Source organism: Isoptericola sp. GX10416 (assembly GCF_056590155.1).
Genome location: NZ_JBWPVO010000004.1, coordinates 1 through 57,671 on the forward strand (window position 1 = coordinate 1; position 57,671 = coordinate 57,671).

40 protein-coding genes and 1 pseudogene (1 of these 41 running past the window's edge) are annotated in these 57,671 nt (G+C 71.0%); 21 read left to right on the top strand and 20 right to left on the bottom strand.

Translation table 11 applies throughout. The features are described 5' to 3' along the window. The first annotated feature begins 471 nt into the window (after nt 1–471). From ACWAT2_RS07775 to ACWAT2_RS07820, 10 genes are all read left to right on the top strand, one after another. Complete coding sequence (locus ACWAT2_RS07775) at nt 472–3,498, top strand: SNF2-related protein (protein ID WP_402374548.1); 3,027 nt, start codon at nt 472–474, stop codon at nt 3,496–3,498. Continuing rightward, nucleotides 3,498–8,402 (top strand): class I SAM-dependent DNA methyltransferase, encoded by a 4,905-nt coding sequence (locus ACWAT2_RS07780; protein WP_402374550.1) that lies wholly within the window; start codon nt 3,498–3,500, stop codon nt 8,400–8,402. The genes ACWAT2_RS07775 and ACWAT2_RS07780 overlap by 1 nt, the downstream gene beginning before the upstream one ends. Before the next feature lie 107 nt (nt 8,403–8,509). Next, on the top strand, nt 8,510–8,866 hold the full coding sequence (locus tag ACWAT2_RS07785; protein ID WP_402374552.1) for a TM2 domain-containing protein: 357 nt from the start codon (nt 8,510–8,512) through the stop codon (nt 8,864–8,866). A gap of 13 nt (nt 8,867–8,879) precedes the next feature. After that, nucleotides 8,880–9,851 carry a DUF2510 domain-containing protein gene (locus tag ACWAT2_RS07790; protein ID WP_402374554.1) on the top strand — a complete coding sequence of 324 codons (972 nt, stop codon included), beginning with the start codon at nt 8,880–8,882 and terminating at the stop codon, nt 9,849–9,851. After that, entirely contained in the window at nt 9,851–10,549 is a 699-nt protein-coding gene (locus ACWAT2_RS07795) for an 8-oxoguanine DNA glycosylase OGG fold protein (protein ID WP_402374556.1), read from the top strand. Before ACWAT2_RS07790 ends, ACWAT2_RS07795 begins: the two co-directional genes overlap by 1 nt. Before the next feature lie 13 nt (nt 10,550–10,562). After that, on the top strand, nt 10,563–12,476 hold the full coding sequence (locus tag ACWAT2_RS07800) for a DUF262 domain-containing protein (protein WP_402374558.1): 1,914 nt from the start codon (nt 10,563–10,565) through the stop codon (nt 12,474–12,476). Between the two features lie 84 nt (nt 12,477–12,560). After that, nucleotides 12,561–12,821, top strand: coding sequence for a hypothetical protein (locus ACWAT2_RS07805; RefSeq protein WP_402374560.1), 261 nt, complete (start codon nt 12,561–12,563; stop codon nt 12,819–12,821). 398 nt (nt 12,822–13,219) lie between these two features. Continuing rightward, nucleotides 13,220–13,483, top strand: coding sequence for a hypothetical protein (locus tag ACWAT2_RS07810; protein ID WP_402374562.1), 264 nt, complete (start codon nt 13,220–13,222; stop codon nt 13,481–13,483). Between the two features lie 41 nt (nt 13,484–13,524). Beyond that, nucleotides 13,525–14,298 carry a hypothetical protein gene (locus ACWAT2_RS07815; RefSeq protein ID WP_402374564.1) on the top strand — a complete coding sequence of 258 codons (774 nt, stop codon included), beginning with the start codon at nt 13,525–13,527 and terminating at the stop codon, nt 14,296–14,298. Then, nucleotides 14,295–15,071 (top strand): HIRAN domain-containing protein, encoded by a 777-nt coding sequence (locus ACWAT2_RS07820; RefSeq protein ID WP_402374566.1) that lies wholly within the window; start codon nt 14,295–14,297, stop codon nt 15,069–15,071. The genes ACWAT2_RS07815 and ACWAT2_RS07820 overlap by 4 nt, the downstream gene beginning before the upstream one ends. Here ACWAT2_RS07820 and ACWAT2_RS07825 read toward each other — a convergent pair. Both ACWAT2_RS07825 and ACWAT2_RS07830 read right to left on the bottom strand, forming a co-directional pair. After that, nucleotides 15,065–15,298, bottom strand: a complete 234-nt coding sequence (locus tag ACWAT2_RS07825) for a 3'-5' exonuclease family protein (protein WP_402375120.1) — start codon at nt 15,296–15,298, stop codon at nt 15,065–15,067. The genes ACWAT2_RS07820 and ACWAT2_RS07825 overlap by 7 nt on opposite strands. Before the next feature lie 17 nt (nt 15,299–15,315). After that, nucleotides 15,316–15,639, bottom strand: a pseudogene (locus ACWAT2_RS07830) (3'-5' exonuclease family protein); the annotation flags it as partial. Nucleotides 15,640–15,743: 104 nt separating this feature from the next. On the opposite strand from ACWAT2_RS07830, the gene ACWAT2_RS07835 reads away from it, so the two are divergent. Then, entirely contained in the window at nt 15,744–15,872 is a 129-nt protein-coding gene (locus tag ACWAT2_RS07835; RefSeq protein WP_402374568.1) for a hypothetical protein, read from the top strand. Between the two features lie 252 nt (nt 15,873–16,124). On the opposite strand, the gene ACWAT2_RS07840 is transcribed toward ACWAT2_RS07835, so the two are convergent. After that, nucleotides 16,125–17,105, bottom strand: a complete 981-nt coding sequence (locus tag ACWAT2_RS07840; RefSeq protein ID WP_402374570.1) for a viperin family antiviral radical SAM protein — start codon at nt 17,103–17,105, stop codon at nt 16,125–16,127. Nucleotides 17,106–17,125: 20 nt separating this feature from the next. Continuing rightward, entirely contained in the window at nt 17,126–17,554 is a 429-nt protein-coding gene (locus ACWAT2_RS07845; protein WP_480048748.1) for a hypothetical protein, read from the bottom strand. 158 nt (nt 17,555–17,712) lie between these two features. Between ACWAT2_RS07845 and ACWAT2_RS07850 the strand changes: the two genes are divergently transcribed. Beyond that, on the top strand, nt 17,713–20,016 hold the full coding sequence (locus tag ACWAT2_RS07850) for a hypothetical protein (protein WP_402374574.1): 2,304 nt from the start codon (nt 17,713–17,715) through the stop codon (nt 20,014–20,016). Between the two features lie 230 nt (nt 20,017–20,246). On the opposite strand, the gene ACWAT2_RS07855 is transcribed toward ACWAT2_RS07850, so the two are convergent. Then, nucleotides 20,247–21,344 carry an EcsC family protein gene (locus tag ACWAT2_RS07855; RefSeq protein WP_402374576.1) on the bottom strand — a complete coding sequence of 366 codons (1,098 nt, stop codon included), beginning with the start codon at nt 21,342–21,344 and terminating at the stop codon, nt 20,247–20,249. Between the two features lie 145 nt (nt 21,345–21,489). Here ACWAT2_RS07855 and ACWAT2_RS07860 point away from each other — a divergent pair, with 145 nt between their 5' ends. Together ACWAT2_RS07860 and ACWAT2_RS07865 are read left to right on the top strand one after the other, a co-directional pair. Next, complete coding sequence (locus ACWAT2_RS07860; RefSeq protein WP_402374579.1) at nt 21,490–28,014, top strand: DEAD/DEAH box helicase; 6,525 nt, start codon at nt 21,490–21,492, stop codon at nt 28,012–28,014. A gap of 19 nt (nt 28,015–28,033) precedes the next feature. Next, nucleotides 28,034–30,313 carry a UvrD-helicase domain-containing protein gene (locus ACWAT2_RS07865; RefSeq protein WP_402374581.1) on the top strand — a complete coding sequence of 760 codons (2,280 nt, stop codon included), beginning with the start codon at nt 28,034–28,036 and terminating at the stop codon, nt 30,311–30,313. A 26-nt stretch (nt 30,314–30,339) separates the two neighbouring features. Here ACWAT2_RS07865 and ACWAT2_RS07870 read toward each other — a convergent pair whose 3' ends face one another. The 6 genes from ACWAT2_RS07870 to ACWAT2_RS07895 form a co-directional block, all read right to left on the bottom strand. Continuing rightward, nucleotides 30,340–31,248 carry a hypothetical protein gene (locus ACWAT2_RS07870; RefSeq protein ID WP_402374583.1) on the bottom strand — a complete coding sequence of 303 codons (909 nt, stop codon included), beginning with the start codon at nt 31,246–31,248 and terminating at the stop codon, nt 30,340–30,342. A gap of 85 nt (nt 31,249–31,333) precedes the next feature. Further along, nucleotides 31,334–31,891, bottom strand: coding sequence for a hypothetical protein (locus tag ACWAT2_RS07875; protein ID WP_402374585.1), 558 nt, complete (start codon nt 31,889–31,891; stop codon nt 31,334–31,336). Beyond that, on the bottom strand, nt 31,888–32,931 hold the full coding sequence (locus ACWAT2_RS07880) for a hypothetical protein (protein ID WP_402374587.1): 1,044 nt from the start codon (nt 32,929–32,931) through the stop codon (nt 31,888–31,890). Before ACWAT2_RS07880 ends, ACWAT2_RS07875 begins: the two co-directional genes overlap by 4 nt. A 771-nt stretch (nt 32,932–33,702) precedes the next feature. Continuing rightward, complete coding sequence (locus tag ACWAT2_RS07885; protein ID WP_402374589.1) at nt 33,703–35,373, bottom strand: nuclease-related domain-containing DEAD/DEAH box helicase; 1,671 nt, start codon at nt 35,371–35,373, stop codon at nt 33,703–33,705. 62 nt (nt 35,374–35,435) lie between these two features. Further along, nucleotides 35,436–35,615 carry a hypothetical protein gene (locus ACWAT2_RS07890; RefSeq protein ID WP_402374591.1) on the bottom strand — a complete coding sequence of 60 codons (180 nt, stop codon included), beginning with the start codon at nt 35,613–35,615 and terminating at the stop codon, nt 35,436–35,438. Between the two features lie 55 nt (nt 35,616–35,670). Next, on the bottom strand, nt 35,671–36,471 hold the full coding sequence (locus ACWAT2_RS07895) for a DUF4352 domain-containing protein (protein ID WP_402374593.1): 801 nt from the start codon (nt 36,469–36,471) through the stop codon (nt 35,671–35,673). 173 nt (nt 36,472–36,644) lie between these two features. On the opposite strand from ACWAT2_RS07895, the gene ACWAT2_RS07900 reads away from it, so the two are divergent. The 3 genes from ACWAT2_RS07900 (at nt 36,645) to ACWAT2_RS07910 (ending at nt 39,949) form a co-directional block, all read left to right on the top strand. After that, nucleotides 36,645–38,015, top strand: coding sequence for a sensor histidine kinase (locus ACWAT2_RS07900; protein ID WP_402374595.1), 1,371 nt, complete (start codon nt 36,645–36,647; stop codon nt 38,013–38,015). A gap of 48 nt (nt 38,016–38,063) precedes the next feature. Beyond that, nucleotides 38,064–38,702 carry a response regulator gene (locus tag ACWAT2_RS07905; protein WP_402374597.1) on the top strand — a complete coding sequence of 213 codons (639 nt, stop codon included), beginning with the start codon at nt 38,064–38,066 and terminating at the stop codon, nt 38,700–38,702. Nucleotides 38,703–38,842: 140 nt separating this feature from the next. Then, a complete protein-coding gene (locus ACWAT2_RS07910; protein ID WP_402374599.1) occupies nt 38,843–39,949 on the top strand; it encodes a class I SAM-dependent methyltransferase in 1,107 nt (368 codons plus the stop codon). Here the strand turns inward: ACWAT2_RS07910 and ACWAT2_RS07915 are convergent. From ACWAT2_RS07915 to ACWAT2_RS07930, 4 genes are read right to left on the bottom strand one after another with little or no spacing between them, the layout of a single operon-like run. Continuing rightward, complete coding sequence (locus ACWAT2_RS07915) at nt 39,933–41,687, bottom strand: tetratricopeptide repeat protein (protein ID WP_402374601.1); 1,755 nt, start codon at nt 41,685–41,687, stop codon at nt 39,933–39,935. The genes ACWAT2_RS07910 and ACWAT2_RS07915 overlap by 17 nt on opposite strands. Nucleotides 41,688–41,747: 60 nt before the next feature. Beyond that, the gene (locus ACWAT2_RS07920; RefSeq protein WP_402374603.1) at nt 41,748–42,839 is read right to left on the bottom strand and encodes an NAD-dependent epimerase/dehydratase family protein; all 1,092 of its coding nucleotides are present in this window, start codon (nt 42,837–42,839) and stop codon (nt 41,748–41,750) included. Next, nucleotides 42,836–45,628 carry an alpha/beta fold hydrolase gene (locus ACWAT2_RS07925; protein ID WP_402374605.1) on the bottom strand — a complete coding sequence of 931 codons (2,793 nt, stop codon included), beginning with the start codon at nt 45,626–45,628 and terminating at the stop codon, nt 42,836–42,838. The genes ACWAT2_RS07920 and ACWAT2_RS07925 overlap by 4 nt, the downstream gene beginning before the upstream one ends. Next, nucleotides 45,622–46,644: a 3-oxoacyl-ACP synthase III gene (locus ACWAT2_RS07930; RefSeq protein ID WP_402374607.1), complete on the bottom strand. Its 1,023-nt coding sequence runs from the start codon at nt 46,642–46,644 to the stop codon at nt 45,622–45,624. Before ACWAT2_RS07930 ends, ACWAT2_RS07925 begins: the two co-directional genes overlap by 7 nt. Nucleotides 46,645–46,840: 196 nt before the next feature. Here ACWAT2_RS07930 and ACWAT2_RS07935 point away from each other — a divergent pair, with 196 nt between their 5' ends. Beyond that, a complete protein-coding gene (locus ACWAT2_RS07935; RefSeq protein WP_402374609.1) occupies nt 46,841–48,115 on the top strand; it encodes a threonine aldolase family protein in 1,275 nt (424 codons plus the stop codon). 95 nt (nt 48,116–48,210) lie between these two features. On the opposite strand, the gene ACWAT2_RS07940 is transcribed toward ACWAT2_RS07935, so the two are convergent. Further along, a complete protein-coding gene (locus ACWAT2_RS07940) occupies nt 48,211–49,143 on the bottom strand; it encodes a hypothetical protein (protein WP_402374611.1) in 933 nt (310 codons plus the stop codon). Between the two features lie 378 nt (nt 49,144–49,521). Between ACWAT2_RS07940 and ACWAT2_RS07945 the strand changes: the two genes are divergently transcribed. Both ACWAT2_RS07945 and ACWAT2_RS07950 read left to right on the top strand, forming a co-directional pair. Then, the gene (locus tag ACWAT2_RS07945) at nt 49,522–49,971 is read left to right on the top strand and encodes an SRPBCC family protein (protein ID WP_402374613.1); all 450 of its coding nucleotides are present in this window, start codon (nt 49,522–49,524) and stop codon (nt 49,969–49,971) included. Then, nucleotides 49,968–51,191: a glycoside hydrolase family 3 N-terminal domain-containing protein gene (locus ACWAT2_RS07950; RefSeq protein WP_402374615.1), complete on the top strand. Its 1,224-nt coding sequence runs from the start codon at nt 49,968–49,970 to the stop codon at nt 51,189–51,191. Before ACWAT2_RS07945 ends, ACWAT2_RS07950 begins: the two co-directional genes overlap by 4 nt. Nucleotides 51,192–51,298: 107 nt before the next feature. On the opposite strand, the gene ACWAT2_RS07955 is transcribed toward ACWAT2_RS07950, so the two are convergent. From ACWAT2_RS07955 to ACWAT2_RS07970, 4 genes are all read right to left on the bottom strand, one after another. Continuing rightward, nucleotides 51,299–52,036 (bottom strand): hypothetical protein, encoded by a 738-nt coding sequence (locus tag ACWAT2_RS07955; RefSeq protein ID WP_402374617.1) that lies wholly within the window; start codon nt 52,034–52,036, stop codon nt 51,299–51,301. Between the two features lie 260 nt (nt 52,037–52,296). After that, nucleotides 52,297–52,587 carry a hypothetical protein gene (locus ACWAT2_RS07960; protein WP_402374619.1) on the bottom strand — a complete coding sequence of 97 codons (291 nt, stop codon included), beginning with the start codon at nt 52,585–52,587 and terminating at the stop codon, nt 52,297–52,299. After that, the gene (locus tag ACWAT2_RS07965) at nt 52,584–53,858 is read right to left on the bottom strand and encodes an inorganic phosphate transporter (protein WP_402374621.1); all 1,275 of its coding nucleotides are present in this window, start codon (nt 53,856–53,858) and stop codon (nt 52,584–52,586) included. The genes ACWAT2_RS07960 and ACWAT2_RS07965 overlap by 4 nt, the downstream gene beginning before the upstream one ends. A gap of 84 nt (nt 53,859–53,942) precedes the next feature. Further along, complete coding sequence (locus ACWAT2_RS07970; RefSeq protein ID WP_449768915.1) at nt 53,943–56,084, bottom strand: S9 family peptidase; 2,142 nt, start codon at nt 56,082–56,084, stop codon at nt 53,943–53,945. A 415-nt stretch (nt 56,085–56,499) separates the two neighbouring features. Between ACWAT2_RS07970 and ACWAT2_RS07975 the strand changes: the two genes are divergently transcribed. Then, nucleotides 56,500–57,671, top strand: partial view of a branched-chain amino acid ABC transporter permease gene (locus ACWAT2_RS07975; protein ID WP_402374625.1) — the 5' portion only. The gene runs 247 nt beyond the window's last position; the window shows 1,172 of its 1,419 coding nt (coding positions 1–1,172); its start codon is at nt 56,500–56,502; its stop codon lies off the right edge, out of view.

A 57,671-nucleotide genomic window follows, 5' to 3' on the forward strand; every position in this document is an offset into this window, starting at 1 on the left:
GGGTCCCGCACTGCGTTGCCGCAGGTCAGGCTGTACGGCGTGTCGACGGCGACACGCCCGCTACTGGGAAAGGCTCACTGACGATCTGGACGTTCGGGTCTCCGACCGGTTGGCACGCACGATCGATGCGAATCCTTCCGCGCGTGCCTACTTCACTGCACCGCAGCTCCGAGGTTGCGTAGCGGCCCCGCGCAATGGTCGCCCTCCTGGTAAGTCCTATATGGAGTGGCATCGCACCAGAGTGTTCGTGAACACGCCAGCCTCTGCGTGAAGGAGGCTCGGGCGTCCGCCGCGCCCAGCGATGCCGCCGACTTCACCCACCGCGCCGGTCACTTTGCCTACATTTGACGGCTACGCTTCCCGTGCCAGGAGCAACGGATCTCCCGCTGACGCGCAGGAGGCACTCGGCGTCCCGGGCGGCAAGAATGGGCGCACCCCGCCACGTAGCAAGCACCACCGAGAGGTACACGCGTGACAGCACCGACGACGGCGCCACGGACCACCGGGTTCGACGCCGCACCCGGCTCCACGGTCGTCGTGCGTGACGAGGAGTGGCTCGTCACGCAGGTCGAGCCCACGGCGGACGGCCACTTCGTCCATGTGGTCGGCCTGTCAGGCCTGGTGCGGGACACGGAGGCCGTGTTCTCCACCGCGATCGACCACGTCACGGTCGCCGATCCTGCCGACGCCGCCGTCGTGGCGGACGAGTCCCCGCGCTACCGCGAGTCCCGTCTCTGGCTGGAGGCGATGCTGCGCAAGACGCCGGTCCCGGTCACCGAGGACTCGCTGACGACGGCGCACCGCGCGTTGGCGGACCCGCTGCCGTACCAGTTCGAGGCGGTCCGCAAGGCGCTCGACCCGGACAACCTGCGCCCCCGCATCCTGCTGGCGGATGCCGTCGGGCTCGGCAAGACGCTCGAGATCGGCATGATCCTCTCCGAGCTGGCCCGCCGGGGCCGTGGTGAGCGGATCCTGGTGGTCACCCCCAAGCACGTGCTGGAGCAGATGCAGTTCGAGCTGTGGACCCGCTTCGCGTTGCCGTTCGTGCGCCTCGACTCCACGGGCATCCAGCGGATCCGGCAGAAGCTGCCTGCGAACCGCAACCCGTTCGCGTTCTTCAAGCGGGTGATCATCTCGATCGACACCCTCAAGAGCGACAAGTACGTGGCGCACCTGCGCCGCCACCGGTGGGACGCCGTCGTCATCGACGAGTCGCACAACGTCACGAACTCGTCGACGCAGAACTTCCGCCTCGCCTCGATGCTGGCCCGGCAGACGGACGCCATGGTCCTGGCCTCGGCCACGCCGCACAACGGCGACCCGCGGTCGTTCGCGGCGCTGGTCCGCATGCTCGAGCCGTCGGCGGTGAAGCCCGACGGCGTCGAGCTGGACGAGAAGCAGGTCGAGCGCCTCATCGTGCGGCGGCACCGGCACTCGCCCGAGGTCGCCTCGGTGGTGGGCGCGGACTGGGCGGAGCGCAAGGAGCCGCAGAACGTCCTGGTGACCCCTTCGCCGCTCGAGGAGGAGATCGCCGTCGAGCTGGAGGACACCTGGTTGTGGCCCACGAGCGGCTCCTCCCCCTACTCGGGCCGGGGCGGCGCCACGCTGTTCCCCTGGACTCTCGCCAAGGCGTTCCTGTCCTCGCCGGCGGCGCTGGAGGAGTCCGTGCGCAAGCGCCTGCGCGCGCTCGACGCAGGCACGGAGACCTCCGACGAGGACGAGTCGCTCGTCACGCCGGACGCCGACGACGGCGGCATCCCGGACGCGCGAGCCACCGCGGGCACCGGGACCCGTGCCACCGAGCGCACCGCCCTGGCTCGCCTGCACGATCTGGCGACCCGCTCGCTCACCGAGCGCTCGGCGAAGTACGACGCGCTGCGCGACCATCTACGCGGCATCGGCGTCGGCAAGGGCTCCGACATGCGTGCGGTGGTCTTCGCCGAGCGCGTCGCGACGCTGGGCTGGCTGCAGGGCCGGCTGACCAAGGACTTCGGCCTCAAACCGGAGAACGTGGCCGTCCTGCACGGCGGGCTCTCCGACGTCGACCAGCAGCGGATCGTCGAGTCCTTCAAGCTCGCCTCCTCCCCCATCCGGGTCCTGGTGACCGGCGACGTGGCGTCGGAGGGCGTGAACCTGCACAGCCACTGCCACCACCTGGTGCACTACGACATCCCGTGGTCCCTCATCCGGATCGAGCAGCGCAACGGCCGCATCGACCGGTACGGGCAGAAGAACGCGCCGCAGATCACGGCGCTGCTGCTGGACCCGCAGCGCACACGCCGGTTCGGCGGCGACCTGCGCGTCCTGACGCGTCTCGTCGAGCGTGAGCACCACGCCCACCACGCGCTCGGGGACACGGCCTCGCTCATGGGCCAGTACTCGGTGGCGGCCGAGGAGAAGTCGATCGCCGACGTCCTCCGCCAGGCTCGCTCCCTGGAGAGCGTCGTCAAGGAGGTCGAGGAGGTCGCGGCCGACGACGGCCCCGCAGGCCTCTTGGCCCGGCTCATGAACCTCGGGGCGAGCACCGAGGCACCGCCCGCACCAGCAGCGGCCCCCACGGGCGGCCGCACCGGTGTGTACGACGACGATCTCGCGTTCCTTGAGGACGCCCTCACGCAGATCTACACCACACCCGGGCAGGAGCCCTCGAACGGTGTGGCGTGGAAGAAGGCCGCGAACGCCTCGGTCGCCTCGCTCAAGCCCCCGCGGGACCTGCGGCAGCGCCTCGAGGTGCTCCCGCAGTCCTACCTCGCGGACCGACGCGTCACCGAGGTGCTCCGGTTGGCGACGACGGCGGCGCAGGGCACCCGCGAGCTCGCCAACGCCCGCAGCGCGGAGTCGACGTCGGTGTGGCCGGAGGCCCACTTCCTCGGCCCCCTGCACCCCGTCGTCGAGTGGGCGTCGGACCGGGCGCTCGCGTCGTTGGGCCGCAACCAGGTCTTCGCCGTCCGTGGCGACCTCGAGGAGCTGACGGTGCTCGTCCAGGCCGCGCTGTACAACGTGCGCGGGCAGGTGGTGGCGACGTCGTACCAGACGGTGGCGTTCCCGAACCTCGACAACCCGGGTTTTGCGCTCCCGAAGCCGCACGAGTCCGCCGCGGCCGCGATCGAGGCGCTGCACCTCGGTGCCACGAACAAGGGCGGCGTCGCCGGGGCATCGGGGCTCCAGCCGTACGTGCGCCAGGCCGTGCGCTCGGCGGAGAGCGCGGTGGGCGACCAGATCACCTCCATCGAGATCACCGCCAAGAAGCGCGTCGAGGCCTGGCTGGACCGCAGCAGGCACTGGCGCCTGGAGGCGTCCGCGCTCATCAGCCGCGAGGTGGGGGCCGCCCGGACCGGCATCACGAACCGGCAGTCCGACATCGACGAGGAGTCCCGCCTGGCGCGCGAGATGCTGCCGGAGCGCACCCTGCTGCGCCCGCTGCTCGTCGTCGTCCCGCCCGGTCTCGACCTTCCCGAGCCGGGAGCCGAGACGCACAGCACCGAGGAGTACACCTGATGGCTGCTAGTGACGCGATCGTCGTCGGCGAGGACTGGATCAGCGAGCACTACTTCTCCACGGACGGCAAGCAGTCGTTCCAGGCGAAGGTCCTGGAACGGCGTAGGGCATGGGACGACGGCGGTACGGACGCGCCGTCGGCCCGCACGCGCTTCGTCGCGGCCCGGGCAGACCTGCTCTCGACGCTTGCCGGTCTCGGCGAGGAGGGCGGCCGGTTCGCCGTGCTGCCCGAGCTGTACGAGCGGCTGCGCTCCGTCCTCGGCTACACGACGGCGGCCCTGCAGGCCAAGCGCGAGGGCCCGGTCGAATGGGTGCACGCGACCGGGCTGGAAGCCAAGGCGCCGCTGGTGCTCGTCGACGCGGTCGCGGTCAAGGACGTCGAGTCGCTGCTGGCCAAGGGCGACCCGGCCAAGCCTTCACGGCAGGATCGAACGCTCCTGGAGCCGTACCAGGCTGACGAGAAGACGCAGATCTACTCGGTGGCCCGGCTGCTCTCGCACCTGTTCGTCCAGGACGAGGGGCCGGACTACGCACTCGTGCTGGCGGGCGGCTGGCTGCTGGTGGCGGAGAAGGCTCGCTGGGCCGAGGGCCGGTACCTGGCCGTCGACCTCCAGCTCGTCGCCGAGCGCGCTGACGACAAGCGCGGCGGTGAGACCGACCGCGCGCTGACGTGCGTCGAGGCGGCCTCGCTCGCCCCGGACCCCGAGGGCAACCTTTGGTGGCCCGGTGTGCTCGAGGAGTCGGTCAAGCACACCGTCGGCGTCTCGAAGGACCTGCGCGAGGGCGTGCGGCTGTCGATCGAGATCATCGCCAACGAGGTGGTCCGCCGTCGTGCCGCCCAGGGGCTCGAACCGCTGCCGCAGGCGGAGGCGCAGAACCTCGCGCGGCAGTCGCTGCGGTACCTGTACCGCGTCCTGTTCCTGCTGTACGCGGAGGCCTCCCCCGAGCTCGGCGTCCTGCCCGTCGGCGACCCGGTCTACGAGCGCGGCTACAGCCTCGACCGCCTCCGCGAGCTGACGCTGGTCGAGCTCCCCGGCCCGGCGGCCGAGCACGGCACCCACCTCTTCGAGTCGCTCGGCACGCTGTTCCGCATGGTCGACACGGGGCACGACGGCGGTGGCACAGGTCCCGAGGCGGGCGACGCCGGGCTGACCTTCAGCCCGCTCAAGGCTGATCTCTTCCTGCCGCAGGCGACCGCGCTGATCGACGCCGTCGGGCTCGGCAACGCCGCCCTGCAGCAGGTGCTGCGCCACCTGCTGCTCAGCAAGGAGTCGAGGGGCAAGGACCGCGGGTTCATCTCGTACGCCGAGCTCGGCATCAACCAGCTCGGCGCCGTGTACGAGGGCCTCATGAGCTACACGGGCTTCTTCGCCACCGAGGATCTGCACGAGGTCGCCAAGGACGGCAACGCGGAGAAGGGCTCCTGGGTGGTCCCTGTCGTGCGGTCGCAGGGCATCGCACCCAAGGACTTCGTGGCGTTCGACGACCCGGTGACCGGTGAACCGAAGCCCGTGGTGCACGAGCAGGGCACGTTCGTGTTCCGGCTCGCGGGGCGTGAGCGGCAGCAGTCGGCGTCGTACTACACGCCCGAGGTGCTGACCCGGTTCACCGTCTCCCAGGCGCTCGTGGAGCTCATCGGCCCGGACGACCCCGACCCGGAGTCGGTGGAGTGGAAGGGCCGGGAGATCCCGCGCAAGCTCTCGGCGCGCGAGATCCTCGACCTCACCGTCTGCGAGCCGGCCCTCGGGTCCGGCGCGTTCGCCATCGAGGCGGTGCGCCAGCTGGCCGCCGCCTACCTGCGGCGCCGTCAGGCCGAGACCGGCGTGAAGATCGAGCCCGACGAGTACGCGCGCGAGCTGCAGAAGGTCAAGGCGTACATCGCCCTGCACAACGTGTACGGCGTGGACCTCAACGGCACCGCCGTGGAGCTCGCCGAGATCTCCCTGTGGCTCGACACCATGGGCAAGGGCCTCAGTGCGCCCTGGTTCGGCCTGCACCTGCGGCGCGGCAACTCGCTCATCGGCGCACGGCGCGCCGTCTACCGCCGCGACCAGCTCGTCAAGAAGGCATGGCTCAAGTCCGTGCCCGCCGACGTGCCACTCGCGCCGTCCGACGGCGACCGCGCGGCCGGGCGCACCAGCTCGCTCGGCGACGTGGACGGCCGGATCCACCACTTCCTGCTGCCCGCCGCAGGGTGGGGCAGCGCCGTCGAGGCCAAGGAAGCCAAAGAGCTGGCGCCCGAGGCGCTCGCCCGGCTCAAGGCGTGGCGCAAGTCGGTGCTCGTCACGCCGTCGAAGAAGCAGACGGACGAGCTGGTGAAGCTGGGGCACCGCGTCGAGGTGCTGTGGGACCTCGCGCACCGGCGCCTGGAGATCGCCGAGCAGCAGATCCGGCGGTCGCTCGATGTCTGGGGCGCCGAGGACCTGCCGGTCGGCGGCGAGGTGACCCGCGAGCAGATCGAGGCGGCGCTCGCCGACGCGCGGGGCGCCTACCAGCGGCTCCGGCTCGTGATGGACGCTTGGTGCGCGCTGTGGTTCTGGCCGCTGACGGACGGGTTAACCCGGGTTAAGGCCTCCGACGGCTACGGCGAGGCCAGCATCGTCGAGCCGCCGAACCTGGACGAGTGGATCGCCGGGCTGCGCGCCGTGCTCGGCGTCCACACCGAGACCGGAGGGACCGGCCGCGGCAAGGCCTGGCGCGGCGGCGACCAGACGTTCGCGTCGACCGCAGACTGGGACGAGCTCAATGAGGCCGAGGAGCTCGAGCTCTCCTTTGCCGGGGCCGTCGCGCCTGAGCGGGTGCTCGCCGACCACCCGTGGCTGCGCGTGTGCCAGCAGGTCGCCGAGCGGCAAGGGTTCTTCCACTGGGAGCTGGACTTCGCGCCCGTGTTCGCCGCTCGCCGCGGGTTCGACCTACAAGTGGGGAACCCGCCATGGGTGCGGCCGATGGTGGACGTCGAGGCACTGCTCGCTGAAGGCGATCCGTGGTGGCAACTCAAGGGCAAGGCGACACAGGCGGAAGTCAAGGAACGGCGCGAAGCGACGCTCGAACTCCACGGGATTGCGGACTTCGTCGTGAGCGCGATCGGCGACGTCGAGGTCACCAAGGAATTCGTCAGCTCGGTGCAGGACTACCCGCACCTGAGCGGACTCCAACCTGACCTCTACCGCTGCTTCATGGAACAGGCATGGCGGCACATCGCGCCCGTAGGGTCGATTGGGCTAATCCATCCGGACACCCATTTTACTGACGAAAGAGCTAGACGCCTGCGCGCAACATGCTATCGAATGCTGCGGCGAACCTGGCTGTTCGTGAATCGATTGGGACTGTTCGAGATCGGACCGCTAATCGCCTACGGCGTGCACATATATGGAACACCAGAGTCACCCGAGTTTCTTCAGTCAACTTCGCTATTCCATCCAGACACTCCGGCACGCTCGCTACATCATGGTGGCGACGGCGAAGAGCCAGGCATCAAGGACGCCGCAGATCGCTGGGAGAAGCGCCCCCACTCGGGCCGCATAATTCTGATTGATAAGTCTGTCCGGTCAGTTTGGCACGCTTTCCTCCGAGAGGACGCTGCCGTTCCCGCGAGCGAGACCCGGATGGTTTATGCCGTCAATCGCTCCACACTTGAAGCACTCAAGAAACTTGCTAGATCTCCGCGCTTGGACGCTCTAAACTTGAGGTTTTCGTCAGGGTGGCACGAAAAGAACGATCGGACCAAGGGGCATTTCGACACCGAATGGGGCCACCCGAAGACTTGGGATGACTCAGTTCTGCAAGGCCCGCATCTACATGTCGCAAATCCGTCGTTCAAGGTCCCAAATCCAACCATTGCGAACAAACAGGACTGGTCGGCAGTTGACTTGGAATCTCTAACACCTGCTGCAATCCCGGCCACCTCGTACCAAGCGCACGGCGACCGTACGGCCTACGACGCGGCCTACACCCACTGGACCCGCGACGTCGCGATCGGCCCCGACGGCCACCCCGCCGACGAGGTCCCGGCCGTTGACCCGAAGTACTTCCGCGATGCAGAAATCACCACCCGCACCGACGGCACCGTCATCCGCACCGAGACAGTGTCGGCCCGTGCCTTCTACCGCCTCGCCTGGAGGAACATGGCGGACAACGGCGGCGAACGAACGCTGATTCCCGCGATCATCCCGCCCGGGGCGGCGCACGTGGATGGGATCTACTCGCTTGGCCTACCGGACGAGCATCCTCGTGAGCTCGCACTCACCGCAGCGGGATTCCAGTCACTCGTTTCCGACTTCGCGATCCGCGCGGCCCCAAAGTCAACGATCCGATCGGGCACCGCTTCGCGACTCCCTCGCATCGAGTGGGGCCCACTCGCGCCGGAGATCATTCTTCGGACGCTCCGACTGAACTGCGTCACCGACGCCTACGCCGACCTATGGGCCGCGTGCTACGACCCTGAATTCCGGGAGGACAAGTGGACGGGCCTCCCAGAGCGCACCGGCTGGGTCGACCTCGGCGACGTCGGGCCGGTGTGGACGCCGGACACGCCTCTCCGCCGGGCCGAGGACCGCCGCCAGGCGATGCTGGAGATCGACGTCCTCGTCGCCCTCTCCCTGGGCCTGACCGCGGACGAGCTGTGCACGATCTACCGCACCCAGTTTCCGATCCGTTTCGGCTACGACCGCAACCGCGATCACTACGACGCCAACGGCCGCATCGTCCCCAACGCCATCCTGACCACCTGGCGCAAGCGTGGTGGCAACGACGGCCGGTACTCCGACGAGGACCTCACCTCCACCCACCCCGGCAGCGGCGTCGACTACCTCTACGAGCTCCCCTTCGAGACGCTTGACCGCGAGGACCACATGCGCCAGGCCTACGCCGCCTTCGAGTCCCGCATCCAGGAGGGTCGTTCATGACCGAGATGCCGCACGGGAGCGTGCCACCGAACCTCCCGCCGCCCCGCCCGGCGTCGTCCGCCCCTGCGCCGGGCTCGGGCTACCCACCGCCATCGTCGCCTCCGACGATGCCGCCGCCTCCGCCGGGCTACGGCCCACCGCCGCCGGCGCCCCTGCTCCCGCCGGTTCCGGGCACCGGCGCGAGCAGCCAGTGGCAGCACCAGGCGCCTGCTCCCGCGCAGCCCGTCTACCCGACCCCCTACGGCCACTACCCGCGCCCCGACAAGTCGCTCGCCGTCGCGTACGTGCTGTGGTTCTTTGTCGGCTACCTCGGCGTGCACCACTTCTACCTCGGCAAGGTCGGGCGCGGCGTGGGCTACCTCCTCACCGTGGCGTGGTTCCTGATCGGCTGGCTCGTCGACCTGTTCACCCTCCCGGCGCAGGTGAGACGCATCAACGCCGAGCGCCGAGTGGGCCTGCGATGAGACGAGGCGAACGATGAGCACAGACGCGCCGGACGGGTATCGCAAGGAGATTCGCGAGGTCTACGTCAGGGAGGGCGCAGAGCTCTCCGACTCCCGCGCCCACCCGGGGTACAAGAGCGACCTTGCACGAGACCGGGACACGAACGACTTGTCGCACACGGTGATCGGCGACGAGGTGGACCCCGCGAAGTCCTCGGAAGACACGGCAGTTCCCGTCCACGCCGGCCACGTCGTCGACGACGAGCTCGAGATCCCAGGAGCGCTTCTGGCCGTCGGGGCGGGCATCGCGATCGGCGCCGTCGGGTTCAAGTACATGCAGTACCGGAGGAGCGAGCGGCAGAGCGAAGCAGTCGCGGACGAGGCCTCGACTCCCGCCGCGGCAACCCCGGCCAGTTGGTACGCGGACCCGTCGGACACGACGCAGTGGCGCTACTGGGACGGGCGCGGCTGGACCCACCATGTCGCGCCGATGTCAGCACCACCGGCGATGCCGGCCGAGTGGTATCCGGACCCCTCGGACGCGGCGCACCTGCGCTACTGGGACGGGCACGGCTGGACACACCACGTCGCACCACGCCCAGGGACCGCCCCGGCAGTCCGTGCGGCCGAGGCGTCGCTGCCGCGCGCGCTCCCCGCCGACGGCTCCGAAACCTCGGTCACGATGAGCAGCGCCGAGTGGCAGGCTCACGGCCGTGCCTGGGCCGCGGTCGCCGCCATGGAGCAGGAGCTGTGGTGGAGGCTGGTCCATGCTCGGATCGCCGACGCCGACCCGACCCTGCTGGCAGCGCAGCACGAGCTCGCTCGACTCACTCCGGAGCAGGGTGCACAGCGCATCCGGCTGACCCTGGATGCCAACCCGCACCTGCGCGACGGGCTGGATCTAGCCCAGCTCCTCCGCATGGTCGGCGACGTGCGGACTGCGGAGCATCCCGAGAAGATCGGACATGTCGCAGCGCCGCGCCGCGAAATTGGAGGACACGCCTGATGGCAGCACTGGCCGGAGGACAGCAGATCCTCGACCTGCTCAGCGGGACGGAGGACCTGCTCGGCCAGGATTTCAAGTTCCGTCCCAACTGGTGGACCGGCCGGGTCGACCCGTCCGTGTCGGCGTGGCTTCACGAGCTCCCCGGCGACCCGGGCGGCCGCGGATATCACCGCATCGACCGTGGCCGGATGCTCGCGACCGGCGATGGGAGCGCGGGCTGGGAGTCCCGCGCCCTGCTGGCAGGTTATGTCTGGGGTACCGGGCATCTCGCGTTCCTCGTCGGGCGACGAGCACGCACCTTTCGCGACACCGAGCCCGCCGACCTGCAGAAGCGGTTGGAGTCTTCCGTCGAGGCGCTCGCCGCGGACGGCCCGACGATGGCCTACCGGGCGCTGCACCGCGGCCCAGGGTCGATCAAGCACCTGGGCCCGGCATTCTTCACCAAGTTCCTCTACGTCGCCGACGCGTCGAGGGTCGATCGGCCGGACGGCGCGCTGATCATGGACCAGTTCGTGGTGAAGTCGCTCAACGCGCTCCACGGCTGGTCGGAGCCCACCTACGGGTGGTCGCCGTCCCGCTATCCCGAGTGGCTCGCCGTTGCCACCGAGCAGGCAGCTATCGCCTCCGACGAGCTGGGCCGCCACGTGCGCCGCGACGAGATCGAGCTCGCCTATTTCCGCCACGGCAAGTCCGTCTGACGAAGGAGTCACGATGAAGGCCGACGCACTCACACCGCGGCAGCTGTTCGACGGGAAGATGCACTACGAGATCCCTTCGTTCCAGCGCCCCTACGTCTGGAACGAGGAGGACCAGTGGGCGCCGCTGTGGGAGGACATCCTCCGCGTAGCGGTGAGCTACGTACCGCCCGAGTCCGGGGCCGCGGTCGACCCGGAGCGACACTTCCTCGGCGCGATCGTCTACGAGTCGCGGCCGCCCGTCGTCGGCGACGTCACCCGTCACCTCGTGATCGACGGCCAGCAGCGCACCACGACGCTCCAGCTCGTCATCGACGCCGTGCAGTCCGCCATCTCGACGCGTGGGCACGAGACGCTCGCCGAGGACCTCGAAGACCTTGCCCTGAACAAGTCCGCGGCTTTCCGCGGCAAGCCTGAGCGCTTCAAGCTCTGGCCCTCCCGCCAGGACCGCGCCGCGTTCGAGCAGGCCATGGACGACAGTCGGCCGTCCGACGGCGAGCACCGGGTGCTCGAGGCCCACCGGTTCTTCAGCAGCGAGGCCCGTGCGTGGCTCGAGGGCAAGCCCGACGATGACGGCAACCTCCCGCCCGGCACTGAGGAGCAGCGAGCCTGGGCACTGACGTCCACGCTGCAGGACGGCCTCTACGTCGTCGCGATCAACCTCACCGGGCACGACGACTCGCAGCTCATCTTCGAGACCCTCAACGACCGCGGCACACCCCTGCTCAAGGCCGACCTCATCAAGAACTGGGTCTACAAGGTCGGCACCGACGTCGGGGCCGACGTCGACAAGTGGCCCGACACCCACTGGGTCGACTTCGACGACGAGTGGTGGCGCGCGGAGATCACCCAGGGTCGGCAGATGCGGTCCCGCATCGACATCTTCCTGCAGTACTGGCTCACCATGCGGATGCGGGACGAGGTGAAGACCGAGCAGGTGTTTCGCACCTTCACCCAGTACGCCAAGCCGCACATGGCGGACGCGACAGGCGCAGAGGAGTTCCTCGGTGCGATGCGACGCGACGCCGACACCTACCGGCAGCTCACGCAGCTCGATCCGACATCGCCCGAGGGTTCCTTCCACTCGCGCGTCGTGGAGACGATGGAGCTCGCGGCCACCAGCCCGCTCCTGCTGTGGTTCGTCTCCGAGAACCACGAGGTCCCTGCGTCTCAGGTCGCCGTAGGGCTCAACGCGCTGGAGAGCTGGGTCATCCGTCGGACCCTCGTCCGCGCCACCATGAAGGGCGTCAACCAAGTCATGGTCGCCATCCTGAAGGTCGTGGCCGACGCGCCTGTGGACACTGCTGGTGACGCCGTCCGCGACTACCTCGCCAGACAGTCCGCGGACGCCCGGTACTGGCCGACGGACGAGCAGATGCTCGCCGTGCTGCCCGGCCTGCGCCTCTACGGCAACATCCGGCAGTCACGGATCGCCGAGGTGTTGTGGGCCGTCGAGACGAGTCTGCGCACGAAGTTCAACGAGGACCTACCGCAGCCGCCCAAGCTGCAGGTGGAGCACGTGATGCCGCAGGGCTGGCGCACCCACTGGGACACCGAGCCACGCCTCGGGCCAGAGGCCGCTGCGGCACGCGACCAGCTCGTCAACACGCTAGGGAACCTGACGCTCGTGACGCAGCCACTCAACGGGTCCTTGTCCCACCGCCCCTGGACCGACTCCGAGGCGACCGGGATGAAGACCGGCGGCATGGCAGGTCGCGGCAAACGCGGGCTCCTCGAGGACTTCGCGCTCCTCGTCCTCACCAAGCACATCGTCAAGCAGCATCCGGACGCGTGGACCGACGAGAACATCCGGGCCCGGTCCAAGAATCTCACCCAGGCCATCTGCAGCGTGTGGCCCGGCCCGCCGGAGTCATCGATTCCGGAGACCGTGGCCGAAGCCGTCGACCCCGGCCACGCCTCTGAGCAGTAGGTTGCCGAGACTGCGTCGGCGGACCTGGCTAGAGTCCCGTGGACGACCGCCGAGCTCAGCGAGATTGCCGGCCGAGCCACACCCATGACGTTGCGCGTGCTCGACCACGTCGCCCTCGAGCGCCCCGGAATGCCGCTGCGCGGTGACGACCTCGAGCCGCTCGGACTGACCGCACAACGAGTCGCCAGAGTGTCAGGGGCGCTCTCACGACTCGTCTACACCCGCTACCAGCGTTCGAATCCGCCGCTCGGCTCTATCGAGATTGCCGGGCAGTGGCACTACCGCATGGAAGCCCCGGTCGCCGAAGCATGGAGGAAGGCCCGCGACCTGTCGGCGTCGAACTGATGGCAGCGCCGGCCATTTTGATCTCCCCCTCGCCACACGGAACCTCGTGCGATGGCTCGTCACGCCAGGTCCAGGTCTCGCCCTCGTCTGGTGCACTGCCACGTCCGGAGGCTTGCCCACTCCGTGGGCGCGGTGGTGCGCACCCGTTGTCGCCACCAGCATCTGGCATTCTCTCTCGGCCGCGGGCAATCCACCGAGGGACTGTTCTGACCGGTCGCGTCCCGGGCTGGCCGGCAACCGCCTGGACAGCGCTTCCTGCGTAGGAGGTCTGTGCCGGTGTACAGGGTGCGGCAGGCACCTCGCGCGCCAAAGTCTGCAGTCCGAGTACCCTGGTACCCAGGTACTTGCCGCTACCTTCGGTATCAACGTATCCTGCCTGGTCCCTACAGGAGAGAGTCATGGCCACCACACTCGCCCCCGTGAAGGTTGACGCCGCGACCGACCAGCTGCTCACCCAGACGTCGCACTTCCTCGGTAGGTCCAAGAAGGACGTGCTCGCCCGTGCGGTACGCGAGTACGTGGACAACCACCGAGACGAGATCCAGTCCGGCGTGACCGAGGCACTAGCGCAGCTCGACGGATCCGTCACCTCCGCAGTTGGACTGCTCGCCGACGCCACAGACGAGGAGATGACGCGCTACGGCGGCATCACCGAGCGCTGAAACAGGGTCGGTGTCGGCCGTGGCCGGTACCGTGATCCGGCATGGCGGAGAATCCTCCCGTACGCCCCACGGTGCGCTGCCTCGAGAACGATCTCGGGCAGTCGTTGCCGCCTCTCGAAGTTGCCCTCCACGACGTCGACCATCCGTTGGTAGAGCGCGCTCAGGACGTCCCAGCCCAGGTGGAGGCACGCTCCGCCGAGCGGATCATCAGCCTCACCGACCGAGTCTGGTTCAAGCGACGTGCCGGGAGGTGGCGTGGCGCCGTCGGCGAAGTGACCGATACCGACGACGTCCTGAGCGGCTGGTGGCTCGCCGCTGCCGGCCGACGCGAGGACGGCAGCCTCGGAGACTTCTACGCCGATCTTGCCGCGACCGCCACCCGCAACGGCCGTGGCACCGGCGAGCCCGACTCGGGATGGCTGCTCCCCGAGGCTGCGGACACTCGTCGTCTCCAGCTGGAGACGACGACACGTGCGGTCCTCGCGATCCGACGCGACATCCGCCGGCTCATCGCTCGCTCTGTCCGCTCCGGCCACGGGTGGGCGCTGGAATTGGACCAGCATCGGCTCCTTGTGGAGGTCCGTTGCCGTGACGAGGCGTACCTCGCGCTGGGCACCGACGGGTTCGTCGACCCGCGGATGATCGCCGTCGTCCTCGACAGCGTTCCCGGCATCCCCAGCGACGCATGGCAGGCCGAGCCGGCCGCAGTGCTCGGCATCCAGCCTGGTGCGGGGCAGATCGTCTATTCCACCCTGCTACCGGCCGACGTGCAGAAGGCCCTCCTGGAGGAGTTCCCCGACGAGGGCGCCTGGTGACCGGCGACGCCGCCCGCCGACGTTCCGCGCAGCAGGGAACCGGCACCCGGCGCATGATCGTCGCTCGGCGGTGCCCGACCACGCCCGTCGGCGTCCTCGAACGCAGCGAGCAGGTATACCGGTTCGCGTACTTGGAGACCGTCCTGCGGATCGACGGCTTTCGGCCCCTCGTGGGTTTCCCGGACGTCCAGCGTCGATACCAGCGCGAGAACCTCTTTCATCTGTTCGCACAGCGCGCGATGAGTCCGCGCCGTCCTGACTACCTCCGGTACGTCGCCGAGCTCGGCCTGACGCCGGAGGAGCACGAACCGTGGGAGCTGCTCGCCCGATCCCACGGGACCCGGGAGGTCGATCGCCTCCAGCTCCTCCCCGTCCCCGAGGTCATCGGCGGAACCGTCGTCCACCCGTTCCTGGTCCACGGCACCCGGAATGCTCCAGGGAGCCCGGAGGAGCGCGAGCGCACGATTCGAGGCCTGACCGTCGGCGAGCGCCTTCAACTGGTCGCAGAACCCAACAACGAGGCCAACCCAGCAGCCGTGCTCGTCACCACCGAGGACGGCGCGGTGCTCGGCTGGGTGCCCGACCTCCTTCTCCGAGACCTGCACCGGGTCACCGTGCGCGCGGACGTCGAGACCCGAGTGCTTCGAGCCAACGGACCCGACGCACCGGCGCACCTTCGCGTCCTGGCGGAACTCGCCGCGTCCGGGCTGGGAGACTTCGAGTTCTTCAGGGGGTCGGAGTGGCGGACGGTCCCCGAGTCGCTGGGTCAGTAAGCGAAGATGTCCTCGATCCCGAGTGCCGCGACTTCGGTCTTCGCGGGCAGGAACCCGCAGCACGCGTCGTAGATGTCGATGAGGCGGGCTGACGCCAGGTCCTCCTCCAGCCTGTCGTACAGGTCGAGGAGGTGGACGACGTCGTTCGCGGCGTCCTCGATCTGCTCCGACGACAGCACCGTCGAAGCCCAGTCGCTCGTCCTGACTGCTTCCTTCGGCAGGCCCACGCCCAGGCGATCTTGGTGCACCGGACGTTGGCGGCGCGTGCGCCCCAGGCGATACGCATGAAGAGCAGGTCGAAGTGCGCATGATGCATGACGACACGCACTGACGGATCTGGCAAGACCCGGACCAGGCCACTCGGGCGTCCCCCTTCGAGCTGCACCAACGTCGTACCCACCCCACGGGCGGACAGCTGGCACAGCTGAAGGCTGTCCACCGTCGCGTCGAGGCCGGACGTCTCCGTATCCCAGGCGATCGGGCCGGCCCCTCGGTACGCGTCGACGAGTTTGTCGGACAGGTTCCCACGCACCACCGTGATGTCGGAGGCGTGCGCCGGTTCAGTCATCAAGGGAGGCTACCGGTGGCAACGCCGGACACGTGGGACATGTCCCGGCTTGTGGATGGCACTGCCAGCCCATGGACAACCATCGAGACGAGATCCAAGCCAGAGTGACCGCCGCACCCGAGCATCTGGACGGCTACGTCATATCTGCGGTCGAGCTGCTCGCCGATACCACGGACGGGGAGATCGCACGCCACGGCGGCATCACCTCTGACGGCGCCGGTGACCGTCCGTAGGTGATGGGACTTCGAGCTCAGCGGGTCGGCACGCCGTCGACCCGCTGAGCCCGAGCTGTCACCTCCCAGACTTGCGCATCCTGAATGTCCCGTCGCCACGGTTGACCTTCGTGTACCCGTTGAAGGTGCCACCCGGGCCGGACTTCTGACGGAGGCGGGCCGGGCTGACACCGCGTGTGGACGAGTTGCTCGTGCGCGACGTCGCACCGGATCCTCCGAAGCGACTGCTGAAGCGGTTCGTCGCCATCATTTTCACCTCCCTTCCAACGTGTAGCGAGCCAGCTCGAGCGCGGCTGGGCTGGTGGTCGTGGAGGCCCGCTCACCGACCCTGACGCCTCCGACCGTGTCATCGGGCCGGGCGGCATAGTCGGCGTCCCCGGCTCGTGCATGGAACTTGTCCGGGTCGAACTCGACCTGCGCGAACGCGGCGTCGATGCCGACGTCGAGGATCGGATCGCTGTACCGGTGGGTTCCGTCGGCGCTGTCAAAGAACCGACCCAGCGGGTCGACCATGATGTAGGAACCACGGATCATGTCGATCGGCTCATCGACGACTCGGATCTCGCTCTCGGTGAGCGCGTCGCGGTGACGGGCGACATACTCGTCGAACTCGTCGCGCGTCGGAGTCAGGTCCGCGATGAACCTGTCGTTCTGCCCCTCGACCGGAGCGGCCTGGAGGAGCTTCCAGCGCTCGGGTGCGAGCCTGCGGACGAGGTCGGCCATGTCGTCGCGTTGGTTGCGGGTGGTCACGACGGTGTTGAGCTTGACCACGATGCCGCGGCGGCGAGCCTCGTCAGCCAACGTCGTGTAGTGCTCGACCGACAACGTCTTCCCTCCGTGAGCTGCGCGCCCGAGCAGGTGCTGGATGTCGGCGCTCGCACTGTCGATGCTGATGGTCAGGAAGTCGAGGTTCGCGGCGTTCGCCTGCAGCCAGGCGACATCGATGCGAGAGCCGTTCGTAACCAGGTTGGTCAGTGCGCCCTCAGCCTTCACAGCGCCCAGGAGATCGGGCAGCCGGCGGTAGAGGGTGGGCTCGCCACCGACGAGCGTGACCTTGGTGTGCCGACGGGCCAGCCGACGGGTGAGCTCGAAGAGCTGCTCGTCGGGCAGGACGGGACGCCCGACCAGGTCAGCGAACGTCGCATAGCAGTAGTCACAGCGAAAGTTGCAGCTCTTGATGAAGTGGAAGTTCGCCGTCAGACGCCGGCGGGCAGGGGCGGGAAGGGACGACATCGGTGTCTCCTGGTTCATGGTCAGGCCGCCGTGGTGGCCGGCCTGCAGTCGAATCGAAGTGCCGGAAGGCAGGTGACGGTCGTCGCGGCGAGGCGGAGCCGACGACCGAGGTGGTCGGCGTGGGCGACGACGTGCAGACGTGCTGACCCCGCGAGCTCGACGAAGGCGTGGTCACCACTCACGACGAGAAGGTCCGTGACACCGCGATCGACGAAGTCGTAGCCCGCCTCGACGAGGGCGATGTCGGCGGCGTCCTTCACAGCGGGGACTGCTGTGAAGGACCAACCGACGCCTGCGAGCACCGGCATGTACTCAACGAGCACGTTCCGGCCGCTGGCGACCCGCGTGGGGATGCCCTCGGCGCGGGTGCGGACTGCCTCGATCAGGGGAAGCCCTATGGCACGCGGAAGTAGATGGCCGCCACGGATGACAGTGTTCTCGATGTCCACGATGGCCCCGAAGCGACGGCGTCGAGCAGGTTGCACGAGATTCTCCTTTTCTGCAGTCACGCCTTCTGGCATGTTGCTCTGGTGAACCCTGGCACACCCGGCGGCAGATCGCAACATGCCGTAAAGATCGGCTGCAAAAAGCCTGCTATCGTTCGACCATGACCCCGCTGACCCTCGCCACTGACCCGCACCGCTCGATCGAGTTCCTGCGGGACGTCGTCGGCTACGGCCTCCTACCCGGCGAGAATTCCGACGTCGCGTCCATCGAGCACTTCTCCACGACGCTGCGCGCTGCGGTACTGGCGTGGTACTGGCCGCAGCCCGGCTACGACGGGAGCTTCGACCCGATCGACGAGTTCCAGGCGGCCTCCCGGGCCAACGGTTCCGAACGCGACCTGCATGTTCAGGTCCGGGCCCTGGTCGGCAACCGGGTGGCCTCGTTCCTCGCGCTTGCGGGCACGCCGGACGGACGAACGATGGACGAGGCCTTCGCAGCCGCCTGCTGGCGGACGACCTGCTCCGGCGAGCAGCTCCTCGGTGTCATCGAGGGCACGCACGGGCTTGATCTGCTTCAGATCATGAAGTTCACCGAAGCCCTGGGACTGCGCTACATCGACCCGCTCGACGACACCGCAGCGCCCGCGAGCTGGACCACGGCTGCCGAAGAGGTGCACCGCAACGTCATGTCCTCGGTTCGTTCTGTTGTGGACCTCGCACTGGCGGTGGCACGGAAGGCACTTGTGCACCGCCTCGAACGCTCGTTGCCGACACACGACGACAACGCCGAGGGCCGCGACACATCCCACGAGAAGTTCGACGAGACCGCGGAGACGTTCCGCGGCCTCCTGCCGCGCCTGGAGGACGAGTTCCACCGCCGACCAGAAACAGTGATCCTCGAAGATGCGCGCACAGCGTTCCGCAAGCAGGAGGACCCCACCGACGCCGCCCGCACAGGCAGGCTCATCGCCGAGCTCACGGTCGGCCACGACGCCGACAACCTGGACAGGACCGCCGACCTGCTCGCAGAGCTGTTCGCAGAGCTCGGGAGTGACAGCGAGCGGCTCCTGAAGGAGACGATCGGCTGGGCAGCGGACCGCGTCGCGGATCTGCCGGATGGCCTCGAGGAGATCAACCAAGGGTACGGCTGGCTCCTCATGGAGCGCGCTCGCGTGAGCAGACAGATCGATCGCGCGATCGCCGATATCGACAGCATCGCTGCCGCCCGTGCCACCATCCGCAAGGCGCTCAACACTCCTGAGGGCAGGCCCACCGCGCCGCGGCCTGGAGACACCTACGCTGCCCCGAAGGTGGGCACCCGCTACCGCGCCCTCTACGAGGCCCTCGCGACCACGGACGCCTCCGTCCCTCTGCTCCGCATCGACCCGGACACCCACCAGATTCAGACCTCAACGCGAGGATGGATCGATCTGCCGACCGGCGCGGTCCGCGACAGCACGTGGTGGTCCGGCTCGGGGCAGAGCAGCTCGGGCCGTCCACAGGTCCGGGCTTGGCGCGCCGCCGGCTACGACACACCACGACTCACGACGAACGAAGACGATGTCATCGTTTCAGCACAGTTTCCAGCGCTCCCGGGGCGCGAGAACTGGCTCGAAGCGCACGACGAGCACGACCGCCTCGCTCAGGGTCGATACACCGTGCCGCCCGCGCCAGATACACCCCTCCACGCGGTCTTCTCCTATAGCGGGCCACCCGTATGGCACATGCATGAGGAACAGTTCGACAAGTTGCGAGTCTCGATCAACCGGTCGACGCCGTCCTCCTCCTCGCCACGCTCCGCTGCGGACCGATCCGAACCGAACGACGACAACGTGGCGACGGACGACGACCGGATCGAACGACTTGTCGCCCACCTGCGCGCAGCCGGCGAGACCGACCGTCGCGGCATCGAATCGTTCTTCGCTGCCGGCGACCACCGCCTCAGCGAGGGCCTGGAGATCGCAAAGTGGCTTCCGAACCTCTTGGCCAAGGCCAGCCGACGGAAGCGCATCGCCAACATCGGGACGCGCAAGCAGCCCCGCTGGGTCGCGGCCGGCACCGCGGCACACCTGGCCGGCCGACTCGCTCGAGCCCTCGAGCACGATTCGGACGGTGAACGCGTCGCCAAGGTCGCTGCCCCGAGGCTTGCCCCCGGCGAGGCCGTCCCCCCGGACCTGTACGTGGCCGTCGTCCGACATGCGTTTCCGGAGATCAGTCCCGGGCCGGCACGTCCCAGGGCACCAATGCTCGGCAAGGAGATGGGCGAAGCGTTCCTGACGGACGAGGCGATGAAGGCCGTGCTCGCGGGTCGCCGCCTCACGGAGAAGGGTATTGAAGCCCTTCTACACAGGATCGACCTCGAGCGCGAAGCCGGCTGGGAGGCTGCAGCGTCAGCCGCGAGCGCCTTCGATGGAGAGCTGGACGACCTGATGGTCGACGACGACGAGATCCTCGCGGCCCAGTAACAGAGGGACAGTTCTCGCCCGTGGTCGCATATCCTCGACACACGACCCGGACGCGCATCCAGGTCAAGGCGGTGAGGTCCAGGCACCCACATCAACCGGTCGCCGACGCCGTGGTCGAGGCGGAGACTGGATCCGCCCGGCGCGTAGGGCTACGGTTCAGGAGCGCGCTCGGAACAGACTTCAAGCCGAGCATCTGAATCCGCGTCAGATCGCTGACCACGCCCGCCAGCTCAAGTGGCCGAACGCGCATCCCGCCAGAAGCCCTCATCGATAGTGATCGACTCGTCGCTCCCGCAGGCGGCGTCCTCGTCACCGAAGCGATCGACGACAGGGATGTCGCCGTCGTCCGCAAGATGCGGGTACTTCGCCAGCAAGAAGCGTCGCCGATAGGCGATGTCTGCCGAGTCGACGACTGCTTCGAGTGTCGACCAGTTCATGGTGGCCCCGACCACGACGCCCGCCACGGGCAGCAACTTGCCCAGAGAGCGCTGGGTGAAGCGGATCGAGAGTCTGGCGGCGATGTCCCGCGCGACTCTGACGAGAACTGACTCGCTGAGCTTCTTCCACGTCGAACCCCTGATGAGCAGCTGCGTGAGTCGGGCGATGTCCGCGAAGGCCGCTTCCTTGGCCGCCGTCGAGCTAGCCGTTCCCAGATTGATGACGGAGTTGACGAAGATCTTCTCCTCCGGCCGCTCCGGGTCGTACCCGTACGAGAGAGCCACGACACCGACCGCCCTCGAAGCGAGGCTGACAACCGCTGCCACGTCCGCGGTCATCGACGCCACCACGACCGCACCACCCGGGCCGGACGCGACGCCCGAACCGACGCCGACCTGACCCCCTGTGATGAGGAGCCCTGCCCCCGCCCCCGAGGTTGCTCCGAGGCCTGCGTACAACAGATCGAGGTTCCGCCCCCGGACTCGGTCTACTCGCTCCAGGTCGAGGCCCCGAATGTCGGTCAGCGTCTCGACCGCGTGACCCCGTTTTACGTGCTTCGCCACGATGCCGTCCGGCGTGAGGCCAATACGGCTTACTCGAGCGACAGTCTTCCCGGCCGACTCCAGGACCTCGCCGGCCCAGTCCGCAGACCGCTTGCGAACATCCTCAGGTACAGAGTCCCTCATGCGCTCCGCCGCACCCCTGGCGGACTCACCCGCCTTGACGAGAAGGGGTGATCTTCGAGCAATCGCTCCAGCCTTCTCAGCGGTGGCGCGAACCGCATCCACCGACTTCTCCTCGATGAACCGGCTGACCTTCCGCGTCGCTCGCGCCTTGCCCTCGACGAGGTCTCTCCAAGCGTGCATCTCGTACTCAGTCGGCTGCTCCACAGCCGGATAGTGGCAGACGGAACCATCCCACCGAACGACCTGCTCGACGATTTCACCCACTGTTGGTCGTGTCAGGGCCAGCAAACCACCCACGAGTGCTGGTCATCGTGGACAAGTTGCCCCGGGAGTCTGAAACGATGCCCCGGTGAGCGAGCTCCTCCCCGTCGTCCAGGCCGAGTCCCTGCGCACAGCACTGCTCGAGTACCTGGGCACCACGTTCGCTCTGGCCGACGCGAGCACCCGCGCGTCGCTGGAGGACTTCCTGCGCTCGCCGTCGTCGGGGCTGTTCCGCGGCCCGTACGTGCGCCTGCGGCTGCCGTTCCGGCCGGCCGAGGACGGCTGGCGCGACTCGCTCGACTGGTACGGCGGATACCCCGCCCCCTACGGCCACCAGGCCGCGGCCTTCCAGCGACTCTCGTCGCTCGGGCCGGACGGCTCGATGCGGCGTCCGCAGCCGACGCTCGTCACCACCGGCACCGGGTCCGGCAAGACGGAGTCGTTCCTCTACCCGATCCTCGACCACGTGCTGCGCGCCCGCCGCGCCGGGATCGGCGGCACCAAGGCGATCATCCTCTACCCGATGAACGCCCTGGCCAACGACCAGGCGAAGCGCCTCACCGAGCTGCTCACTGGCGACCCGGAGCTTGGTGGAGTCACTGCCGCCCTCTACACCGGCCAGCAGGGCGCAGAACGCACCAAGGTATCGCCTGCCGGTCTCATCACCGACCGGCCGGTGATCCGCGACTCGCCGCCCGACATCCTGCTCACCAACTACAAGATGCTCGACCAGCTGCTCCTGCGGCACGCCGACGCCAAGATCTGGTCAGCGAGCGCCCACTCGCTGCAGTACCTCGTGCTGGACGAGTTCCACACCTACGACGGCGCGCAGGGCACCGACGTCGCGATGCTGATCCGCCGGCTCGGGCTCGCCCTCACCTCGCACTGGCCCACAGACACCGGCGGGCTCGCCGACGCCGGGCTCACCGAGGACGACATGGCCCGCCCGCTCGGCACCGTCACCCCGGTCGCGACCTCCGCGACCCTCGGGGACGAGGGCGACCCGACGGCGATGCTGGCGTTCGCGCGCACGGTGTTCGGCGAGGAGATCACCGAGGACGCCGTGGTCACCGAGTCGCGGCTGCCCCTGACCGAGTGGGTGGGGGACGCGGCCGACGTCGCGGCCGCCCGCGGCCTCTCACCCATCGAACCCGAACCGCTGGTGGTCGACGCGCTCGGCGACGACCTCGGAGGGTGGGACGGCGACACCCTGCCCCGCCTGCGCGACATCGACCCGGTCGAGCTGACCCGGGCCGTCGTGGCCCACCTGTTCCGCGAGCGCCCGGCGTCCGCCGAGCCGGGCGACGTCGTCGAGCCCGGGTGGGCGCGACCGGATTTGGCCGCCGACGACGCGGACGACCTCCTGACGCTGCTCAAGGCGCACCCGCTCGTCTCCCGGTTGATCACGGAGACCGCTAACGCGAGCGACCTCACCGCCCTGGCGCGCGCCGTGCCGAACCAGTCGACCGACCCGGCCCGCACCGCACGCACCGAGGCTCTGCTCGCCGCCGTGCTGTCCGCACTGTCGCACCTGCGCAAGGTCTGCGGCCGTTCCGCCCTGTCCGTCGACGTCCACCTGTGGATCCGCGAGCTCACCCGGCTGTACCGCACCACGTCGGGCGCCGCGGAGTTCGGCTGGCAGGACGACGGCGTCGGCAGCGACCCGGACGACGCCGGCACCGAGGCCCGCGCGTTCCCGGCGCTGTACTGCCGGCACTGCGGGCGCTCCGGCTGGGGCGTGGCCCTCGCTCCCACCGGCGCCGACCTGGACGCCCACGACCACGACATCCGCGGCCGGCACCTGCGCGGCGACGACCGCTTCCGCACGCTGATCCACGCCCCGGCCGAGGGCGAACGCGCCGAAGGCGGCGAGAAGGTCGAAGGGCTGTGGTGGTTCCTCGTCGACCAGCGACGGCTCGTCATGTCCGCCCCCACCGAGGAGGACGCCGACGGCGGAGTCCTGCCCGTGCTCGCCCATCCCATGGACGACGGCGGCGGCAAGCCGTCCAAGGACGACGACTGCCCCTCGTGCGGGCAGAAGGACGGCATCCGGTTCCTCGGTTCGGCGATCGCGACGCTGCTGTCGGTGTCGCTGTCCAGCCTGTTCGGGACGGCGGGACTCGATCCCGCCGAGAAGAAGGCCCTGGTCTTCACCGACTCGGTGCAGGACGCCGCCCACCGCGCCGGGTTCGTCCAGTCGCGTTCGCACGCCCTGACGCTGCGAGCTGTGCTGCGCCACGCCGTCGGCGACCGTCCCGCCGACCTGGAGACCGTCGTCGACCGGATGGTGAGCGAGGCGGGCGACGACGGGAGGCGGCGCTACCGCCTGCTGCCGCCCGAGCTGGCCGAGCGGGAGAAGTTCGCCGCCTTCTGGCAGAAGAAGTCCTGGGCCCAGGTGCACCACAGCGTGCGCCGGCGGGTGCGCCGCCGACTCCTGCTCGACGTGCTCCTGGAGCACGGGCTGCGCTCCGCCGTCGGGCGCACGCTGGAGGCCACCGGCACCGTCGTGGCCGAGGTCCGGGCCGATCCCGGCGTGCTGCTCGCGGCCGCACGGGCCACCCTGGCCGAGGTCGACCGGCAGGGCGTGCTCGAAGGCTTCGAACCCACCGAGGCGGACCTGCTCGCGTGGGCGCGCGGTGTGCTCGAGCACATGCGGCTGCGTGGCGCGATCGACCACGAGTGGTTCCAGAAGTTCCGGGAGGAGGACGGCAACCGGTGGTGGATCACCGGTGGTCGCAAGCGGCACGAGGGCATGCCCGGGTTCGGCAAGGGATCCAGCGCACCCGGGTTCCCGCGCGTCGGCGGCGCTGTGACCACGGTGAGCGGGAGGTCCAGGGCCGCCGGCGAGGACCTCGAACCCGTCGCCTCGCCCCGCGGCTGGTACGCCACGTGGACGGTCAAGTGCCTGCGGGCCGACACCACCGAGGCCGCGACGCTCGCCCGCCTGCTCCTGGCGCACCTCGCACGCCTCGACGTCGTCGGCTCGCTGCTGTCCTCCTCCGGCGCCACCACGTACCACCTGTCGCCACGGGACGTCGTCGTGCAGGGCGCCGACTTCGACGCGCTGGTCGCCGGCAACCTGTGCCTCGAGTGCTCCGACTGCGGCTCCACCGTGCCCGCATCCACCGCCGTCGTCGACCAGCTCGACGGCGCGCCCTGCCTGGTCGCCCGGTGCACGGGGCGGCTGCGTCGGCACGCCCTCGCCGACAACTTCTACCGGAGCATGTACGGCGACTCCGACCCCGCCCGGGTGGTCGCCCGCGAGCACACGAGCATGCTCGAGGACGAGGTGCGGCTCGCGTACGAGACAGCGTTCAAGGCCAGCGACCCGCAGCCCGACGCCCCCAACGTGCTCGTCGCGACGCCCACCCTCGAGATGGGCATCGACATCGGCGACCTCTCGACCGTGATGCTGTCCTCCCTGCCGCGCACGGTCGCCTCGTACACCCAACGCGTCGGACGTGCCGGCCGCCTCACCGGCAACGCGCTGGCACTCGCCTACGTCACCGCACGCGGCGACCAGCTCCCTCGGTTCTCCGACCCCACCACGGTGATCAACGGCGCCGTGCGCCCACCAGCGACCTACCTCGACGCCGAGGAGATCCTGCGCCGCCAGTACGTCGCCTCGATCGCGGACGAGCTCGCCCGGCGCCCCGCGGCACCACACCCTCGCACCGCCACCGACGCCCTCGGCTCCAGCGAGCCCGGCACGTTCCTCGGGGAGCTCCTCGCGGTGTCCGAGGCGGAGGGCCCGGCGCTGCTCGACCGGTTCCTCGCCGGGTTCCCCGAGGTCTCGACCGCCGTGGCGGACCGGCTGCGGGCCTGGGCGCTCCCGTCGGTCGACGCGACCTCCGGTGAGATCGTGCCCTCCGAGCTCGCCGCGCGCGCCCACGCGGCGTCGATCGCCTGGCGCACCCGCATGGAGACGCTCGCCCACCGCGAGAAGGAGATCCAGTCGGCGATCAACGCCCCCGACGGCCTCCGGGTCAAGGCCGAGTCCACGGCGGCCACCAGCGACGACGAGCGCGCGCTGCGGACGGCGCAGGCGGCGCTGCGCCTCACCCAGCACCAACGCGGCCAGGCGTCCTCCGACCACTGGGTCGGCGTGCTCGAGGAGCACGGGCTGCTACCCAACTACACCCTGCTCGACGACTCCGTGGCGCTCGAGGTCTCGCTGTCCTGGATCGACCCCGACTCGCGCGACTACCGCACCGAGCACCTGGAGCTCAGCCGCGGCTCGGCCCAGGCCCTGCGCGACTTCGCCCCCGGGTCGACGTTCTACGCCCGCGGGTACGCCATCGCCATCGACGCCCTCGACCTCGGGCGCGGCGACGATGCCGTACGTACCTGGGCCTGCTGCCCCGCCTGCGGGTACTCGACAGACGTCACGGACGCAGACGCCCCCGGCAACGAGCCCGTGCCGGCGTCCTGCCCCCGCTGCGGGGACGAGGGCATCAGCGACGTCGCCCAGCAGGTGGAGGTGGTCGAGCTCCAGCGCGTCTCGTCCGTCATCCGCCGCGAAGAGGCGACGATCGACGACAGCAGCGACGAGCGCGACCGCGAGCGCTACACCATCCGCACGCTCGCCGACGTCGACCCCGCCGCCGTCACCAAGCAGTGGTTCGTGGAGGACTACGGGTTCGGCGCCCGCTACCAGCGGCAGATGCACATCCGCTGGCTCAATCTCGGCAAGGCGTCGGCGCAGGGCGCGACGGTCGAGCTCGCCGGGCAGCCGCACGACGTCGCCATGTTCCGCGTGTGCGAGCAGTGCGGCAAGCTGGACACCTCCACCGGCGCCAACCGGGCGTCCGAGCACCGTCCCTGGTGCCCGCTGCGCAAGGCCAGCACCGAACAGGTGCGCACGGTCGCCCTGGCCCGGTCGCTCACCACCGAGGGCCTCGTCCTGCGCCTGCCCGAGTCCGCCACCCTGGGCGACGACTTCTCGCTGCCGTCGCTGCGCGCGGCGCTCCTGCTGGCGCTGCGGCTGCGGATCGGCGGCGACCCGGACCACCTCGAGGTCACGAACGTCATCGACCCCAGCCCCGCCGCCGGGAGCCCCGCCGAGGCGCTGCTGCTGCACGACGTCGTCCGTGGCGGCACCGGCTACCTCGCCGAGCTCGCGGACCACGAGGCGGTGTGGACCATGCTGCGCGACGCCTGGTCCCACCTGGCGGACTGCCCGTGCCAGCGGGACGGCCGCCTCTCGTGCGAGCGCTGCCTCCTGCCGCACGCCGGTCTGCACGAGGTGGACCACGTCTCCCGCGCCACGGCCGAACGGCACCTCAGGGCGATCCTGCTCGGTCGCTCGCAGGTCGGCACGGAGGACGAGGTCCCGGCCACCAGCCCCTGGTCGGTCACCGTGGACGAGCCCGCCACCGCTGACCCCGAGTCGCACATCGAGCTGCTGTTCCGCAAGGTGCTGCGGGAGCGGCTCCGGACCATGGGCGCGACCCTCACAGAGAAGCCCGGCCCGAGCGGCAGCACGTGGTCGATCACCATGCCCGGCGGTGCCCACTGGCGCCTCGAGCCACAGGTGCTCGTGCCCAGCGCCGGGACCAAGCCCGACTTCGTGCTGCGCAGCGACCGGCCCGGCATCCCGCCGACCGCGATCTTCACCGACGGTTGGCAGTTCCACGCCTCGCCGGCCGTCAACCGCCTGGCCGACGACGCCGCCAAGCGGCAGTCCCTGCGCGATGTCGGCTACCAGGTGCTCGCCCTCACCTGGGACGACCTGGACGGAGGGCCGACCGCCGCCGTCGTCCCCTGGCTGCACCCCCAGGCGACAGCAGCAGTGCTGAACGAAGCCAAGGACAGGCTCTCGCCCGCGACCCTTGCGCTCGCGGACCGTCCCGCGCTCGACCTTCTGCTCCACTGGATCGAGCGCCCCGACCTCGCGGCGCGCGAGGAGCTCGCACGCTGGATGCCGATGCTCGTCGCCCCGTCCCTCACCGGGGGCGTGATCTCCGCAGACGTCGGCATCGACCAGGTCGCTCTCGACGTGCTCGACGGCGCGCCACTGCCTCCAGGCACCAAGTTCGGCGGCGTCTGGCACCACGACGGGCTCGCGATCGGCGTCCGCGACTTCGCGCTGGGCACCTACGAGATCGCCGTGGTGCTCGACGACGCCACCGAGGTGCTCGGTCCCGACCACAAGCCTTCTTGGCGCGAGTGGCTGCGTCTGTCCAACCTGCTGAACTTCCGCACGGAGCTCCCGCTCAGCATCGTCACGCGGTCGATGCTCGAGGGCGCCGCGCCGCAGGCTTCTCCCCCGGGCGACGCCGCGACGGCCGCCGAGGAGGCGAGCCGCGTCGAGGACGCGCTCCGGGCGCGGCTGGAGGAGCACCCGCGGTGGCAGCAGGTCGCGCGTCTCGCCACCGAGGCCGAGCACGACCTCCTGGTCGAGATCCTCGACGTCGCCGCCCAGGGTGTCGAGGCGCCGACCATCGGCGACGAGGTGGGCGACGGCGTCCCGCTCTCGCTGTCGTGGCCGGACCGTAGGGTGACCGTGCGGTCCGACGACCTGGACCCGACGACCACCGCAGACCTCGTCGCCGAGGGCTGGACCATCCTCGAACCCGACGCCGCCGCAATTCGCGCAGCCCTCACCCACTGAACCGGAAGAAGCAGCACCGATGCCGCAGATCATCCTCGGACCGTCGTTCGGCAAGCTCGACGGCGCCGTGCGCAAGGCCGCCTTCGCGTTCCTCGAGAAGCTCCAGGAGAGCGACGCGACACCGGGCCTCCACATCGAGCCGATCAACGGTGCCGCGGACCCACGCATCCGGACCGGCCGGGTCAACGACTTCTGGCGAGCCGTGCTGGTCAAGGTCCAGGGCCAGGCGGCTGAAGCGCACTACGTCTACCTCGGCACGTACCAGCACGACGACGCGATCAAGTATGCGAAGTCGGCAGTCGTGCGGATCAACCCCCGCAACGGCATCGCCGAGCTCGTCAAGGCCGACCAGCTCGTCGAACCCACGCTCGAGGAGAAGGTCACCCGGCTCCCGGCCAAGGCCAAGCCGAAGCCGGACGACGTCGATCTCACGACCTACCCCCTGCTGCAGACGCAGGGCATCGCTGTCGCCGACCTGCTCGACCTCGGGATCGACACTGACACCGCGATCGAGGCAGCCATCGCCGAGACCGAGGACCAGATGCTCGCGGTGGCCCAGCGGGCACCCGCAGCCTGGCAGGGTGACGCGCTGCTGGACCTCTCGATCGGTACCGGACTGGCCGCGGTCAAGGAGAAGCTCGGTCTCAGTGCTCCTGCGGCGGAGCCCGACCCGCAGAGCGACGAGCAGCTGCTCACCGCGCTCAAGCAGCCCGCTGCACAGATGGACTTCGCGTTCATCGAGGACGACGCCGAGCTGCGTGCCGCGATCGAGGACGACAACTTCGGCCGCTGGCGGGTCTTCCTGCACCCCGAGCAGCGCGACTACGCGTTCCGGCCGCGCAACGGCTCGTTCCGCCTCTCCGGAGGCGCCGGGACAGGAAAGACCGTCGTCCTGCTGCACCGCGCGCGACACCTCGCCCGGACGAACCCCGGTGCGCGCATCGTCCTGACGACCTTCAACAAGACGCTCGCATCCTCGCTCCAGGAGACCCTGCGCCTCCTGGACCCCGGCCTGCCCGAAGCCGAGAACCTCGGCGACCCCGGCGTCTACGTCGCAGGCGTGGACGCGATCGCCCGTCGCGTCCTGGCACGGGCCGAGTCCGTCCACTCGGCGTCCCAGGCATGGGGCGACACCGTCGCATCGGTGCTGGGACCGCGGTCGCCCTACGTCCTGGAGCCCACCGCTGCAGCCCGTTGGGACGCCGTCATCTCTTCCCACGGGGCAGAGCTCTCGCCAGAGCTGCGCAGCCGAGCGTTCTTCGTGGCCGAGTACGCGACCGTCGTCGTGCCGAACAAGATCGTCAGCCGTGACGACTACCTGCGAGTGCGGCGTTCCGGTCGCGGCGTCCCCCTCAGCCGCGGCCAGCGCATCGCCGTCTGGGACGTCGTGGCGGCGTACCGCGCCTCAGCTGACGCGGCCGGGTCGACCGACTGGGACGAGAAGGCGATGATCGCTGCCGAGCACCTCGACGCCATCGCGGCGTCTGGCGGGGAGAGGCTCGCTGACCATGTGCTGGTCGACGAAGGTCAGGACCTCGCGCCGGCGCGACTGATCTTCCTGCGTGCGCTCGTCGCCGAGGGGCCAGACGATCTCTTCCTCGCCGAGGACTCCCAGCAGCGCATCTACGGACAGAAGATCGTCCTGTCCCGCTACAACATCAACGTCCGCGGCCGTTCCCGCCGTCTGACCCTGAACTACCGCACCACAGCGCAGGTGCTGCGCTACGCGGTCGGGGTGCTCTCCGGCGAGGAGTGGGTCGACCTGGATGCCGACGACGCCACCGTCACCGGCTACCGCTCCGCGCGCACCGGCCCCCCGCCCACCGAGGTCGGCGCCACCTCGCTCGTCGACGAGTACGAGAGCGCGGGTGCCGTCGTCGGGAAGTGGCTCGCCCAAGGGGACGCCCCCGAGACTCTCGGTGTACTGGTCCGCACCAAGACCATCGGCGACAAGGTCGTCCACGCCCTCAGCGAGCGCAAGGTGAAGGCGAAGTTCGTCCAGGACGACGCGGCCACCGGCACCGGCAGCGTGCTCGTCATGACCATGCACCGTTCCAAGGGCATGGAGTTCAAGCGCGTCGTGCTGTTCGGCGTCTCCCCGGACGAGGGCGGCTGGGGCGTCGGCCACTCGTCGCTGCCCGAGGCTGACCGGGCGGACGCCGAGCTCCGTGAGCGGTCGCTGCTCTACGTCGCCGCGACCCGGGCGCGCGACGAGCTGGCCGTGCTGTGGAACGGACGTCGGAGCGGGCTGCTGCCTGACGCGAGCGCCCTGGGCTCGCCTACAGCCGCTCAACGCTGAGAACGCGATCCGGCCACCCAAGGCGCTCAGACGAAGCCTCGGGCAACCATTCGCGCTGACTCCTGAGTCAGGATGTGTGACTGTCCGGAACCCTCGATCATCCGCGACCAGGAGTCGACGACCAGGTAGGTGTGCTCAAGACGCACGTCGAATCCTCCGTGCATTCCGGGCACGGGCCACCAGATACCTTGTCCACGGTTGATCTCGGTGAGCAGCACGACAGGCAGGGGACGGAGCCGACGTCTCTCTAGGCCGACCTCACGGATCCGGCGATCGACGAGTTCCGCAAGCCGTCGTTCGAGCCCCTGGGCTGCCCGCCTCGACAGAGGGTTCCGGACTTCCGGAACAAGCCGATCCGCAAGGGCGTGGTGTCCGCGCTGTCGAGCGATCTCCTCCGCGGTCCGACCGTCGGCCGCCGGCAGAACGCGCGAAGCGCCGAGTGTCAGCAACCGCTCCACGACGGTCGGTGCTGCACCGTGCCACGCTGCCTGGTGCAGGGGCGTGAACCACGACTTGCCGCCGAGTCTCCAGTGGTGTGGCAAGAGCCCCGGTTCCGCCAGCAACCGCAGCACGGCGTCCCAAGCGCCCCGCCGTGCCGCATCCGCAAGCGCAGCACGTGCCTTGACCTGGGACTCAGTCAACTCCTCCGGACCGAGCGCGCCTTCCCATGTCAGCACACCGGCACCGTGCTCTGTCGACCCGCCTGGTCCGTCGACGCCCCGTCCTACTGTCGCGGCCCAGTGGTTTGACGACAGGTTCATCAGGTCGGCGACCGTTGCAGGATCGCTCCCCGTGAAGCCTCGCTCGTAGAGGAGACCCATCACACTCTCGGGGTGGGCGTCGGCAACCACCAGGGGGATCGCCGCAGCCACACGTCCGCTGAGGTCTGACCGGCACCGATCGCAGTAGGGGAGGCACCGCCCGGAGATCGTCATCTCGTCGTCGCGAACTGTGACGAGCCAGATCGCCCCGGCGCCACAGCGGGCGCATGTGCGGCTTCGATCGGGAGTGCCTGGCATGTCACCCGCAGTCGTCACAGATCCCCGTGGCAGGCAGCTGCATCCCGCAGCCGGGGCAGACGGGATGCGCTCGCTCCTCAGCGACGCCCCGGCGAGTCGCACCGGATGGTCCCGCATAGTTCGGCATCTCCTCACGCTCGTACCCGCCGGACTCCCGGTGGACGTCGACGAATCCGCGGTTGAAGTAGGCGGCCGCGGCGCGGCCGTCCAGGTGTCCGACGGCCACGTAAGAGCGCCCTTGCGGTGCCCACACCCTGCTGTACTCGAGGCGCGCAGCGATCTCACGCATCCGGGGACGGTTCTCCACCGGGAGGTTCAACGCCTCGCACGCTGCGTCGAAGGACGGGTACTCGATACGTCCGACGCCGCGGATCTCACGGTCGCACTCGGTGCACAGCTCGAGCTCGGCCCGGTCACGCGCGTCCGCCTCGACGTACTGCGTCGGATCCGTGGTCGTCAGGTGCGTGCACCCCATGATGTGCAGCCTGCCGCGCGCCTTCGTCCGGAAGAGCACGACGGATTCGGACGGGGAGTCGGGTGCCGAACCTTCGGCGGTCATCGGCGCACCGCTCGATCGGAGACGCCCAACCGGCCCGCGGCCGGCTGCAAGTCCCGCGTGTAGCAGTAGAAGCCCGGGGCCCTCGCGCCGTCGGAGCGGAACGTCACCTTGTCGAGCCGTCCCTTGCGGTTCGCGAGGACGTGCCACGGCACCGGACCGCGTGCCGCGCTGTCGACGAGGTCCTGGACGGCTGCCCGCCGGGTGTCGGCGTTGATGTAGACCGGCTGGCCGGCGACGACGGCGTGGAGGACTGCCCTGCCGCCATAGGTTCCGACGTCTGCCACGGTCTTCTCTCCCGTGCGGAGCCATGCCTGCAGGTGATCGAGCAGCTCGGCCTCCGAGAACGGTCGCGCCTTGCTCCCGTTGCCCCCGGAACCTGCCCCGTCCGGACCTGCCGCGCGACGCTCGGCCTCCGAGTACCGGACGTGCAGGTCGCGAGCCTCCGCCGGGGAAGCGCCTGCCTGTACCGCCGTGCGCACGTCACGCAGCGCGCGGGAGGTGGCTGCGTAGGCCCGGCCGACGTTCTCGGCCTCGTAGGTGAGCGACCGGTCGGCGCTCACGCCGATCGACGCCCCGACCTCGATCGCGTCCTGGTTCGCCCCCATGTAGAGGAACGTCCAGCCGAACTTCTCCTCACGCTCGGAGACCAGGGCCTTGACCGCCGCGTGCGTGTACTCCTTGGACGCGTTCTCCAAGCCGTCGGTCATGATCCCGACGACGACGTTCGCCGGCCGCTGCTCCTCGGGCAGCTGCGCGATCCTCAGTGCCGTGGACTGCACGAGCCGCCCGATGGAGTCGAGCAGGGCGGTCATCCCCCGCGGCTTCAGATCGAGTGCTGGGGCCGAGTGCACGTCGACGTCCGTGTAGACCTCGTCGTACTGCTGGTCGAACTGCGCGAGCGTGACGGTGCAGCGTCCCGGGGACTGGCGCTGCTCGGTGAGAAAGGCGGCGAAGCCCTCCTCGGTGGCGGCCTTGATGGACTGCATGGAGCCGGAGCGATCGAGAAGCATCGCAAGATGCGTGAGGCTGGCGTCGGGCATGGGACGTCCTCTCGTGGTGGATACAGGAAGCGGGTGGTGCTCTGTGGACGTCAGCTCCGGCGTCGTCGGAACCGCAGCGGTTCGGTGGACGACGGCGCAGCCGGTCGAGGGGTACCTCGTTCACGGTCGTACCGGGCGCGCGTGACGCCCTCCGCACTGACACGACCGTCGCTGCCCGCGTACCCCCCGAGAACCTGTGTCCGTGCGAGGCGCGGCGGGACCGTGTTCGGCGCTACGCCGGCGGCATCTGCGACGGAACGGACCGACCTGCCAGCGAGCAGAGCCTCTGCCATCGCCTCGTCCAACGCGGTGTCGAGCAGAGTCCTCGCTCGCGCGAGGGGCTCGACACCGTCACCGGAAGCAGCGTCGGAGGCCTCGCTCAAGGCCGCACGGGCGGCGTCGAGGCGAAGCCGGGCTCGTCCGTCCTGGTTCGTCGTCATACCGATAGTGTCTGCGCAGTAACTGCACATGTGCAACAGGAGACCGCTGGTTTCACCCGCTTGCCGGTCTGTCGCCCCCCCCCCCCCCCCCCGAGACGGCCCTCACGAACGAGTTGCAGGAGCTGGAGCTCCGTCCTCGAGAACGCCGATGGAAGAGCGTCTCGCACTGCCTGCTCGACACCGTCTTGTCGATCGGCGTCAACTACGACACCCACGTGGTCCCCACGGTGCGCCTCGTCGCCGCACTCGCCGGCGACGAACGTCCACCGTCAGGCAGAGGCTGGTAGTCGCGCCGGAACGCCTGGCCGGTGGCAGCCAAGTCGGTCCTCGGTTAGGACGCCGCAGCCCACACCTCGGCCTTCTCGAGCCGTCGCCGAACAGCCTCTCCGCCGACCTCCTCGATCCACTGCCGGTCCCCGACCACCACGAGCAGCGTCCGTGCCCGCGACAGCCCCGTGTACAACATCTCTCGCGCTCGTCCGAGATCGCGCACCCCGTTGACGGCGAGCACCACCACCGGTCGTTCGAGTCCCTTGAAACCGAGCACGTGCCCGTAGAACACGTCCTCGGCAGCAAAGAAGGCATCCCAGTACTCGGCGTACCCGCCGAGGGCCACCTCGTTGACCTGCTCGGGGTGCCGCCGCCCGGTGGCGAGCAGCGCCACGTCGCCCGGAGGCCACTCCTCCTCGAGCAGGGCCTCGACGGCGTCGTCCGCAGCTTCCAGCGCCGCAGTGGCGGGCACGTCCACCACCCGCACGAGCGGGCCGTCGAGCCCTCGCGGCTTCACCACGTCGTCCGACAGGGCACCGAAGACCTGGGCGATCTGCTTGGTGGAGCGCAGGTTCTCGTCCAGGGCGACGGGCACCAACTCGAGCGGCACCCGACCGTCCCGGGGGAAGACGCGCTGCGCGTCGTCCAGGAACACGTAGACCCCGCCGTCGCCCGGGTCCCGCAGGCACCGCAGCAGCGACGGCCACCACAGGTCACCGAAGTCCTGCGCCTCGTCGACGACGACGGCGTCGAACAGGTCGCCCGCGGCCCGCTCGCCCGCCAGCCGGCCGAGCTCGAGCGGAAGATCACGCTCCCAGTACTCGGGGTCGTCGTCCCGCCCACCGGTGGCACCCCAGGAGAGCGGCAGGTCGTGGAAGAGGCCGACGTACGCGGGGCGCTCCCGCCGTGGCCAGGTAGCGGTGATCCGCTCGAAGTACCGTCCGAGGCCGCGCGAGTAGCACAGCAGGGCCACCCGCTCGCCGGCCTTTGTCCGCCGTCGTGCCTGCTCCAGCGCGAGGTACGTCTTGCCGGACCCGGCGCCTCCGACGACGCGCATCCGCCGCACCTGACCCAGGGCGTCGAGGATGCGCGCCTGGTCGCGCGTCATCTGCTCGAGCCGTGTCTCGTGCTCGATCGCTCGCGTGAGGTTCTCCGACTGGCTCGGGAACCCGCCGGCGATCGCGTCGACGAGCTCGCCCACCGCGGCGTCGTCCAGCGGGAAGTGCCCCTGGCCGTGACGCTCGATCGCGTGCTTGACGCGCTGGGCCACGCCTCCGCCGGATTCGACGTCACCCCGGTCGATCAACATCTCACGCGGCAGGTCGAGTGTGTCCCACGTACTCGGCACGTACCGGTGCGGAAACGCCACCAGGTGCGCCGTGCGGGACGACCCGGCGAGCGTGCCCCGCTCGCGCAGGAGCGCCTGCAGCGCATGCCGTGCACCCTGAACCTGCGCCACCGGGTCGATGCGGTGCCGGTGGGTGCCGCTGCCCTGGTACCAGATACCGTCCGCGCGCTCGATGTGGCCGCCCTTGACCTCGATCGCCGCGACGCCGACCCGGGGCCACGCGACCACCAGGTCGATCTCGTACTCCTGCTCGTCCTCCTGGAGGTGCACTCCGTGGAACACGACCGCCTCGTCGGGGAGCTGCTCGCACAGCGCCTCCCACACCGCGCGCTCCGATCCGCCGTCGTCGGGGAACCGCGGCTCCGGCGGAAAGGAACGAACCATGGGTGATTCATACCCGATCGCCGTTCCGAGTCCAGCCAGAAACCAAGAAATGGTCGCCGTGGTCACGCGATTTCACCCTCTCCGTTCATCGCCGGGTGGGTGAGATCTCCGTCGCCCTGGAGACGCGGGGTGAGGCAGCACCCGTTGAGCGACGTCGGGTCGTACTCCACGACGGCCATGCGGATCAGCGTGGCCTCGTGGAAGACGACGCCCGAAGACGCGGCCTGGGCGGCGGACGCCATCGTCGAGCTGTCTCGAACCTGCTGAACCGCCGCGCCCGGCTGCCTGCCGCGGCCATCACTTCACCGAGACCTCGACCCCGTCCGAGAACATCGAGTCGTGCAGCTCGAGCGTGGCCGGGGTGGCCTTCTTCGGCAGGTCGAACACGACCACGCCGTCGACGGTGTTGCCCGGGTTGATCTCGTTGAGGAAGCTGTTCGAGTCCTCGAGGTAGATCGCCGCCCCGGTGTCTGCGGAGTGGGTCCGCCCCTTCGTGTCGACAAGCTCCTGCGAGTCGCCGTCGAAGTACTGCGCCTCGTCGCCGATGTTCTCCACCGTCATGTGGACCAGCACGAACTGGCCCTGCGCCTTCTCGTTGAGGAAGTCGTCGCCGATCTGCTTGACGCCGTCCTCCAGCTCGGTGACGGTGAACTCGAACTTGCCGTCGCGCACGGCGTCACCCAAGCCGGGCAGGTCGGCCGCGGCAGGCTCCTCGGCATCCTCCTCGGCCGCGGCATCCTCGTCAGCCGCGCCGCCGTCGTCGGCGGGCGTGTCTGCGGCGGCGTCCTCGACGACGGTCGTGCCGCCGTCGGCCACGGCCGGGTCCTCGTCCCCGCCGCCCAGCTGCGCCCCGACGATCGCGACGCCGACGAGCGCGCCGAGGCCCGTGAGGACCTTGTGCCGGGCAAACCAGCTCTTGCGCTTCTCGGGCGCCGGGGGCGGCGGCGCCCAGCCCTGAGCGGGCTGACCGTACGGCGGCTGCTGACCGTACGGCGACGGGGCCGACGACGGCGCGGCACCGCCCGGTGCGGAGCCGGCGGGAGGCGGGCCGAAGGACGAGGGCTGCTGCTGCGACGGGTCGGGCTGCTGCATGGACATGATGTCTCCTTGAGCGGTGGGACCGGATGCGAACGGCACGATCCTGCGCCGCGCCACCTTGCCCACGGATCCCCCGATCAGGTCGACCCCCCGAGCCGGACGGTGGAGCTCTCCCCGCCGGAACGAGCCGGACAGCGGACGCCGCCGTCGGAGGTGTCTCGTACGCTCACCGCATGCACCCGCCATCGCCTCCTCCTCCGCCCGGCGGTCCGCCGTCCGGGTACGGCGGCGGTTGGACGGGACACGGCGCCCCACCGCTCCCGCCGCCCGGGCCGCGCCCGACGGCGGCACCGGCCGCCCTGCACCGGCGCCGGGGCCGCACCGTCTGGAACGTGCTCGGCACCCTCGGCGCCGTCGTCGTCGCCTGGTTCTGCGCGATGACCGGCCTCGTCATGGCCTCGCCGGAGACGTTGACAGACGCGCAGCTCGCGGCCGACATCCTGTGGTTCTTCGTGGCCGGCGGCGTCGCGACGGCGATGGTGTGGCGCCAGCGGCACGCCGTCGTGGTGTGCCTCGCGACGGCCGTGATCGGCGTCGTGAGCCCGCTCGGCGCGGTCGCCCCGCTGATCGCGCTGCCCTGGGTGGTGGCCCGCACCGACTGGCGTCGCAGCCTGCTGTGCGGGGGCGCCACCGCGGCCGCGCTGGTAGCCACGTTCTGGCGCGACGGCGCCCGCACCGAGGAGAACGTCATCTTCTCGGCGACCCTCGAGGACGGCGGCCCGATGACGTACATGTCGCCGCTCGGGTACACGATCCTCGGGGCGCTCGCGCTCGGACTCGCCGTCGGGGTCGGCCTGCTGCGCCGCCGGGCGACCCGCGCCGACGCGGACGCGGACGCCGCCCGCGCGGTGGCCGCGGCCGAGGCCGGCCGGGCTGCTACCTGGCAGCAGCAGTCGCAGTCGCTGCAGTCGGAGCTCTCCCGCCAGGAGGAGCGCGACCTCATCGCCCGGGAGATGCACGACACTGTCGCCCACCAGCTCTCGCTGATGTCGCTGCAGGCCTCGGCGCTCGAGGTGTCGTCCGACGACGGCGAGATCGGGGACGCCGCTCGGTCGATGCGCGCCTCGGCCCACCACGCGCTGGAGGAGATGCGCACGCTCATCACCTCGCTGCGAGAGGGGGCGGACGACTACGGCGCCCGCCCGTGGTCGCTGGCCGACCTCGCCGACCTGCTCGACTCGGCCCGGGTGCGAGGCATCGACCTGGTGGCGACGGTCTTCGTCTCCGACGGAGACTCCGCGCCGGCGACGCTCACCCGCACCGTGTACCGGGTCGTCCAGGAGTCGCTGACGAACGCCACCAAGCACGCCCCCGGTTCCCGGGTCACGGTGACCGTCCGGGCCCGCCCCGGTGACGGCATCGACATCACCGTGCGCAACCCGCCGACGTCGGCGTCCGCACCGGACGCCGTGCCGGGCAGCGGCTCCGGGATCCTCGGCATGCGTGAGCGGTGCGAGGCGCTCGGCGGTTCCTTCGACGCCGGCCGGCAGGACGACGGTACGTTCCTCGTGCGGGCGCACCTGCCGTGGGAGCCGACAAGGTAGTCCACCGCCCGGGCGACGATGTCGCAGGTCGGCAGTAGTGTCGACGTCGTGGTGCGGGTGCTGGTCGTCGACGACGACGCGATGGTGCGGAGCTTCCTGCGGCAGATCCTGACGAAGCGCGGGAACGACGTCGTCGCGGAGGCCTCCGACGGCGACGAGGTGGTGCCCGCCGTGCAGGCGCACCATCCGGACGTGGTGCTCATGGACCTGCGGATGGAACGCATGGACGGCGTGCGGGCCACCGCGGCGGTCGCCGCGTTGCCCGACCCTCCTGGCGTGGTCGCGATGACGTCGTTCGACACCGAGTCCACGATCCTCGACGCCGTGTACGCGGGCGCCGCGGGCTTCCTCGCCAAGGACGCCGGGCCGGACGAGCTCGTCGCCGCCGTGGAGGCCGTGGCGTCCGGCGACGGCGCCCTGTCGCCTCGCGCGGCCCGCGTGGTGATGGAGCAGGTGGCCGCGGCGCCGACGGCACGCGGCCGGCGCGAGGCGCAGGGCATGCTGGCCCAGCTCACCGACCGCGAGCGAGAGATCGCGTACTGCGTGGCTGAGGGCCTGTCCAACATCGAGATCGCCGGCCGCCTCCACCTGGGCGAGGCGACCGTGAAGACCCACCTGGGCCATGCCTGCCACAAGCTCGGCGTGAACCGCGTCCGCCTCGCCCTGCTCGTGGACCGCGCGAGCTGACCTCCCGGCAGACGGGACGGACCGTGGCCCGATCCGGCCATCTGCTCGCCTCCTGGCGGTCAAGATGGCCTGCACGGGCGACGCGCCGGCTCGCCGCCGCGAGCCACGGTGGTGCTCCGACCACAGACGGAGGAGCAGCGATGACCACCCACCTGACCGACAGCACTACGGACACCATCACGCACGACCTGGACGAAGCGGCGATCGAGGCCTTCGCCGAGAAGGTGTTCGGCGACCTCGCCGGCGCTCACGCGGTCTTCATGGCCGCCCTCGGCGACCGGCTGGGCCTGTTCACCGACCTCGCGGACCGCGGCCCCGCCGGGAGCAGCGACCTCGCGCAGCGCACCGGCCTCGCGGAGCGATACGTGCGCGAGTGGGCACTCGGCATGGCAGCGGCCGGCTACCTCGACCGCGACGCGCACGGCACCTTCAGCCTCCCGGGCCAGCACGTCCCCGTCCTCGCCGACGAAGGAGGACCGCTCTTCCTCGGGGGCATGATCGACGACTACTCGGCCACGTTCGGCGACGGGTACCGCCAGCTCCTGGACAGCTTCGGCACCGGCGAGGGCATCGCGCAGGAGGACTTCCCGGACGCACAGCGCACGATCGAACGTCTCACCGCGCCCTGGCACGGCCACGCGCTGGTCCAGGAGTGGCTGCCGCTCGCCCCCGACGTCGAGCTGCTGCTCTCCGCCGGCGGCACGCTCTGCGACGTCGGCTGCGGCCACGGGCAGGCCGTCATCGCGCTCGCCCGCGCGTTCCCGCAGGCACGGTTCGTCGGCGTGGACGTCTACGAGCCGGCCGTCGCCGAGGCGCGCCGCAGGGCGGAGGCCGCCGGCGTCGCGGACCGTGTGACGTTCCAGCGAGCCGATGCCTCCACCGACCTCCCCGGAACGTTCGACGTCGTCACCGTCTTCGACGTCCTGCACGACGCTCGCGACCCGGAGGGGATCCTCCGCACCGCCCGTGCCGCACTCCGCGCAGGGGGACGGTTCCTCGCGGTCGACATCGACGCCGCCGACGACCCCGCCGAGAACACCGGCCCGCTCGGCACGATGATCTACGGGCTGAGCCTCGAGTACTGCCTCCCCGTCTCGATGCACGACGGCGGCACCGGGCTGGGGACGGCCGGCCTCAGCCCGCAGGTTCTCACCCGGATGGCCTCGGCGGCCGGGTTCGCCGACGTCCGGAAGGTCGAGATCACCGACCCGCTCAGCGCCCTGTACGTCCTCACGCCCGCGGAGTGAGCAGCCCGGCGGCGGTCGCCCTCGCGACCGCCGCCGCCCGCGTGGGACAGTCCAGCCGGGCCAGCACGTTGGCGACGTGCCGGTGCACCGTGTGCTCGCTCAGGACGAGCTCGGCCGCGATCTCCCGGTCGCCCAGCCCGCGAGCCACCAGGCCGAGCACCTCTCGCTCCCGGGGGGTGAGACGCACTGCGCCGACGTCCGGCCCGCTGACCTCCGGCTGCGCCGTTGCCGGTCGCTGCGCCGTCGCTGCTCCCTGCGCCGTCGCCGGACCGGCCATCAGGGCACGGGCGCGGAGCGACTCGACGTCCGCACCGAGCCGGTGCAGGTCGTCGCGTGCCCGGGCCGCGATCTGGACCGACTCGGCCGACCGCCCTGTCCTGCCGAGCACCTCCGCGAGCCCGAGCCGGGCCCTCGCCGCCTCGTACGGCAGGTGCGCACGCTCCGCCGTCGTCACCGCGTCCTCGAAGCGTCGCCGCGCGTCGTCGAGGTCTCCTGCCGCGACGGCCACCACCGCGGCAGCGTACTCGGCACCCGCTCTGAGGAACCCTGACCGGGTTGTCACCGCCGACGCGTCGAGCTCGGCGACGGCCGCACGGGCGCCCGTCAGGTCACCCTCGGCGGCGCTCGCCTCAGCCAGCAGCAGCCACGGCCTCGACCGTTCCAGGCGGGATGCCGGGGCGAGCCCCCGCAGTGCCTGCTCGGCGAGCTCCCGCGCCCGACCCGCCGCACCGCCGTCGAGCGCGATCCGCCCCAGGCCCACGAGCGCCATCGGATCCTGCTCGGTCCTGCGGAAGAGCTCGCGCGCCTCGGCGAGGCGTCCCTGCCGACGGCGCAGCTCGCCGAGCCGAAGCGTCGCGGCACCGATCCAGTGCGGCCGGGAGCGTCGCAGCGACTCGGCAGCGCTGTCGAGCTCGTCCTCGGCCTCGGCCCAGTCACCGCGCATGACGAGCACGGCCGCATGCTTGGTCCGGCACAGCCCCCAGATGAACGGCAGGCCCTGCTGCTCCGCGATCTCCTCCGCACGGCGGCACCATGCGGCAGCGCGCTCGTAGTCGTCGACCATCTCGCACACGCTCAGCAGATAGCAGAACGACCAGGAGAGCGCCAAGGAGTGGGCCACCTGCTCGGCCTGCGCGACGGCGGCCGCCTCGTCCAGCAGCGTCATGCCGGCGCCGACGTCGCCCTGGACCACCAGGGCGCGCCCCTCGACGGCCAGACCGATCAGCTCGAGCTCCGGGTCGTCCACCGCGCGTCCGATCCTCGTCGCGACACCACCCAGCCGTCGGGCCTCCCCCGGGTCCTCGTGGTACCCGATCAGCAGGTCCGCCTCCAGCACGGCCAGCCAGGCGTGCTCCGCCGACGGAGGCTTCCCGTCGAGCAGCCGCCGCGCCCGTCGCAACCAGCCGCGCGCGGCGGCGGTCTCCCCCCGGTAGTCCTCGTGGTCGGAGCCGATCCACATCGCGACCCGTGCGGCGCCGACGTCGTCGTGGACGGACCGGTAGGCGCGGTACGCCGTCAACCGGGCGGCGAACAGGGTGTCGGTGTCGAGCAGCCACATCGCGGCCCAGGCGAGGCCCTCGGAGGACTCCGCTACCAGCGACCGGTCCGGGCCGTCGCCGGCGCCCGTTGTGACGGCACGCTCGAACACGGCGCGGGCCGCGGACCAGTCGCCGCGCGCGAGCGCCTCCCAGCCGTCAGCGACGGTTCGTCGCTGCTCGGCGTCCGCCGTCGTCGCCACGGCTTCCACGATACGGCGGTCAGGCCTCGCGGGACTCAGGAGCCCCACGTGCCTGCCCGATCAGCCCGCCGTGCCGCCGTAGTGCGCGGCCAGCCGCCGCATCCCCTCGTCGATGCTCACCGCGGGACGCCACCCGAGCTCGGTCCGCACGGCCCGCTGGTCGAACCAGTGGGCGGTGGAGAGCTGCTCGGCGAGGAACCGCGTCATCGGCGGTTCGTCGGCGCCGGGTCGCACACGCCAGACGGCCTCGACCAGCCCGCCGGCCGTCCGTGCCAGCCCGGCCGGCACGCGCCACCGCGGCGGTTCGACGCCGCCCGCCCGGCAGATGCCGGTGAGCAGGTCGGCCACCGTGCGCGGCTCGCCGTTGGTCAGCACGTAGGCCCGGCCGCGCACCGCGTCCGGGCGGTCGCCGAGCCGGTCGAGCGCCGCCAGGATCCCCGCGGCCGCGTTGTCGAGGTAGGTGGTGTCGATGAGCGCCGCCCCGTGCCCCAGCAGGGGCAGCCGTCCCCTCGCCGCGCGGTCGATCACCCGCTCGACGAGCTGCGTGTCCCCCGGCCCCCACACGATGTGCGGCCGGACCGCCACGACGCGGAAGTCGTCGTCCCCGGCCGGGGTACCGCCGTCGTCCCCTGGTTGCGAGCGTCCCTGCGCGGCCCCCGACCCCTGATGAGGGCCGGGCAGGGACGCGCGCCCGGCAGGACCGCGGTCGCGGGACAGCGCCAGCACCTCCGAGGTCGCCTTGGTTCGCGCGTACTCGCCGCGCGCCCGCGCCGGGTCGGCCGGCTCCGCGCCGACGCCCACCAGCGACGCCCCGGCGTGCGCTACCGACGGCGACGACACCTGCACGAACCGCCGCACACCCGCCCGCTCGGCGGCATCCAGCAGCACCTCCGTGCCCCGCACGTTGACGCGCTCGAACTCGGCCGGGTCGCCCGCCAGCGACACCTTCGCGGCGAGGTGCACGACGGCGTCGGCCCCGTCCACCGCTCGCGCCACGACGGCGGGGTCGGTCACCGAACCGGCGACGTCCTCGGCACCGGGCACGCCGGACGCGCTGCGCTGCAGGGTGCGCACCTGCTCGCCGCGCTCCACCAGCAGCCGCGCCACCGCGCCGCCCAGCAGCCCCGACGCGCCGGTGACCAGCACGGTCACGGTGCGGACACCCGACCCCCGGCCAGCACGCCCTCGGCCCAGCGGGCGAGCCGCGCCCGGTCGATCTTCGAGTTGTGGCGCACGTCCGTGGGCATCTGCGGCACCACGAGCACGGCCGCGAGCGCCACCGACGACGACGCCCGGACCGCCGCGTCGAGCTCCTGCGGCGCGAGCCCGGTCCGGCGGTCCCGTCGCCCGGCGTCGGCCGGCGGTTCCACCACGGCGACCGCCTGCTGCACCCCGGCGGGGCCGACGCCGACCACCGCCGCACGCCGCACGCCCGGCGCGCGCTCGATCGACTGCTCGGGTCCCACCGGCGCGAGCGGCCCGTCGGCCGTGGTCAGCACGTGCGAGAGCCGCCCCTCGATCCACAGCCGGCCCTCGGCGTCCAGGTGCCCGACGTCCCCCGTGCGGTGCCAGTGCCCGGGCGGCGTGTCCCGCTCGGCGGCGACGTCGGTGAGCCACAGGCGGTCGTAGCGCTCCTTGAGGTGCGGCGCGCGCACCAGCACCTCGCCCAGCACACCGGGCACCTCGGCCGACGACGGCGCCCCGGTCGCCGCGCCGTCGGCGTCCAGCGCGCTGATGGTCACCCCGCCCGCTGCGTCGTCCACGATCGGGCGGCCGACGCACACGCCGTCGTCGGGAGCGGTGGCCGCGGCGCGGATGCCCTCCAGGGTGATGTCGGTGACCAGCATGCACTCCGTCATCCCGTAGGGGGTGTGCGCGGCGGCGTGCGGCATGAGGGCCTGGACCGCGGTGAGCATCTCGGCGCTGATCGGCGCCCCGGTGGACAGGAACGTCTCGACCCGCTCGAGCGCGTCCCGGTCCGCGGCGTCGAGCTCCCCGGCGGTGTCGACCACGTGGAGGATCGCCGCCGGGGAGAGGAACACCATGCGGGCATCCGAGGCGCGCACGGCGGCAGCCACCGCCCGGGCCGTCAAGGTGCGCGGTGCGGACACGTCCATGTCCGGTGTGACCGACCGCGTGCCCAGTGCCGGGCCGAGCAGCGCGAACGGCGCGAACCCGGTCACCAGGCCCGTCTCCGCACCAACCCCGAAGTGCGCGGCCAGCACGTCGCGCAGCGCCGAGAGCCGGGCGTGCGTGTAGACCACCCCCTTGGCCGGACCGGTCGAGCCGGACGTGAAGAGCACGGCCGCCTCGTCGTCAGGCCCGGGTTCGGGTGGCAGGTCGAGCCCCTCGCCCGCACGGGCGACGTCGACCAGCTCGTGGTCCACGCCCAGCGCGCGCCGCCGGACCGGGTCGAGCGGGTCGGCCGAGATCCGCACCCCCGGCCAGCCGAAGGCTCGCGCGGCCGCGAGCGCCGTCGTCCGCCCGACGAGGTACTGCGGCCAGGCGCCCCGCTGCGCACGGGTCAGCCCGCGGACCCCGAGCCCGGCGTCCGCCACGACCACGACCGCGCCGATGCGCAGGCACGCGTAGACCAGCGCCGTGAGCGTCGGGCCCGGCTGGACCAGCAACGACAAGCGGTCGCCCCGACGGACGCCGATCAAGTGCAGCCCGGCGGCGATCCGTCGCACCTGACGGTCCAGCGCCCCCCAGCTCACCGTGGCCGGGCCCGAGCCGGACATGTCGAGGACGGCAGCCTCGGAGCGCGTCGCGTCGTCGCCGGCCCGCTCGTCCAGACCCGCCCACATCGGCCGGAACGCGCTGCCCGACGGCGAGACGGCCGGCCCCGGAGCAGCGGAGGTGCGGTCGGACGAGTCGCGCGCCGACGTCAACCCCGAAGTGGAGGGCCCCCCGGGGCCCGTGAACGCGTCGGCGCGCGACTCGTCCGACCGCACCGAACCCAACCAGTCCAGCACGGGACCCGCGTAGTCCACGTCCTCCGCGATCAGGTGCCCCGCCCCCTCGAACCGGTGGACCCGCGCGTGCGGCAGACGCTCGATCAGGTCGTCGAGGTAGCGGTCGGAGAAGATCGGGTCACGCGGACCCCACAGCAGCAGCGCGGGCACCTTCAGTGCCGCGACGCCCGCTGCGATGCGGTCCAGCTCCGGCCGGCTCGGGTGCTCCGCGGTCGCGGGGATGTCCGCGACGAACCCCTCGATCCCTGCCCGGTCGCCCGCCGTCCGGTACGGCAGCCGGTACGCGTCCGCGACGGCAGACGGCAGGCGGGGGTGCGCCAGCGCGAGCGTCGTCTCCAGGAACGCCCGCGTGGTGCTGGTGCCCAGGCGGTGCACCGGCGGTGCCAGCGCGAGCCGCAGAGCCGCCGGGATCGGCACGTCCGCGGGCTGGTGCACCGCGGTGTTCAGCAGCGCGACACCGGCGAGCAGGTCCGGATGGTCCACCGCCCAGCCGAGCGAGACCACGCCGCCCCAGTCGTGCCCCAGCGTGACCACCGGCCCGTTCAGACCGAGCGCGTCGGTGAACGCCCCCAGACCCGCCACACGCTCGGGCAGCGACCGCACACCTCCGCTGCGCGCCGACAACCCCATCTCGAGCTGGTCGACGGCGACCACCCGCCACGCGTCGGGCACACCACCAGGACGTTCGCCCGTCGCCGCGGCCTCGGCCACCGCCGTCTCCGTCGCGAGGTTCAGCAGATCCCGCCACAGGTAGGACCACGTCGGGTTGCCGTGCACGGCCAGCACCGTGCCCACCGGCTCGATCCCCCGCGCCGCCAGCTCCGGTCCGTTGTCCAGGTAGTGCCACTCGGCCACCCGCCCGTGCGCGGCCGCGCCACCGCCGTCGGGCACGCGCAGCACGTGGCTGAACCGTGGATCGAGTCCGGGCAGACCCGGCGGGACCGTGCCCCCGCCCGAGCTCACCACGCAAGCTCCATCATCGCCGTGTTGATGCCCGAGCCGACACCCATGAGCAGCACACGCTCGCCGGGAGTCAACGAGTCCTGCTGCTCGACCAGCGTCATCGGGACCGACGCCGGACCCACGTTCCCCAGGTGACCGAACGTGGTCGGCACCACCGAGCGGTCCAGCCCCACGGCCTCCACGATCGCGTTCGTGTGCACGCGCGAGACCTGATGGGTGATGTAGCGGTCCATCGCACCCCAGCTCCAGTCGGCCGTGGCGTCCTTCCAGGCGTCGACCACCAGCTCCAGACCACCCTCGAGGAGCCCCTGGGCGTCGGTGAACATGCCCTCCGTGCTGCCCACACACATCAGGTGGTGCTGCGTCGCGGCCCGCGTCACGCCGCCAAGCACACGGTGGCCCTGCGGATGCTCGTCCGCACGGCCCAGCACCGCCGCGGCAGAGCCTGAGCCGAGCGTCAACGACGCGAACTCCGTCATGAAGTCCTCGCGGCTGACGCCGTCACGCAGCAGGCGCTCGACCGTCACGTCCTGGATGTCGTCGGCGTCCTCGCCCGCGACCACCATCGCGTACCGCACCTGCCCCGACTCGATCATCCCGGCCGCGATGCTCATGCCGTTGATGAAGCCCAGGCAGGCGTTCGCCACGTCGAAGTTCACCGCCGAGCTCGGCAGCCCCAGCCCGTGGTGCAGCCCTACCGCCACCGACGGCTCCAGGTGCTTGCGCGTCACCGAGGTGTTGATGAGCAGGCCGACGTCGTCCGGCTCCACCCCCGCGGCGTCCAGCGCCTCGACGCCCGCCGCGATCGTCGCGGTGTTCGCGTCCTCCCCCGGACCCCAGTTGCGCCGGGCCTCCACGCCCGCGACCCGTTCCAGCAGCGTGACCGGGAGCTTCAGGCGCGACAGAGCCGGCGCCAGGCGCTCCTGCACCTCGGCGGAGGTCGTGACCCGCGACGGCAGCCGGCTCGTCACGGACAGCAACGCGACGTTGGCGAACCTGGTGGTGGCGTTTCCAGACACTCGAGCTCCAGACATCCGGCCGCTCGAGGCGCCGGAACGACGATGATTCACCGGCTCCCGGGGGCGGGCTCCGGCTCGGTGGGCGTGTCGACACCCGCTCTCGAGGTTATGACGCTCGGGGCCTCGTCGCCGTTCCGGACCACGCTGTGGATCACGACACGTCACGACGCGCCGTGCCGGGTCCTAGCCTGGTCCGGTGACCACGCCGCTCCCGCCGTTCGCGTCCGACAACTACGCCGGCACCCATCCCGAGGTGCTCGCCGCGATCACCGCCGCCAACGCCGGGTTCGCCGTCGCCTACGGGGACGACCCGTGGACGGCACGCCTCGGCACCCGCGTCGCCGAGGTGTTCGGCCCCGGCGCGGTCGCGTTCCCGCTGATCAACGGCACCGGCGCGAACGTCGTCTCCCTCATGGCGCTGTCGGAGCGCTGGGGCGGCGTGGTGACCTCCGACGTCGCGCACGTCAACACCGACGAGAACGGTGCGCCCGAGCGGGTCGGCGGGCTCAAGATGCTGCCCTGCCCCTCGGTGGACGGGCGGATCGAGCCGTTCCACGTGGAACGGTGGGCCGGGCAGCGCCACGACGTGCACCGCGCCCACCCCGGTGTGCTGTCACTCACACAGTCCACCGAGCTCGGGACCGTCTACTCCGTCGAGGCGCTGCGGGCGCTGACCGACACCGCGCACTCGCTCGGCATGGCGGTGCACGTGGACGGGTCACGGCTCGCCAACGCTGCCGCCGCGCTCGGCTGCTCCCTGCGCGCGCTCACCACCGACCTCGGCGTCGACGTCGTCTCGCTCGGCGCCGCCAAGATCGGCGGCATGATCGGCGAGGCCGTCGTGGTGCTCGGGCCGGACGACGCCGCCCCCGGGTACGACGGCGCAGGGTACGACGGCGCTGGGTTGCGGCGGCGCGCGGCCGCCGCGGTGCCGTACCTGCGCAAGTCGACGATGCAGCTCGCGTCGAAAGCGCGGTTCGTCTCGGCACAGCTCCTGGCGCTGCTCGGAGAGCCGGGTACGCCGGTGGGCGGCGGCGTCGCGGCGGAACCGGTCGCGGCGGGTGCCGCAGGCGCCGCGGGCGCCGGTGCCCGCGGCACCGGTGTTCTCGGCGCAGACACCGCCGTCGAACCGCTGTGGTGGCGCAACGCCGTGCACGCCAACGCGATGGCGGCCCGGCTGCGGGACGGCCTGGACGCCGCCGGGGCGCTCGACCCGGCACCGGGTGGAGCATCCGCGCCGGAGGTGAGCTCCGCCGTCGGCGGCGTGCGCATCACGCGGCCCGTCGAGGCGAACGCGGTGTTCGCGACGTTGCCGAGAGTGGCGGCCGACCGGGTGCGCGAGCGGGCGCGGTTCTACGACTGGGCTCCCGGCGAGACCCCGGACCGGGTCGAGGTGCGCTGGATGTGCTCGTGGGACACCCCGGCCGCCGCGGTGGACGCGTTCGTCGAGGCCGTCGTCACCGCCCTGTGATGCGTTTTACCGATGTCGGCAATCCGTGTCGAGATCGGTAGTGCGCACTACCGATCTCGACACGGATTGCCGACATCGGTAGAACGGCACACGGGTCAGGATGGGAAGGGCAGCAACGGGTCGATCCGCGCAGCACGCCGCACGTCCCCGGGGAACGCCGCGACGAGCTTGCGCATCGCTCTGACGGAACCGTCCTTCGCTGTGAAGCGCAGCGGCCGCACACCGGTCGCGGCAGTGATCGCATCGTCGCGAAGCTTCTCCGCGAACCGTGCCGCGTCCGCGTCGTACTCCGCCCCGAAGGCCCCGTCGACATACTTGATCTGACCGTCGAACTCGGCGAGCACGCCGTGGTCGAGCCAGCCGAGGTCCACGCGGTACAGCCCTTCCGCGGTCTCGACCGGCAGCTGTGTCCGCGGGCGCGGGAGGCCCGCATGCGCCGCGAGATAGCGGATGAACGACTCCCAGGCGGACTCGGCCCCAGGGTCGGCCAGGCTGAGAAGATGCCTCGCGATCGCCCGCCCTCTCTGCTTGTTCCTCCGCTCCACGTGCTCGCGCACCCGGCCCTCGTCGAGCCCGTTCGCCAGTGCGCCGTCGAGCAGGACGAGCCCGTCCAGCGGAGGCATGGTCCGCAGGCAGTCGGCCACGGTCTCGGCGCGGTCCGTCACCGGGATGTCGTCGACCGTCGCGACCGTCAGCGGCAGCGGGCGCCGTCGGACGATGTCCTGGGCGGCAGCCTTGCCGGCCCGATATGCCTGCAGCACGTGGATCTTCGCGGGAGACCGCCAGCAGCGCATGCCCCAGAGGAGCGCGGCGCTGTCATGGCTGAAGACGTGCTCAGCACGCAGCTGGCGGTGGACAGCGCGGATCCGGTCGAGCGCCCGCTTGCGTTCGGCGACCGCCCGCGCGTCCTTGCTCGGTTGCTTCAGCCGGTAGGCGCCGTGGCGCAACCTCTCGATAGAGCCGTTCCGGAGCGCTTCACGAAGACGGAGGCGGTGATGCTCGCGTGCGATGAGAATCTCGGTCGTCATGCAGGCACCTTGGCGCCGGCCGACGGTGCGCGCGGCGCCTCCGCGCTGCCCTGTGGACGACCGCCACAGTGGACCGCCGAGAACCGTTGCGCGGCCTGCGGGCGACCGCTCTCCACCGGCAGCCTCCAACGTTTTGCCGATGTCGGTAGTTCGTGTCGAGATCGGTAGTGCGCACTACCGATCTCGACACGAACTACCGACATCGGTAAAACGGCCAGAGCGGAGCGGAACGGTCTCGCAGAGCGGAACGGACACGCCGGACTGGACGGCCGCACGGAACCGGGACGCCCGATTCGGCCGGGTCACGACCGGCGCGTTACGGTCGTGCTGACAGGCCGCGACGGGGCGGCCCGCCCGCTCACCAGCCCAGGAGCCGCCATGACGACCGAGCACGCCACCGGGTTCACCGCCACCGCCTCGACCCACGTCGCCGAGCCGCCGGAACGGGTCTGGAACGAGCTGATGCACCCGGGCGCCCGCTGGATGCTCGGCGCCAACATCGAGACCGACTTCCGACCCGGCAGCCCGATCACGTTCGAGGGCCACTTCTTCGGCCGCCAGTTCGCCGACAAGGGCCAGGTCATCGCCGTCGACCGCCCGCACCTGCTGCACTTCACGCACTACTCGCCGCTCAGCGAGCTCCCCGACGTCCCCGCGAGCTACCACGAGATCCGCATCACCCTCGTGGCCGACGACGGCGGCACCCAGGTGACGGTGCAGCAGGGCAACATCGACACCGCCGAGCACGCCACCCGCTCCGAGCAGCACTGGCGCGACGCCCTCTCCACGCTCGCGCACCGGGACTCGGCCCCGACCTCGGGCCCGTGAGACGCCGGACGGCCGCGCTGGTCGCGCTCACCTGCGCGGCCCTCGCCGCCTGCGGCGGCCCGGGGTCGCAGCCCGCACCGACCCCCGCCCCCGAGCGGCCCGGCCCCGGCAGCGCGACCGGTCCCTCGCCGTCGGGCACCCCGGTCCCGCTGCCCTCGCCGTCCGCGGTGCCCGACGGCGGCACCCCGGACCCGCAGGACCCTGCGGCCGGGTGGAGCATCGAGCAGAAGGTGGGCCAGCTGCTCGTGGTGGGGACACCCGCCGACGCCGCGACCGTGGGGGACGCGACCCGGACGGCGATCGAGGACCACCACGTGGGCAACGTGTTCCTGCACGGCCGCAGCGAGGCGGGTCTCGAGGCGACGCGCGGGCTCGTGGAGTCGGCGATCGGCCTGGCGCCGGACGACGCGCCGCCGATGCTCGTCGCGACCGACCAGGAGGGCGGGTCGGTCCAGGTGCTGCGCGGTCCCGGCTTCTCCGAGCTGCCGCGGGCGACGGAGCAGGCGACGTGGGACGCCGAACGGCTCGAGGAGGAGGCCACCGCCTGGGGCGCCGAGCTCGCGGACGCGGGCGTCAACCTCAACCTGGCGCCTGTGATGGACCTCGTGCCGGCCGACAACCAGTCCGCCAACGCACCGATCGGCTACTTCTCGCGCAACTACGGCAACACCGCGCAGTCGGTGGTGCGCTCGGCGACCGCGTTCTCCGCAGGGATGCAGGCCTCGGGCGTGGAGCCCGTGATCAAGCACTTCCCCGGCCTGGGGCACGTCACCCGGAACACGGACACCACCGAGCGCGTGACCGACGACTCGGTGACCGCAGGCTCCGCGTCGGTCGAGGTCTTCGCCGACGGGATCGACGCCGGAGCGCGGTTCGTCATGCTCTCGAACGCCGTCTACACCCGGATCGACACGGAGAACCCGGCAGCCTTCTCCCCGGCGGTGGTGGGGCTGCTCCGCGAGGACCTGGGCTTCGACGGGGTAGTCGTGACCGACGACGTCTCGGCGGCCGCGGCGGTGACGGGCCTCGCCCCGGCGGAGCGAGCGCTCGAGGCCGTCGGCGCCGGTGCGGACCTCGTCCTGGCGTCCGCGGACCCGACGGTCGTGCCCGCGATGGCCGACGCGCTCGTGGCCCGGGCCCAGGACGACGCCGAGTTCGCTGCGAAAGTGGATGCCGCCGTCGGACGGGTGCTGACCGCCAAGGCCTCGCTCGGGGACTAGCGCCCGAGCCGCTGCCGGACGACGAAAGGCCTCCCGTGGCGGGAGCGGCAACGCGCCCCGGCCCCCCGGGAGGCCTTCGTGGTGTCGCGCGGGACGCGACGCCGGTGTCAGATGCGCGAGGTCCCCGCGGTCCGACCGCCGACCACCGTGGAGGTGGAGGGCACCACGACGCGGTACTTGACGCGCTTGCTCGTGGAGAACTTGTACGTCGCCTTGCCCTTCTTGTTGAGCTTGACGGTCTTCTTGGTCTTCCACTTGCCGCCGACCTTGTGCTGGATCTTGACCTTCTTGCCCGCGTAGGGCTCCCAGGCCTTCTTCGACGTGTACTGCTTGACGCCGACCTTGACGGTCTTCTTCTTGCCGTTGGCCTTCACGTGGACGACGTTGCCGTACTTGAGCTTGCCGTCGATCGCGGACTTCATCTTGAACGAGCCGCCCGAGACCTTCGTGTCCTTGTAGGTCTTGGAGTCGTAGACGACGCGGACGTTCTTCACCTTGAACTTGCCGCGGCCCCAGGACGACTTCGCCGTGAGGTAGCCGGTGAGGTTCTTGCCGCCCGGGTACGCGTAGCCGAGGTCCACCTTGGACGCCACGCGCTTGCTGCCGCGGTACACGTCACCGTAGATGTCGGCCCAGCCGTCGAGGCCCGAGATCTTCGCCTTGGTGGTGATCCGGTAGTACTTCGTCTTCGAGCTGATGGCGGCGCCGCCATAGCTGGGCTTCACCGACACCGAGGTGACGTTGACGGGCGAGCTCGTCGCGGCCGAGGCGGGTGCCACGAGGCCACCGAGCAGGAGCGAGGCCGCTGCCACCGTCGTGGCGGCAAGCTTGAGTGCTGTGCGCATGGAGATCCTTCCAGAGGGTCGATTCCGGTGTCGGCCCCGTGACGGACGCTCCGAGTGCGCGTGCAGGCGTGCTGGCAGGCCGCTGACCCAACCAGAGAACCTTTCCCACGCGCAGCTCGGGCTACGTCGTCGGCCCGGCTCTGGCATGCGCCATCGGCGAGGCTTGCGACCTGACGCGCAGGATCTTAGACGCACGCGGGCCTGGATCGCCCTCGGTCCCAGCATGCGGCGCGTCGCGCCGGGATTTCACCCGCTCGGGCTCAGGAGTGCCCGCCGGCCGCGAGGAAGACCAGACCTGCCGCGACCGCGCCGACGACCGTGCCGAAACAGAGCAGCGCGCCGACGAGCCGGGCGGGCGAGGGCCGCGCGATGACGACCGGGCCCTTCGTGTCGGTGGACGTCCGACGGCGCTGCGCGGCGTCCGGGTCCTCCTGCGAGGTCCCGGCCACGAGACGCAGCCCCAGCGCGAACAGCGCGGGGATGCCCGCACCGAGGACGAGGCCCGCCACGACCACCTGGCCGAGAGCGCTCCACTCGACGAGTCCGTTCATGACTGCCTCCCCTTGCCGTCGGTGCTCGTCGCGCCCGAGCCGGTCGTCGAGATCGCGGATGCCATCGCCGAGGCCCGGCGCTCCTCGACGACAGGCCCGACCTGCGGCTCGCCGACCTCGCCCGTGGTCGCCACGGACGTCCGCAGGCGGGCGCCCTTGGCCTCGTCCCACTCCTCGTTGACGTTGTTGTGGTCGACCGGCTTGCGCCGCGAGGCCACCCAGATGGCGATCGAGGTGCCGACCAGCAGCGCGAAGACCAGCAGGGTGCCGAAGAACCCTCCGACGACGTGCTGGATCCAGAAGCACACCGCACCGACGAGGCCGGCCGCCGGCAGCGTCAGGCCCCACGCCGCGAGCATCCGGCCGGCGACGCCCCAGCGCACCTTCGCGCCGGGCATGCCGACACCGGAGCCGAGGATCGAGCCGGTCGCCACGTGCGTCGTGGACAGGGAGAAGCCGAAGTGGCTCGAGAGCAGGATCACCGCGGCGGACGACGTCTCGGCGGCCATGCCCTGGCGGCTGTCGATCTCGACGAGGCCCTTGCCGAGCGTGCGGATGATCCGCCAGCCGCCCAGGTAGGTGCCGAGCGCCATGAAGAACGCGCAGGAGACGATCACCCAGAACGGCACGCTGGAGTCCGCGGGGACGGCGCCGGCGGTGATGAGGGCCAGCAGGATGATGCCCATCGACTTCTGGGCGTCGTTCGTGCCGTGCGCCAGGGACACCAGCGACGCGGAGCCCACCTGGCCCCAGCGGAAGCCCCGCGTGGTGACGTCCTGCGAGACGCCGCGGGTCAGGCGGGCCACGAGGAAGGTGCCCACCGAGGCCACACCGATCGCGATGACCGGCGCCAGCAGCGCGGGCAGGAGCACCTTGGACAGCACGCCGGACCAGAGGACGCCGGAGGTGCCGGCGGCAGCCAGCACCGAACCGATCACACCGCCGACGAGGGCGTGCGACGAGCTCGACGGCAACCCGAACAACCAGGTGAGCAGGTTCCACACGATGCCGCCCACCAGCCCGGCGAAGACGACTTCGAGGCTGATCGCGCCGGCGTCCACGAGACCCTTGGCGATCGTCGCGGCCACGGCCAGGGAGAGGAACGCGCCCGCCATGTTGAGCACGGCGGACAGCAGCACGGCCGCCCGGGGCTTGAGCGCGCGGGTCGCGATGGACGTCGCCATCGCGTTGCCGGTGTCATGGAAGCCGTTCGTGAAGTCGAAGGCCAGAGCCGTCACGACGACGAGCACGAGCAGGAGCGTCTCGGTCACCCGTCCATGGTGGGGCTGCCGATGAACTGCACGCGACCATCGTCCGAGCACACGGTGAACTGTTCCTCATCTGTTCACCTTCTGTTAACTTTCTGCGAGCCCCAGCGTCTGCAGCGTCCACGCGTGCTCGAACGCGATCTCCTCCCAGCGGGCATAGCGCCCGGACACCCCGCCGTGACCCGCCGACATCTCGATCTTGAGCAGCGCCGGCGCCCCCGCGGCCCGCAGGCGCGCCACCCACTTGGCCGGCTCGACGTACAGCACCCGCGTGTCGTGCAACGACGTGACCGCCAGGATCCGCGGGTAGTGCGAGGCGTCGTCGGGCACGTTCTCGTACGGCGAGTACGAGCGCATGTACTCGTACACCTCCGGGTCGGCGAGCGGGTTGCCCCACTCCTCCCACTCCACGACGGTCAGCGGCAGCGACGGGTCCAGGATCGAGGTCAGCGCATCGACGAACGGCACCCCGGCGAGCACGCCCGCGAACTTCTCCGGGGCCAGGTTCGCGACCGCACCCATGAGGAGCCCGCCCGCGCTACCGCCGTCGGCCACCATGCGCTCCGGCGTCGTCCAGCCCGTGCCGACCAGGTGCTCGGCGCACGCCACGAAGTCCGTGAACGTGTTGCGCTTGCGGTCCAGCCGGCCGCCCTCGTACCAGGCGCGGCCCATCTCCCCGCCGCCCCGCACGTGCGCGACGGCGAACACGACCCCGCGGTCCAGGAGCGACAAGCGCGGCACGCTGAAGTAGGGGTCCATGCTGATCTCGTAGGCGCCGTAGCCGTAGAGCAGCAGCGGAGCCGGGTCCGCCCCGGTGCCCGCGGCGTCGAGCGTGACCGCGTCACGCTTCCAGACGAGCGAGATCGGCACCCGGGTGCCGTCCTCGGCCGTCGCCCACTCGCGGCTCTGGGCGTAGTCGCGCGGGTCGTAGCCGCCGAGGACCTCCTGGCGCTTGCGCACCACCCGCTCACCGGTCGCCAGGTCGATGTCGTAGACCGTGGGCGGCGTGACGAACGACGTGCCGTGCACGCGCAGCGCCGGCGTCGCGAACTCCGGGTTGGCGGCCAGCTCCGCCGAGTGCAGCGGCTCGTCGAACTCCAGCTCGCGCGCGGTCCACGGCACGCCCGGCACCAGCCCGTCGAGCGCCACGACGGCGACGCGCGGCGTGGCGTCGCGGCGCACGGCGAGCACCACGTGGGTCGAGAACGCGTCCACCGCCTCCAGCCGCACGTCCGGGTCGTGGGGGACGACGACGGCGGCCGCGGCGGGGTCCGCCGGCCCGGCCCCGGCGGGGGGCACCTCGGCGGTGACCAGCTCGAAGTTCTGCGCCCGCTCGTTGTGCAGGATCAGGAGCGCCGGACCACGACCCGGCAGCAGCGTGGGCTCGACCGTGTACTCGACGCCCTCGCGGCGCTCCCACACCACCCGGAACTCCCCCGCCGGGTCGTTTGCCTCGAGGATCCAGGACTCGCTCGTGCTCTTGGACCCCAGCTCGATCTGCAGGAACCGGTCGTCGCGGGAGAGGCCGACACCGAGCCAGAAGCGCTCGTCCGGCTCCTCGAGGACCATGACGTCGTCGCTCGCCGGTTGCCCGACCTCGTGCCGCCAGATCCTGTCCGGCCGCCAGGCGTCGTCGACCGTCGGGTAGAAGACGTAGCGCCCGTCCGGGCTGATGACCGCGCCGGGGAACGTCTGCTCGATCGTGTCCGGCAGGTCCGCGCCCGTGGTCAGGTCGCGCACCCGCACCGTGTAGCGCTCGTCGCCGGTGGTGTCCACGGCGTAGACCAGTCGGCCGCCGTCCCCGGAGACCGCGAAGGAGCCGAGCGAGAAGAAGTCGTGCCCCTCGGCCTCCGCGTTCTGGTCCAGGAGCACCTGCTCGCCGGCGGGGACCTCGCCCGGATCGAGCGACGGCGGGGTCCAGTCGTCCGGGCCCGAGACCGGTACGCGAGCGTGCAGCGGGTACTGCTGACCCTCGACGGTGCGCACGTAGTACCAGTGGTCGCCCTGGCGGACGGGCACCGACAGGTCCGACTCGAGCGTGCGGTCCTTGATCTCGTGGAAGATCCGGTCGCGCAAGGGTTCCAGGTGGGCGAGCTGCGCCTGCGTCCAGGCGTTCTCGGCCTCGAGGTGCGCGATCACCTCCGGGTCGTCCGCGGCGCGCAACCACTCGTACTCGTCGACGAACGTGTGGCCGTGATGGGTGCGCTCCGTCGGGCGGCGGTCCGCCACCGGAGCGCTCGGCGCGGGACGCGTGTGGGTGTCGGGGGCTGCGGGCTCGGGCCGGACCGGTCTGGGCTGGGCGGGAGTGACGTCGTCGGGCACCCGACCAGCGTACGGCGCAGGGCGGACAGCAGGGCTGGACCTTTGCCGTCGGTCACGGGAGCCTCGATGGTCACGTCTCTGCAACGGTTTGCTCCCGCAGGACCGCCGGAGCCGCGCGATGCCCCGATATCACCCGTTCGCGTCATCCCCGTGTGACACAGGGGTGTCGTCCACGTCACAGTGCGCCGCTACACTTCCCGCACGTTCGTACCGCTCGCCGGTCAATGGGGGCTTCAGCACGCCTACATGGTCGGCACCGGTGCGGTCGCGTCCCGGGGTGACCCGGGGCATCTGACCTTGACCCGACGGAGGACCCCGTCCGATGACAGCGGACCGACCCACCATCACGAGCCGATGGAGCCGCCTGCTCGCGGCGATCGCGCTCGTGCTCCTGCCCGCGATGCTCGTCGCACCACCAGCGACGGCGAGCACCGACGACGCATCCTGCGAACCTGACGACGAGACGGCCTGCGTGGCCGCGATGGTGCTGACCGCCGACAACGACCACGTCGGTGACGTGGCGATCACCGTGACCGGCGAAGGCTTCAGCGCGGACCTGACCACGACGGCGGACGGACCCGTCGCGGTCGCCGTCCCCGGCACCGGCCGCTTCACGGTCGAGATCGACCCGGGCACCCTGCCCGCCGACCAGCCGCTGCCCGACGGTGCGGAGACGCAGGTCGAGGTACCCGCCCAGATCGGTGGCACGGCCCGGGCAGCGTTCCGGGTCGGCGCCGAGGCCGAGGTCCCGGCCTCGCCGACCGCCACGGACGGCGACGCCGGTGCGGGGGCCCCCGCCACGACGGACGACGAAGGCGTGGAGGCCGCGCCCGAGGGCGACGCCTCCCAGCGGGCGTTCTCGCTCTCGCAGGTCTGGCAGCAGATCGGTTCCGGGCTGCGGTTCGGGCTCCTGCTCGCGCTGGCGTCGATCGGGCTCAACCTGGTCTTCGGCACCACGGGGCTGTCGAACTTCGCGCACGGTGAGCAGTTCGCGCTCGGTGCCGCGCTCGGCTTCATCTTCATCAACCAGCTGGGGATGTCCATCTGGGTCGGCGGGCTGCTGACCATCGCGCTCTGCGCCCTGACGGGTGCCGCCCAGGACGCGGGTATCTGGCGCCCGCTGCGCAAACGCAACGTGCCGGTGATGCAGCTGATGATCGTCTCCATCGGGCTCTCGATCACGCTGCAGTACGTGATCCAGCTGCTGATCGGTGGTGGTTCCGAACGCATCCTGTCCCAGAATCCGCGGCCGCTGACGATCGCCGGAGTCACCCTGAGCATCGCGTCCTGGGTCTCCATGATCGTCGCACTCGTGTGCATCGTCGCCATCGCGTTCTTCCTCACGCGCACCCGGTTGGGTCAGGCCACCCGCGCGGTGTCGGACAACCCCGCGCTCGCGTCCGCCACCGGCATCGACCCCGACAAGGTCATCCGCGTCGTGTGGATCATGGCGACCGGCTTCGCCGCCCTCGCCGGACTCATGTGGGGCATCTC

Bases quoted from the DNA above. Each gene is read 5' to 3' on its own strand.
- ACWAT2_RS07780 (WP_402374550.1), top strand. From the start codon at position 3,498: ATGGCTGCTAGTGACGCGATCGTCGTCGGCGAGGACTGGATCAGCGAG.
- ACWAT2_RS07785 (WP_402374552.1), top strand. From the start codon at position 8,510: ATGCCGCCGCCTCCGCCGGGCTACGGCCCACCGCCGCCGGCGCCCCTG.
- ACWAT2_RS07790 (WP_402374554.1), top strand. From the start codon at position 8,880: ATGAGCACAGACGCGCCGGACGGGTATCGCAAGGAGATTCGCGAGGTC.
- ACWAT2_RS07795 (WP_402374556.1), top strand. From the start codon at position 9,851: ATGGCAGCACTGGCCGGAGGACAGCAGATCCTCGACCTGCTCAGCGGG.
- ACWAT2_RS07800 (WP_402374558.1), top strand. From the start codon at position 10,563: ATGAAGGCCGACGCACTCACACCGCGGCAGCTGTTCGACGGGAAGATG.
- ACWAT2_RS07805 (WP_402374560.1), top strand. From the start codon at position 12,561: ATGACGTTGCGCGTGCTCGACCACGTCGCCCTCGAGCGCCCCGGAATG.
- ACWAT2_RS07810 (WP_402374562.1), top strand. From the start codon at position 13,220: ATGGCCACCACACTCGCCCCCGTGAAGGTTGACGCCGCGACCGACCAG.
- ACWAT2_RS07815 (WP_402374564.1), top strand. From the start codon at position 13,525: ATGGCGGAGAATCCTCCCGTACGCCCCACGGTGCGCTGCCTCGAGAAC.
- ACWAT2_RS07840 (WP_402374570.1), bottom strand. From the start codon at position 17,105: ATGTCGTCCCTTCCCGCCCCTGCCCGCCGGCGTCTGACGGCGAACTTC.
- ACWAT2_RS07850 (WP_402374574.1), top strand. From the start codon at position 17,713: ATGACCCCGCTGACCCTCGCCACTGACCCGCACCGCTCGATCGAGTTC.
- ACWAT2_RS07865 (WP_402374581.1), top strand. From the start codon at position 28,034: ATGCCGCAGATCATCCTCGGACCGTCGTTCGGCAAGCTCGACGGCGCC.
- ACWAT2_RS07870 (WP_402374583.1), bottom strand. From the start codon at position 31,248: ATGACGATCTCCGGGCGGTGCCTCCCCTACTGCGATCGGTGCCGGTCA.
- ACWAT2_RS07875 (WP_402374585.1), bottom strand. From the start codon at position 31,891: ATGACCGCCGAAGGTTCGGCACCCGACTCCCCGTCCGAATCCGTCGTG.
- ACWAT2_RS07880 (WP_402374587.1), bottom strand. From the start codon at position 32,931: ATGCCCGACGCCAGCCTCACGCATCTTGCGATGCTTCTCGATCGCTCC.
- ACWAT2_RS07885 (WP_402374589.1), bottom strand. From the start codon at position 35,373: ATGGTTCGTTCCTTTCCGCCGGAGCCGCGGTTCCCCGACGACGGCGGA.
- ACWAT2_RS07890 (WP_402374591.1), bottom strand. From the start codon at position 35,615: ATGGCGTCCGCCGCCCAGGCCGCGTCTTCGGGCGTCGTCTTCCACGAG.
- ACWAT2_RS07895 (WP_402374593.1), bottom strand. From the start codon at position 36,471: ATGTCCATGCAGCAGCCCGACCCGTCGCAGCAGCAGCCCTCGTCCTTC.
- ACWAT2_RS07900 (WP_402374595.1), top strand. From the start codon at position 36,645: ATGCACCCGCCATCGCCTCCTCCTCCGCCCGGCGGTCCGCCGTCCGGG.
- ACWAT2_RS07910 (WP_402374599.1), top strand. From the start codon at position 38,843: ATGACCACCCACCTGACCGACAGCACTACGGACACCATCACGCACGAC.
- ACWAT2_RS07940 (WP_402374611.1), bottom strand. From the start codon at position 49,143: ATGACGACCGAGATTCTCATCGCACGCGAGCATCACCGCCTCCGTCTT.
- ACWAT2_RS07945 (WP_402374613.1), top strand. From the start codon at position 49,522: ATGACGACCGAGCACGCCACCGGGTTCACCGCCACCGCCTCGACCCAC.
- ACWAT2_RS07955 (WP_402374617.1), bottom strand. From the start codon at position 52,036: ATGCGCACAGCACTCAAGCTTGCCGCCACGACGGTGGCAGCGGCCTCG.
- ACWAT2_RS07960 (WP_402374619.1), bottom strand. From the start codon at position 52,587: ATGAACGGACTCGTCGAGTGGAGCGCTCTCGGCCAGGTGGTCGTGGCG.